At 40.3% G+C, this 57,671-nt stretch carries 48 protein-coding genes; 15 read left to right on the forward strand and 33 right to left on the reverse strand.

Annotated features, from left to right (window positions below):
• Positions 1-103 precede the first annotated feature (103 nt).
• From B2O97_RS00005 to B2O97_RS00015, 3 genes are all read right to left on the reverse strand, one after another.
• On the reverse strand, positions 104-814 hold the full coding sequence (locus B2O97_RS00005) for an HAD family hydrolase (RefSeq protein ID WP_070567988.1): 711 nt from the start codon (positions 812-814) through the stop codon (positions 104-106).
• Between the two features lie 99 nt (positions 815-913).
• Positions 914-1,363, reverse strand: coding sequence for a DoxX family protein (locus tag B2O97_RS00010; protein WP_070567990.1), 450 nt, complete (start codon positions 1,361-1,363; stop codon positions 914-916).
• Positions 1,364-1,415: 52 nt separating this feature from the next.
• A complete protein-coding gene (locus tag B2O97_RS00015) occupies positions 1,416-1,982 on the reverse strand; it encodes a Crp/Fnr family transcriptional regulator (protein ID WP_070567992.1) in 567 nt (188 codons plus the stop codon).
• A 144-nt stretch (positions 1,983-2,126) separates the two neighbouring features.
• On the opposite strand from B2O97_RS00015, the gene B2O97_RS00020 reads away from it, so the two are divergent.
• Both B2O97_RS00020 and B2O97_RS00025 read left to right on the forward strand, forming a co-directional pair.
• Positions 2,127-3,383, forward strand: coding sequence for a hypothetical protein (locus tag B2O97_RS00020; protein WP_070567995.1), 1,257 nt, complete (start codon positions 2,127-2,129; stop codon positions 3,381-3,383).
• Between the two features lie 128 nt (positions 3,384-3,511).
• Positions 3,512-4,297 carry a helix-turn-helix domain-containing protein gene (locus tag B2O97_RS00025; protein ID WP_286766631.1) on the forward strand — a complete coding sequence of 262 codons (786 nt, stop codon included), beginning with the start codon at positions 3,512-3,514 and terminating at the stop codon, positions 4,295-4,297.
• A 58-nt stretch (positions 4,298-4,355) separates the two neighbouring features.
• On the opposite strand, the gene B2O97_RS00030 is transcribed toward B2O97_RS00025, so the two are convergent.
• Complete coding sequence (locus B2O97_RS00030) at positions 4,356-5,942, reverse strand: glycoside hydrolase family 16 protein (RefSeq protein ID WP_070567999.1); 1,587 nt, start codon at positions 5,940-5,942, stop codon at positions 4,356-4,358.
• A 263-nt stretch (positions 5,943-6,205) separates the two neighbouring features.
• Here B2O97_RS00030 and B2O97_RS00035 point away from each other — a divergent pair, with 263 nt between their 5' ends.
• Positions 6,206-6,577 (forward strand): nuclear transport factor 2 family protein, encoded by a 372-nt coding sequence (locus B2O97_RS00035; RefSeq protein WP_070568001.1) that lies wholly within the window; start codon positions 6,206-6,208, stop codon positions 6,575-6,577.
• Between the two features lie 181 nt (positions 6,578-6,758).
• Here the strand turns inward: B2O97_RS00035 and B2O97_RS00040 are convergent, their stop codons facing one another.
• Positions 6,759-7,592, reverse strand: a complete 834-nt coding sequence (locus tag B2O97_RS00040) for a universal stress protein (RefSeq protein ID WP_046675350.1) — start codon at positions 7,590-7,592, stop codon at positions 6,759-6,761.
• Between the two features lie 80 nt (positions 7,593-7,672).
• A complete protein-coding gene (locus tag B2O97_RS00045) occupies positions 7,673-9,073 on the reverse strand; it encodes an inorganic phosphate transporter (RefSeq protein ID WP_070568003.1) in 1,401 nt (466 codons plus the stop codon).
• Positions 9,074-9,750: 677 nt separating this feature from the next.
• On the opposite strand from B2O97_RS00045, the gene B2O97_RS00050 reads away from it, so the two are divergent.
• Entirely contained in the window at positions 9,751-10,698 is a 948-nt protein-coding gene (locus B2O97_RS00050) for an alpha/beta hydrolase family protein (RefSeq protein WP_083296047.1), read from the forward strand.
• Between the two features lie 94 nt (positions 10,699-10,792).
• On the opposite strand, the gene B2O97_RS00055 is transcribed toward B2O97_RS00050, so the two are convergent.
• The 6 genes from B2O97_RS00055 to B2O97_RS25165 form a co-directional block, all read right to left on the reverse strand.
• A complete protein-coding gene (locus tag B2O97_RS00055; protein WP_070568010.1) occupies positions 10,793-11,458 on the reverse strand; it encodes a hypothetical protein in 666 nt (221 codons plus the stop codon).
• A gap of 170 nt (positions 11,459-11,628) precedes the next feature.
• Entirely contained in the window at positions 11,629-12,621 is a 993-nt protein-coding gene (locus B2O97_RS00060) for a hypothetical protein (protein WP_070568012.1), read from the reverse strand.
• Positions 12,622-12,639: 18 nt separating this feature from the next.
• Positions 12,640-13,314 (reverse strand): hypothetical protein, encoded by a 675-nt coding sequence (locus B2O97_RS00065; RefSeq protein WP_070568014.1) that lies wholly within the window; start codon positions 13,312-13,314, stop codon positions 12,640-12,642.
• Positions 13,311-13,649 (reverse strand): PadR family transcriptional regulator, encoded by a 339-nt coding sequence (locus B2O97_RS00070; protein ID WP_046675346.1) that lies wholly within the window; start codon positions 13,647-13,649, stop codon positions 13,311-13,313. The genes B2O97_RS00065 and B2O97_RS00070 overlap by 4 nt, the downstream gene beginning before the upstream one ends.
• A gap of 377 nt (positions 13,650-14,026) precedes the next feature.
• The gene (locus tag B2O97_RS00075; RefSeq protein WP_070568016.1) at positions 14,027-14,524 is read right to left on the reverse strand and encodes a hypothetical protein; all 498 of its coding nucleotides are present in this window, start codon (positions 14,522-14,524) and stop codon (positions 14,027-14,029) included.
• Positions 14,496-14,789, reverse strand: a complete 294-nt coding sequence (locus B2O97_RS25165) for a pentapeptide repeat-containing protein (protein WP_070568018.1) — start codon at positions 14,787-14,789, stop codon at positions 14,496-14,498. Before B2O97_RS25165 ends, B2O97_RS00075 begins: the two co-directional genes overlap by 29 nt.
• Positions 14,790-15,495: 706 nt before the next feature.
• Between B2O97_RS25165 and B2O97_RS00080 the strand changes: the two genes are divergently transcribed.
• Entirely contained in the window at positions 15,496-16,044 is a 549-nt protein-coding gene (locus B2O97_RS00080) for a hypothetical protein (protein ID WP_159333120.1), read from the forward strand.
• A 221-nt stretch (positions 16,045-16,265) separates the two neighbouring features.
• Here the strand turns inward: B2O97_RS00080 and B2O97_RS00085 are convergent, their stop codons facing one another.
• The 3 genes from B2O97_RS00085 to B2O97_RS00095 all read right to left on the reverse strand — a co-directional run bounded on the left by B2O97_RS00085 (position 16,266) and on the right by B2O97_RS00095 (position 20,718).
• On the reverse strand, positions 16,266-18,704 hold the full coding sequence (locus B2O97_RS00085; protein WP_139145041.1) for a hypothetical protein: 2,439 nt from the start codon (positions 18,702-18,704) through the stop codon (positions 16,266-16,268).
• Positions 18,705-18,758: 54 nt separating this feature from the next.
• A complete protein-coding gene (locus B2O97_RS00090; protein WP_139145042.1) occupies positions 18,759-19,109 on the reverse strand; it encodes a hypothetical protein in 351 nt (116 codons plus the stop codon).
• 256 nt (positions 19,110-19,365) lie between these two features.
• Positions 19,366-20,718 (reverse strand): MutS-related protein, encoded by a 1,353-nt coding sequence (locus tag B2O97_RS00095; protein WP_159333122.1) that lies wholly within the window; start codon positions 20,716-20,718, stop codon positions 19,366-19,368.
• A gap of 644 nt (positions 20,719-21,362) precedes the next feature.
• Here B2O97_RS00095 and B2O97_RS00100 point away from each other — a divergent pair.
• Positions 21,363-21,938, forward strand: a complete 576-nt coding sequence (locus tag B2O97_RS00100) for a Crp/Fnr family transcriptional regulator (RefSeq protein WP_075993518.1) — start codon at positions 21,363-21,365, stop codon at positions 21,936-21,938.
• Positions 21,939-22,070: 132 nt separating this feature from the next.
• Positions 22,071-22,769 (forward strand): type 1 glutamine amidotransferase domain-containing protein, encoded by a 699-nt coding sequence (locus B2O97_RS00105; RefSeq protein WP_286734725.1) that lies wholly within the window; start codon positions 22,071-22,073, stop codon positions 22,767-22,769.
• A gap of 241 nt (positions 22,770-23,010) precedes the next feature.
• On the opposite strand, the gene B2O97_RS00110 is transcribed toward B2O97_RS00105, so the two are convergent.
• The 6 genes from B2O97_RS00110 to B2O97_RS00135 form a co-directional block, all read right to left on the reverse strand.
• Entirely contained in the window at positions 23,011-25,509 is a 2,499-nt protein-coding gene (locus B2O97_RS00110; protein WP_286766632.1) for a sugar-binding domain-containing protein, read from the reverse strand.
• 28 nt (positions 25,510-25,537) lie between these two features.
• A complete protein-coding gene (locus tag B2O97_RS00115) occupies positions 25,538-27,451 on the reverse strand; it encodes a family 43 glycosylhydrolase (RefSeq protein ID WP_286766633.1) in 1,914 nt (637 codons plus the stop codon).
• 123 nt (positions 27,452-27,574) lie between these two features.
• Complete coding sequence (locus tag B2O97_RS00120) at positions 27,575-28,252, reverse strand: DUF3823 domain-containing protein (RefSeq protein ID WP_046675306.1); 678 nt, start codon at positions 28,250-28,252, stop codon at positions 27,575-27,577.
• Between the two features lie 12 nt (positions 28,253-28,264).
• Positions 28,265-30,115: a RagB/SusD family nutrient uptake outer membrane protein gene (locus B2O97_RS00125; RefSeq protein WP_286766634.1), complete on the reverse strand. Its 1,851-nt coding sequence runs from the start codon at positions 30,113-30,115 to the stop codon at positions 28,265-28,267.
• Between the two features lies 1 nt (position 30,116).
• The gene (locus tag B2O97_RS00130; RefSeq protein ID WP_286766635.1) at positions 30,117-33,239 is read right to left on the reverse strand and encodes a SusC/RagA family TonB-linked outer membrane protein; all 3,123 of its coding nucleotides are present in this window, start codon (positions 33,237-33,239) and stop codon (positions 30,117-30,119) included.
• A 361-nt stretch (positions 33,240-33,600) separates the two neighbouring features.
• Positions 33,601-37,596: a hybrid sensor histidine kinase/response regulator transcription factor gene (locus B2O97_RS00135; protein ID WP_286766636.1), complete on the reverse strand. Its 3,996-nt coding sequence runs from the start codon at positions 37,594-37,596 to the stop codon at positions 33,601-33,603.
• A 369-nt stretch (positions 37,597-37,965) separates the two neighbouring features.
• Here B2O97_RS00135 and B2O97_RS00140 point away from each other — a divergent pair, with 369 nt between their 5' ends.
• Positions 37,966-40,257: a family 20 glycosylhydrolase gene (locus tag B2O97_RS00140; protein WP_286766637.1), complete on the forward strand. Its 2,292-nt coding sequence runs from the start codon at positions 37,966-37,968 to the stop codon at positions 40,255-40,257.
• A 136-nt stretch (positions 40,258-40,393) separates the two neighbouring features.
• Positions 40,394-41,161 carry a DUF4382 domain-containing protein gene (locus B2O97_RS00145; protein WP_286766638.1) on the forward strand — a complete coding sequence of 256 codons (768 nt, stop codon included), beginning with the start codon at positions 40,394-40,396 and terminating at the stop codon, positions 41,159-41,161.
• Positions 41,162-41,325: 164 nt separating this feature from the next.
• On the opposite strand, the gene B2O97_RS00150 is transcribed toward B2O97_RS00145, so the two are convergent.
• Together B2O97_RS00150 and B2O97_RS00155 are read right to left on the reverse strand one after the other, a co-directional pair.
• Complete coding sequence (locus B2O97_RS00150; RefSeq protein WP_286766639.1) at positions 41,326-43,782, reverse strand: PIG-L family deacetylase; 2,457 nt, start codon at positions 43,780-43,782, stop codon at positions 41,326-41,328.
• Between the two features lie 136 nt (positions 43,783-43,918).
• On the reverse strand, positions 43,919-44,947 hold the full coding sequence (locus B2O97_RS00155) for a sulfite exporter TauE/SafE family protein (RefSeq protein WP_159333130.1): 1,029 nt from the start codon (positions 44,945-44,947) through the stop codon (positions 43,919-43,921).
• A gap of 260 nt (positions 44,948-45,207) precedes the next feature.
• On the opposite strand from B2O97_RS00155, the gene B2O97_RS00160 reads away from it, so the two are divergent.
• Complete coding sequence (locus B2O97_RS00160; protein ID WP_286753615.1) at positions 45,208-45,447, forward strand: hypothetical protein; 240 nt, start codon at positions 45,208-45,210, stop codon at positions 45,445-45,447.
• 12 nt (positions 45,448-45,459) lie between these two features.
• Here B2O97_RS00160 and B2O97_RS00165 read toward each other — a convergent pair whose 3' ends face one another.
• Positions 45,460-46,173 (reverse strand): LytR/AlgR family response regulator transcription factor, encoded by a 714-nt coding sequence (locus tag B2O97_RS00165; RefSeq protein ID WP_112376016.1) that lies wholly within the window; start codon positions 46,171-46,173, stop codon positions 45,460-45,462.
• Complete coding sequence (locus B2O97_RS00170) at positions 46,170-46,751, reverse strand: sensor histidine kinase (RefSeq protein ID WP_201638916.1); 582 nt, start codon at positions 46,749-46,751, stop codon at positions 46,170-46,172. Before B2O97_RS00170 ends, B2O97_RS00165 begins: the two co-directional genes overlap by 4 nt.
• 2 nt (positions 46,752-46,753) lie before the next feature.
• On the opposite strand from B2O97_RS00170, the gene B2O97_RS00175 reads away from it, so the two are divergent.
• Positions 46,754-47,707 carry a hypothetical protein gene (locus tag B2O97_RS00175; RefSeq protein WP_112376013.1) on the forward strand — a complete coding sequence of 318 codons (954 nt, stop codon included), beginning with the start codon at positions 46,754-46,756 and terminating at the stop codon, positions 47,705-47,707.
• Here the strand turns inward: B2O97_RS00175 and B2O97_RS00180 are convergent.
• The 5 genes from B2O97_RS00180 to B2O97_RS00200 all read right to left on the reverse strand — a co-directional run bounded on the left by B2O97_RS00180 (position 47,691) and on the right by B2O97_RS00200 (position 52,184).
• Positions 47,691-48,377 (reverse strand): class I SAM-dependent methyltransferase, encoded by a 687-nt coding sequence (locus B2O97_RS00180; RefSeq protein WP_112376012.1) that lies wholly within the window; start codon positions 48,375-48,377, stop codon positions 47,691-47,693. The genes B2O97_RS00175 and B2O97_RS00180 overlap by 17 nt on opposite strands.
• Before the next feature lie 777 nt (positions 48,378-49,154).
• A complete protein-coding gene (locus tag B2O97_RS00185; RefSeq protein WP_159333132.1) occupies positions 49,155-50,282 on the reverse strand; it encodes a GTP-binding protein in 1,128 nt (375 codons plus the stop codon).
• Between the two features lie 443 nt (positions 50,283-50,725).
• Positions 50,726-51,322 (reverse strand): outer membrane beta-barrel protein, encoded by a 597-nt coding sequence (locus tag B2O97_RS00190; protein WP_236560245.1) that lies wholly within the window; start codon positions 51,320-51,322, stop codon positions 50,726-50,728.
• Between the two features lie 25 nt (positions 51,323-51,347).
• Positions 51,348-51,539 (reverse strand): hypothetical protein, encoded by a 192-nt coding sequence (locus B2O97_RS00195; RefSeq protein WP_201638914.1) that lies wholly within the window; start codon positions 51,537-51,539, stop codon positions 51,348-51,350.
• A gap of 195 nt (positions 51,540-51,734) precedes the next feature.
• Positions 51,735-52,184 (reverse strand): protein-disulfide reductase DsbD N-terminal domain-containing protein, encoded by a 450-nt coding sequence (locus B2O97_RS00200; RefSeq protein WP_112376009.1) that lies wholly within the window; start codon positions 52,182-52,184, stop codon positions 51,735-51,737.
• Between the two features lie 367 nt (positions 52,185-52,551).
• On the opposite strand from B2O97_RS00200, the gene B2O97_RS00205 reads away from it, so the two are divergent.
• Both B2O97_RS00205 and B2O97_RS00210 read left to right on the forward strand, forming a co-directional pair.
• Entirely contained in the window at positions 52,552-53,061 is a 510-nt protein-coding gene (locus B2O97_RS00205) for a ClbS/DfsB family four-helix bundle protein (RefSeq protein ID WP_159333134.1), read from the forward strand.
• Positions 53,062-53,113: 52 nt separating this feature from the next.
• The gene (locus B2O97_RS00210) at positions 53,114-53,266 is read left to right on the forward strand and encodes a lmo0937 family membrane protein (protein ID WP_112376008.1); all 153 of its coding nucleotides are present in this window, start codon (positions 53,114-53,116) and stop codon (positions 53,264-53,266) included.
• Between the two features lie 106 nt (positions 53,267-53,372).
• On the opposite strand, the gene B2O97_RS00215 is transcribed toward B2O97_RS00210, so the two are convergent.
• Positions 53,373-53,879 carry a pyridoxamine 5'-phosphate oxidase family protein gene (locus B2O97_RS00215; RefSeq protein ID WP_070568092.1) on the reverse strand — a complete coding sequence of 169 codons (507 nt, stop codon included), beginning with the start codon at positions 53,877-53,879 and terminating at the stop codon, positions 53,373-53,375.
• A gap of 183 nt (positions 53,880-54,062) precedes the next feature.
• On the opposite strand from B2O97_RS00215, the gene B2O97_RS00220 reads away from it, so the two are divergent.
• Both B2O97_RS00220 and B2O97_RS00225 read left to right on the forward strand, forming a co-directional pair.
• Positions 54,063-55,316 (forward strand): putative DNA modification/repair radical SAM protein, encoded by a 1,254-nt coding sequence (locus B2O97_RS00220; RefSeq protein WP_286766640.1) that lies wholly within the window; start codon positions 54,063-54,065, stop codon positions 55,314-55,316.
• Positions 55,316-56,074, forward strand: coding sequence for a TIGR03915 family putative DNA repair protein (locus B2O97_RS00225; protein ID WP_159333136.1), 759 nt, complete (start codon positions 55,316-55,318; stop codon positions 56,072-56,074). Before B2O97_RS00220 ends, B2O97_RS00225 begins: the two co-directional genes overlap by 1 nt.
• Positions 56,075-56,123: 49 nt before the next feature.
• On the opposite strand, the gene B2O97_RS00230 is transcribed toward B2O97_RS00225, so the two are convergent.
• Positions 56,124-56,297 (reverse strand): hypothetical protein, encoded by a 174-nt coding sequence (locus tag B2O97_RS00230; protein ID WP_167450493.1) that lies wholly within the window; start codon positions 56,295-56,297, stop codon positions 56,124-56,126.
• Positions 56,298-56,784: 487 nt separating this feature from the next.
• Entirely contained in the window at positions 56,785-57,651 is an 867-nt protein-coding gene (locus B2O97_RS00235; protein WP_070568102.1) for an AraC family transcriptional regulator, read from the reverse strand.
• Positions 57,652-57,671: the final 20 nt, after the last annotated feature.

Here is a 57,671-nt window from a genome sequence, read left to right on the forward strand (position 1 = left end):
AATCAACAAACAACTCACAAATCTATCGCATAGCCATATTTAATAAAAAAGCTGCCTCAATAAATTTGAGACAGCTTCTTTTTTATTCAACAGTGTCAAAGAACTAGACAACTGTATTGGAGATATTCTTCTTTTCAAGTATTGGAACAATTTCCAGTAGATCATCAATCACATAATCGGGATTTGCGGATTTGAGTTGAGCCACATTATGTGCACCGGTTGTGATACCGATACTTAAACCACAGCCTGCTTGCTGCCCCTCTTGTATATCGATAATAGAATCTCCAATCTTTAAGACAACACCTGGATCAGCAATTTCAAATTTTTGCATCGCTAATTCAATCATATCTGGATAAGGTCTGTTTCGAGGCACATCAGACGCTGTAATTAATGCATCTACATCCTTTCCTACTTTCCAGTTAAGCTTTTCTAAAAGCGACTCCGCAGTTTTTCGGTCATATCCCGTATTCAACACACGTAAGATATCACGGTCTTTCAATATGGCAAAAAGCTCCTCAGCATTCGTATTTGGATAAATTTCTTCCACTTCATAAGCATGCTCCAGCTCCCCTAAAAACAACGTAAACATGCGTTGTGCCAATTCATCATCAACAAGATTCAGGCTATTTTTAAGTACTGTTTTGATCGCTTGTAACTTTTCCTTACCTGCGCCATGCGCCAATACTTCCGTTAATGTAAGTTCATAGCCTCCTACCGTATTTATTGCATTTCTAAGCGTCTTATACACAATATTATTTTCGTTCACTGTCGTACCTGCCATGTCAAATACGATCATCTTAATTGCTTCTTTCATTTGATTAAACCTAAAAGTTTAGCAAAAATAAAAAATTGTTAAATAAAACTAAACAAACCCATATTAATTTAATGCTATATTTTAGTTAAGAAACTTGATTTAACGAATCGCAAAATAATAAGTCCAAGCGATAAGCAAGATTTGAAACGGAATACGAAACCACAAATAGTTTGGACCAGGTCCATCGAAAGTAGCCGTCTCATAATTAATATGCTTCAAGTTTGCCCGGATATTTGTGGGTAATACCAGTAGAAAGAAGACAATTAAAAGGATTCCCGTTATGCGGCTCATCTGCGGGACAAATAGCCCAATAGCAGCAAGGGCTTCCAACAGTCCGGTTGCATAGATCATTTCCTTTTTAAATGGAATAAATTCGGGTAGCATCAAGGTCATTCCCTCCGTATATAATAAATGCCCCAATGATGTAAACAGCAACATAACGGCTAGTGCTATTTTGCCCGAAAAAAAATAATCCACCGTGCCTTTCAACAACAGGGTACTTAAATTGGAGACAACAAAGACAACGATCAATACAAAAAATGGTTTCATCTTTTTTATAACAAAAATAGGTACCCTTCTTTTTGTTATCAATGAACATTTGTTAATAAATTCCTTTTCTGATCCGGCTCAATGATTGCGGCCTAATACCAATATAAGAAGCCAGATATTTTAAGGGAATATTGCGAATCAACTCGGGTTGCTCACGCAACAAATTGATATACCTGGTTTTTGCCGAATCTTCGAGTAGCGTCAGTTCCCGTTTCATTTTTTTTAGAAAAATGTCCTCAACCGCTTTCCGACCAATTAGGTTCCCAACCGTTGTTGTTTGATATACCGCATGGAGATCCTCAAACGATATCCGCCATAAAATACAATCTGTTATTGCCTCGAGATGATACGATGAAGGCTGCTGTGTCAAGAAGGAATCGTACCCACTTACAAAAGAGTTTTCAAAAGCGAATCCAAAAGTAAAATCATAGTCCAGTTTTGGGATATTGAAACGTACAATTCCTTTTTCAATAAAAGATAAATACTGTTCAGTTTTTCCGATTTCCAAAATCAGTGATTTTTTTGGAAACTCCATCTTAACAAGCTTAGCGGAAAATACTTCCCAGTCCGTATCATTCATGACAACGAGCGATTCGAAATATTCTCTGATCTTGTCCATGATTCTTATTTTTTAGGAGCAAGATAAAAACTTCTGTCCAAATATAGCGTAATGATTATTTACTATTTAATCGATTATTTATTTCAACAAACATACGGTCTATTTTACCAAAAAATATTAACTTAAATACTATAAACTTTAATCATGCTTATTCTTAACGAAAACGGTCCAGAACGTTGGCCTGCCTTTAGAAAATTAGGTTTTCGATTTTCTTTTATTTTCATTTTGTCGTTTATTCTTGTTTTCAACAACGGCACTTATCCATTATATGGCTATATCAGCTCTCCCCTCAACCATTTTATGCAAAAGTTGACTCCCTGGTTTGCAGAAAATATATTGGGCTATTCTTACGACCACAGCATCTTCATCAACGGAAGTGGGGATACCTCCTATGCCTGGATATCCTTATTGATCTTATTCCTACTAGCATTAGTCGGGGCAGCTTTATGGTCCATATTAGATCGAAAAAGAGCGAACTATAGGATCCTTTTTTACTGGTTAACCACAGCAATACGTTATTATGTTGCTTTTATGCTCATCAACTATGGTCTCATCAAAGTCTTCTATATGCAAATGCAGCCGCCGAGGTTAACACAACTCCTGCAGCCATTGGGCGAGTATTCCCCCATGGGCCTCGCATGGACTTATATCGGTTATTCTCAAGGCTACAATATACTCATCGGTTCAATTGAAATATTATCGGGCCTATTGCTTTTCAGAAAAATGATGGTTTTGGGTGCACTTATTACGGTTGCGACAAGTATCAATATTATGGCTGTTAATTATTTTTATGATGTTCCTGTCAAAATGGTCTCCACAGCACTCCTGCTATTTTCCATATTTCTACTGCTTCCCTACTTAAAAGCATTGTGCGAAATTTTTATTTCAGGAAAACCTGTACAGTTACTTCCTATTCAACAACTCCTATTCAATAAAAGCTGGAAAAGAAAAAGTTTGTTTATCATCAAATTGGCCGTGTTACTTCTCTTTATAGTGCAACAGGGCATGGGCATATTAAGTACAAAAAAAATGATCGCTGAGTACCTAACGACGTCACCACTATATGGAATCTACCGTATTGATCAAGCGGGAACACCACGCAAAACAATCTCCGAAAATTGGCGACTTATTGTTTTCGAAATTGATAACAATAAGGTCTTAATACGCAACACAGACTATAGCCCGCAAAGAGAGAGCGTTGTAATTGATGCTGCGGGGAAGAAAATCACCTTAAACAATTATCAATTTGATTATCAAATCAACCAAGATGGAAATATTCTTCTGACAAAAGCCTTCGATGACCATACAGCGCAAATTAAACTGATTAAACAAGACGTGCAAACTTTCGAATTAAAGCAGCGCAAGTTCCATTGGGTACAGGAATATCCCTATAATCGTTAGATAAGAATCGCAAAATTGAATAAACAAATCGTGCATTTAACGCCTCTCAGACCAAAATAACTATGTTTAATACTGCAAACATAACAACATGCGACGAACAGGTAGAGCATTTCGGTTTTTTATATCGAATGCGGAATATCAGAGTACACACCTGCCATATGCTCAAAAGCAAAGAGGTGCTGACCCTTATCTTAATACACTCGGGAGGAGGTATCCGTCAGATTGATCAGGGGCAACATAATATAATGGGTTATCAAATTCATTTAATGTTCCCTGGTCAGTCAAGTTCTTTCTATTTTTTCAAAGAAACCGCTGTTTATCATTTTAGAATTCCCTGGCAAAATTTTGAAAAATTATGTCATACGCTTTCAATCAACATAAAACTTCTTAAAGATTATCCGATACTTCAGATCGCAGCATATGAATTTGAGAGGCTTCGCTATGAATTCGATAAGATCCGTGAGGAACTCTCTCGTTATCAGCCACTATTATCACTCATTTTATCACGTTTGGGAACTAGCTTACTAGAGATTAACCGCTCCTTAACCAAACACATCGATAATTTAGCACCATATACTTATCCAGCCATCCTGAATCGCTTTCTTGAATTAATAGAACTTCATTATAAAAAAGAACACCATGTCGCTTATTACGCAAATTTATTGAATATAACTGCAACAACTCTTTGGATACAAACACAGCAATACATGGAGACTACCCCCCTCAAACTGATTCATAATCGTTTGTTAAAGGAAGCTATACACCTGCTGAGTTTGGGGGCCAATCCAATCAAGACTACGCTAATTGAATTGGGTTTTGAGGACTCCGCTACGTTCTCTCATTTCTTCAAAAAACAGACAAATATGTCACCTTCAGCATATCAAAAGAAACATTTACCACATAAAAAAACATAAAAATGGCTCCTACGTGATATACATAGAGCCGTTATTTACTAAGAAAACAACACTATAACTATCTTTTTTTCAACGTGATATTATCCAATAATGCCTTTTCCGTTCCTATATTGATAAATCCGATCCGAACTATTTTTTTATTCGGATTGATCTCCTTGCCAGTAACAAAATCAACGGCCTGTTTTCCACCTCTCTTTCCTGAATCAGCTATTAAAGTCTTTAAAGTCGATAACTTTCCTGTTACGACAGCAACATCATCCACTTCCGCCTGAACTTTACCTCCTTTACTCCAATAGCCAAGCTTGAAGTCTTGTTGAGGATTCAAATAAACATATTGCTCTATTTTTTGACCCGGCGCAAGTACGACCGCTTTACTGCCTTTTTCTCCACGCCCTTCTTCGATGACCGCTGCTCCTTCCCAAGGTGCAAGGCCAGCCTTGCCCTCAAAATCCGGATTCGGCAGTTCATTACCATCCTTTAAAGGCCAATTATAAGCCCGAATATAATCGACCTCCATATTGACTCCGCCTTCAGAACCATAGGCTCCAAGAAATACATTCAAAAAGTGGTTGGGTGAATAAATCTGATTTTTATTCTTATACTCCTTGATCAGGTCTCCATTGATATAATGTTTAATACTGGTAGGTGTCCATAATACCCCATGTGTTACCCATTGTCCCACATGTTCATACCCCTCCGCAATATGTGTAGCAAGATTACGTTGAAATACCCCTTTTTGATCGACATGTCCATGTATCACAAATTGAGCTGTAATATACTCTAAAACGTCTATTTCAAAAAGCTGTCCCTTGGGACGAATGCCTTTAATTCCGTCCACTTCAGATCCTTCTTGAAGATAATAACGAATATCTGGTCCTGGTGAATCAAACCAAAAAGCTGTATTTGTTCCCTTTGGATTACCCTGGCGGTTGCGTCTCACCTTAACTTCAAAGTACCCACCTTTGCTGTTGTCCAATAGATTTTCATTGGACTTCCAATCGTAGGTTTGGATGGATGAAATCTTTTGGTTGCCACCCTCCGTAAAAATCCGCTTGGGAATGGTATCATTGACATACAGATTGATCGCTGATCCATTTAAAGTATAAGCGGGTTGTGGCAAACGATCATGCAACATTTCATCCTTGGATTTTTCATTCAGATAGTTCAGGGACGAGAAATAGTTGGTCGTCCATTTATTCCGATTAAGTAACTGATCGTTAAATTCATCCTGCCAATAGACTTCCATACCAATAGGAACAGCTCTTGAGCTTGGATTCTTTTGCTCCTCATCGAGTTCAGTATCATCCAGCTGCCACTTCTTGCTCGTATACACTTTTCCATTCGCCAAGGATTTTCCTGTAGCAGATTCTATCCAGATATAATAGGTCGTTTCAGGCTCCACCTGCTGAATATAATAACGTTTGGCACCTTCTGCTAATATCGCATTGGCTGTTTGCGGTTTCTTATTCGTTTTTGCCCAAAAGACTTTCGCTCCGGACATGCTCGGTTGATTATCCTTCGTGTCTACACGGATCCAACTCCGGGTACCCAATAGCTGTAATGGCACAGTTGACCTTGTCGTTTGGGCTGATAACCCTAGCACTGACATTACCTGAATACCCGCAAGAAATAGATATTTTTTCACAATTTTCTTATTTTATAAACGAACAAACTATAGTCAATCTGCTTACGAACAGACTATAACCTTACGATAATAACGAGAATTATCAGCATTGACAACTCTGATCAAAACGCAACCGTTTGTTCAATTTAGCGATTCCAACAAATTGTGGGTCAATAACGGTTTATCCATCCTTACGGCAGATAAAACAGTTAAATTATGTATATTGCTTTAAGCGGTTTGGTTTGACAATTCCGTCAGATACATCGATTAATTTTTAATACAACATGAATACACTAGATAATTTTAATCAGCCTGCAGATCTTGCGCAACATTGGGTTGATGCCTGGAACCAACACGATCTAGATACAATTATGCGACACTATAGTGAAGACATTGACTTTCGCTCCCCCATTATTCAGAAAATGGGTGTGAATACGGCGGGAAATATAAAGAACAAAGAAGAATTAAAAGCTTATTTTAAAAGCGCACTGGAAAAATATCCAGAACTTCATTTTGAGCTTTACCACATACTTACGGGCGTAAACTCCATGGTACTTTTCTATAAAAGCGTCAACGATTCGCTTTCCGCGGAATATATGGAATTAGACGTACATGGAAAAATATGCAAAGTTTCAGCGCACTATAAGGGACTATAGTGAAAAATCTCCACAGGACGATGACTTGTGGAGATTTTTAGGTTAATTTAAGGTGATACTGATTGCCTGCTGGCTCAAAATTGGTTTCTGAATTATCAATCCATCATTTTGTCATTGAAAAAAAGCCGCTTGGAAAATCCAAAACGGCTTGATATATAGCGTAAAAAAGTTTCAACATAGACTATTCATGCAACACCAAAATCGCTTTAACCGATCGGTTCAGAACTTCATTCACCGTACTACTTGCAAATAAACGATAAATCATATTATGGTTGCGTTTGACCAAACATAGAATATCGGTCTGATTGTTTTCCACAAAATCAACGATCGCATACGATGGGCGTGTATCATCCTCATCCACATAGTTAAAGTTGATAGTTACGTTAGGAAGCAACTGACGCATTTTTTTCTCCCCATTACGCACCAGCTTTTCGTCCAAATCCCTTTCTGAAACATGTAGAATTTCCAACTTCTTGGGGTCCGAAAGTTTTAAAATACGATTGAGCGCTTTGACATCACGCACAGACAATTTTGTGGTTTTGTAATCCGTTGCCAATGTAATGACCGGAATAGCGGACAGATTACTTTCAGGAGGTACAATCAAGGTCGGAATACGCAATTTTGTCACAGCCATACTTGCATTACTACCGACAATTTCCTTAATGCCCGTCGCCCCAGTGATTCCCATTACCAAAAAAGAAACATCGGTATATTCAACATACTTTGTGACTACATTACGCAGATAACCTACTTCGACAACAGATCTCACTTTAAGGCCATTGTATTTATTTTCCTGAACCACCTGATCAGTCCATTCTTGCAAAGCAGCTCGTTTTCTAGCGTAATAATCTTCTATAAAGATCGCGTTATAAGTACTGTTGTTGATCCCTTCTGTCGGGTGTATGGCGTGTACAACAGCAATTTCCATATGCAAACGAGAAGCCAAAGACAAGGCATAACGCAAAGCATGACTTGCATTGATTGAAAAATCAGAGGCAACGAGAATTTGTTTCATTTTTTAAGTTTTAATATTAAACTGCCAATAGCCATGTGTACAAAGTCAATGGATGACAAAAACATTCAGATAACAATCAACTAAATAAAAAGATGGAAGAATACAAATAGTAATAAAGCCAAGCCAATCGACACAGGTAAAGTAAGTACCCAAGCAAGACCGATACTTTTGAGTGTTCCTTTATTTAAATTGCTCTTTCCTCCAGAAGCTACCATTGAACCAGCAATACCACTTGAGAGCACATGCGTTGTGCTAACGGGCAAACCCAATACGGTACTGATACCAATTGTCGAAGCTGCGACAATCTCGCTTGAGGCCCCCTGAGCATAACTCAAATGTTCATTTCCTATTTTTTCACCAATTGTTATTACAATACGTTTCCAACCGATCATTGTTCCCAAACCTAGTGCTACCGAAATCGTTAAGATCACCCAAATCGGTGCAAAGTCCGTAAGATGTTTCAATTCACCCAACTTACGATTGAGCTCCAGTCGATTTTCAGCATTGATATTGATCCGTTTATTGCTCTCCAATGTAGCAATCGATTTGACCAAACCTTCAACCTCTTTTCTGAATTTGAACGTCCCAGCTTTATCCGTTACACTTTTATCCATCAAATGCAACTTGACTTGCTCAATCTCTTCATGGACATGTGCAAACATCGTTCCCTGAACAACATTACTTGAAGCAATTGTCTGCAACACGATTTCCGTTTGATCGAGCGTTTTAATGACAGCCGCATCTGGTACGGAATGGTTTATTGCAAAACGGGCAGGAAGAAATGCAATTAAGATCAGCATAAACAGCCCTACTCCTTTTTGTCCATCATTACTTCCGTGAAAAAAACTGACCAATGTACAGGTCAGTATAAGAATACCCCGTACTAAAAATGGGGGTCTGTCATCTTCCCCTTGTGGAATGTGAAAAAGTGCTTTATAACGGACGACATGCTTCAAAAAGAGCATCAATATCACCGCTAGACCAAAGCCAATCAAAGGTGACAGAATCAAAGAAAGACCAATTTCCTCAGCCTTATGCCAATTGACACCGCTGCCACCGTAATACCAGGTGAAGCCTATACCAGCCCCGATAAGGGCACCGATCAAGGTATGTGAACTCGAACAAGGAATACCAAAATACCAAGTCCCCAAATTCCAGATAATAGCAGCCAATAATACAGAAAGGACCAGACAAGCGCCTACGGAAACCGGGAGTGCCATTAAGGTATCCAGAGGCACCAATTTAAGGATTCCCATAGCCACGGCTATTCCGCCTGCAAAAACACCTAGAAAATTCCAAAAACCAGACCAAGGAATGGCTACAATTGGTTTAAGTGCTTTGGTATAAATGACCGTTGCAACAGCATTCGCGGTATCATGAAAGCCATTGACAAATTCAAAGGCCACAACGGCAAATAAACAAAGGGCAAAAACAATAAGGAGTCCAGTACTAAGATCGGTTTCCCCTAAGAGAGGAATCATGTTGCAGAAAATGTGCATAGTATTCTTTCATAAGATTTATGGTTGTCCTTGCTTAGTTATTCTTACTTGCTGAGTTTTCCTTAAGGAAAACTACCGCAGGAACAATCGCTTCATTCAAATCAAAAGTAATTTTCAGATGTTAACTTTTGATAAAGGATATATTACCTTATAAAACAAGAAAGAAAAACTTAAAACACTGTTAACGAATCTTATTCCGTCGCTATTTTATTTCTTACAAATTTCTTAATTTTCAGGGAGCTAATACGGACTTTATAGGGACCTCATTCGGACTTCATTCGGATGAAAGCGAATAAAGACCAAATAAGTTCCGTAGAAATAACGATTATAAAACGGAATAAAATCAAATTTGACCACTAGTTTTTACCCAAATAAATATAGACAAATCAAAACCCCGTAAAAGACCAGCTGTGAAGTAAGAGTCGTATTAGACCAACCGTAAAGTAAAAGCCGTGTTAAACCTTTTGTAAACCTTTTTCAAGAATGGACATTGCTATCTGCAAAGAACCAAGCAGACGATTCAAGGGAATTTTGATCCGCCATTTACAGCAAAAACAGGACGATTTACCGATTCAAACCTACAGTCCACCGAAAAGCACAAACTTTTTAAATTTAAACTCGTTACTTTAGACAAAAATAAATTTAACACCGAATTAATTATGCCTAAATCCTCCTCATTAAACTGTTCCCTGACGAACTATGCTCCCTTACAGCGGATTACACTTCGTACGCTACCTTTTCTCGTCGCCATGTATTGCCTGCTCTTCGCGCAACATGCAAAAGCCCAATCTTTAGACTGGTCTACAAAAGATATTGTATTTAAAAGTAAGAGTATTAAGTTAACAGGAACCATACTTCAGCCTCGCCGTGCCCATGCGGCCATTGTCCTTATCCATGGTTCTGGACAAGAGAAAAGGATGATGGAGTTTGCCTCATATTTGGCTCAAAACGGTATTGCTGTATTTACTTATGACAAGCGCGGAGTTGGTAAATCTGAGGGAACCTACGCTGGCCCTGAGGTCGGTACAAATAATATCGACTCTGCCAACCTCCACCTGCTGGCCAAAGATGCACAAGCAGCGGTAAAAGCATTCCATCAGCAACTCGGGAAGACGAACATTCCAATGGGACTACTTGGATTCAGCCAAGCAGGATGGATCATTCCCTTAGCTACCAACCAAAATCCTTTGGTCGACTTTTTTGTCTTGTACAGTGGAGCAGTCATCCCTGCCCGTGAGCAGCTTCGCTTCCAGTTCTTTACGAATGGGAAAAAAGATTTTTGGGATAAACATACGGAAGCCGATGCTAGACAACATGTGGCAAATGATCCGGATCGCTATCAATTTACAAATACCGATCCCATGACACCACTTAAAACAATAACAACTCCAGGACTCTGGCTTTTTGGATCCAAAGATATCCAAATACCTGTAGGTTTATCCATTGAACATCTCAATGCACTTAAAGCACAAGGAAAGCCTTTCGAATATTGCCTATTTCCTTTATTAGATCACAATACAAGCCTTTCGGCATCTAGCGAACCTAGCACTATTGCATTGAACTGGATCAAAAGTAGGAGTAAAAAAAAGGCACAAAGAACCTCTTGACAAGGTTTCATGAGCATAAGATCAAGCATTAAAAAAGGCCTAAATAAAAAACTTAGGCCTTTCTTCAATCAATTCAAATGTTTAACTCGCTGGATTAATGCAAATCCGCACGAAGCACTTTATTTTTATTCAATGCTCTATTGGAATAGATGATATACAAGGTGCCGATGATGGTTGGCGTAATCCAAACCAGCGTTGAACCAAGCTGAATCCCGGCAACTAAAAAGGCAGTCACCGACGCAATCAATGCGCCTACCATACGACCCAAATGACTGACCAGCCAGCCATTTTTCTTTTCTTTGAAACTTTTAAACAGCTGAAAATCTCGAATACTCATAAATGCACCAAAACCACCAAAAAAGACATATAAAACAGAATTTGCCACCTGCTGTATTAATCCAATTAAACCAAGACATAACATACCAACCGATGCAAGCAGCATCGTAGCCGAAATAAGTTTGTCTTTCCAATCGGCCTGTTGTTTAATCTTACTGCGTAAAGTCAACGCGCGATTACCCGCCAGAATGAGATAGATGGTAAAGATACCGATCAAAAATAAAAATGTGTTTTCGTGGCCCGGCATTCTCGCAATAACAAGTGAAATTAAAGAACTAATCACCATCGCATAGGAAAATATGATCCCCATTTTCTTATGCGCTACTCCTCCCTTTTTTACAGCCACACTGATCAGGCCGGTAATCAATCCTACCCCACCAAAAAACGCGTGAATGTAGATCAATGTCTTAATTGTTTCTTCCATAGTTCTTCTTTAATTGTTTTTAGCTAATAATGGTATTGAAGCAAAAAGGCTAATTAATGGTTATGCCATGTTTAAAATAGATAGACAGGAAACTGCGCTATGATGCCGTTTGCGACAATAGCCCAAATGTAAAAAATATCCTTTTAATTATCCAAATGTTTAAATAAAAATCATTCTTTTTCCTCACGGACGAGAAAATCATAAGAGTACCAGAATTTAAGGTCCCCATAGGAATTAAGGTTTCCTAGACTATAGCTAATGGGGTAGTCAAAGCTATTCTGTTGCAGTTCAAGTTCATTTTTATAATCAATGACAAGTTTTTTAATAGCGTCCAAACCTGTAGCGCGTCTAATAAAACTAGTTTGACGTCCACCACGCAAATAAACCAGCACATCGGAACGATTTAACACCGTTTCGTCGGTTTTTGTCAGAAATTGATTGTACAGCAATTTTTCCAATACGTTTTTAAGATCACCACGTGGAAAATCACTTTCTCCCATCATAATCGAGTGGGTACCATAGTTGACTGACGAAACATAGTAGGGATTATATCCTGATTTTTTTAACTTCCCTAGTGCATCCTTACTAAAAGCCTGTTCATAGTCTTTCAGATCTGCATGGAGACTAAATGTAATATGTTCTCGACGCAATAACAGGCTATTAGCTCTTTTTATCGTGGTAGAATCATGGTGACGGACCAATTTGAGTACACTATCTACGTCAGGGCTATTATTAAGATGGTAGCGTATCGCTCTATAATCGAAAAATGCCCCTACAGACGACTGCCTCAAAACAGCCGGTTCCCCCTTGCTTTTCTTAGCGAAAGCTCGCACAGCATCAAATCCAGGAATGATACGGATTGGAGCTAAAGTTGGCTGTGTAGAAGAAATTGTGCTCTTGAAAGGTTTATAATTGCGAAGGGAAGTTAGTTTTAGTTGCGGCGTAGTATCTTTTAATCCCCAAACTGTCCCCAAATAGAAGTTTTTATCTGTAGTGCCATCCACGTAGATCTGGCTAACCGAAAACCCGACGGAACGCCCTACAAATTGATACCTTTTAGCCATTGTTCCATCACCGATCTCCCTAGCGTCAAAATCACTATCTTCTTTGTCACAACTGGACAAAAAACAAATGCTTAATAACAACAGGAAAAGATATTTCATAATTTAAAAAATTAATCGTCAGCTCTGGTGCAGCACTTCGATCTCATCTACCCGTCGGACAATGGCCTTTAGATTCTTCTCAAAGATAGACAAAATTCCTAATCCAATATACATAAAAATAAGAATAACAACACGATACAAAGCTAAAGGAACATAATTAACGATCCATTCCGAAGAAACCAACCCGATGATCAAAACCATAATCGGTATTGTTAAACCAAGATAATTGCGATAAACGCAGTATTTGTTCCCTCGAGGCCGATGCCGCAATAGGTATACTGGAATATAAAAAACTAGTGTACCAATCATCCCTAATTTTAATCCCGTCCAAAAAGCATCTGCATCGAGCGGCACAAAATAATAGAACAATGTGAAGTACACGATATAAATTGCACTATGCCAATGCTTGACGAACTGTAAAAAATCAGCAGGAAATTTATTGATCTGTTTTCTTTGCAGATTCAATTCATAACTAGCTGCAATGCTTCCAAACCCTGCCTCTCCAAAACTGGCATAAGCGAGATCAATGGCTCGATTGAAATACATGCCGGCATCTGAAGACATCAGTTCCTCTACCTTACAGGCGAAGTGATCCAAAATTTCAAGTTGAACATCAACATAATGATATCCTTTAGAACGGATAAAATCCATCAGAATACCTAACTCCGCTTTGGTCAATTTCTTTTCTGTCATGATACAATTGGTTTCGTGTTCAAAATAACCTGCAACTTCTCCACAAAGGTCAACGCATCTTTCATTTTACTTATCTGCGCTTTTTTTCCCTTCACTGTCAGGGAGTAATACTTTCTTGCTCTTCCATCGACAACTTCTATTGCTGTATCCAGAAGCCCTTCCGCTTCTAGCTTATGTAATGCAGGATAGAGCGCTCCCTCAGTGAGGATAAACTCCCCATCTGTTAAGAGTTTTACCTGCTGGGTCATTTCATAGCCATACATTCTTTCCGTTCCAGACAATAGCTTCAGAATAATCGTTTGTAAAGTGCCTTTTAATAACTTCGTATCTTTCATTCGTTCATCTTAAAAAAGTAATTAAATATACCTAATTTTCTTATATATACAAAAACATAAAAAAACTATGATACAGCAGGTTGCATTTTAACTTCAATCATCAGATTTGGTCTTTGCACGGCCTTTTGACTGCACTGCTTCTACCCTGCTTTTGCCTTGCTTTTGGAATTCACCTAGCAAATCCCTATGAATCGCCCAGTCTTAACCTAGTTCACTAGGTAAACACAAGGTTTCAGCTAAGTGTTTACTAGGGACAAGAGCGAACAAAGGTAATGACAGGAGCGAATAAAGGCATAAGCAGGTCGGGAGCGAAAAAGCCGCTAGAGCTGGGAACTCCAAACGGCTTTGCATTAACAATTATATATAGAATGATATGATTATCCTGCTTTTAATAGATCAACAATAAGACGATCTCTATTTTCATTCAATGAGGGGTAAAACTGATTTAGATCGACCAATATAATTGGCATCCCCCTATTTTCGGGCTTATACAAGACATTATCCACCAAGTCCCGACAGAAAACCAACGATTCATTATCCGTAAACACTTCTCTTGACCTTTTGAGGAAACTATCAAAAAAACGTCTGGGATTATTGATGATTTTAAGATGCTCTTGGTTTGGAAAAACTGTACTGGAGAGATCTAGCCCTCGAGAAAATATAACGTCCTTTAATTCTGCATGACCAAAATTTACCAAGGGAGTCTTTAATGGTTTGGCTTTTTTGAGAATAAAAAGATTGGTGGAATATAAATCTTCTGTAAAAGGAATTCCATAAAACCATGAAGAACTGATCTTTCCCTTAAATACCACATGAATCAAATTCGTCCCGTCGAAAGTTGTTTTGTCAAATGTAAAGGAAGGACGATTTTTCAATTTTTAGATTTCCAATGATGGCTTTCGAAAAATCATTCGCTTCGAATGTACTTTCCATCCAAAGCCCAGATTCCTGAAAAACAACAGACTGAAAGTTACAGTCTACAAAGGTACAGCGAATGAACTTACAATCACGAAACATGGAGTTCATGAAGCTTTTCCCTTTTATCTTGCAATCGATAAAAGAACAGTTTTTTAAGACTTTGTGATTGAATTCAAAACTTTCAATCTCACTTTGCTGGAATATTTTATTAGTCAGTGCCATGCTAAAAATGATTAATAGGCTAAAATTTCATAGTAGTTGCATTTCAAATGGATATTTAACGGCCAAAATCTCCATTTATACAATGATGACAACGGGAAAGACAAAACGTCCTAAAGGAATTTTGACTTTTTTTATTTTTTTTATCCCAGCCTAAAACAGCCAAGACATATAACATGTCGTTGCAAACTAATTATAGGAATATGTCAGCCATTCTTCAACTGACCAATAGGCACAAAAAAGCCGCAAGGACGGGAGTCCTTTACGGCTTACTACCTATGAAAAACATTTACCTTACGTGTAAGGCACTATCTACTATGACAATTAAAATTAAAATGTCGCACATAAATCTGCAGCACAATAAATTAACAAATTAAGATTGGCTCATTTTTTACTCTACAAAAGCGTCAGAATTTGTTTCGGCATTTCTTGTATCCAAATATAAAGTGCTCGGTCAGCGATTCAAGCCACCGTTTACAATTCGCCAAAAATGATTTACGATTCGTTTATTGTATTATTTTAATCGGCTGGTTAATTAGCCCTTTACTGCTATAAGAAAAAAAAGTATATCGGTGGACGCAATTAAAACTGTTTATGAAATTGATAAAAAATATCTTGGTAGTGCTTGTACCGCTTACCTTATTCAGCGGCATAACCTTTTCCCAAAGCAAAGAGGAGCTTAAAAAAAAATATGAAAACAGCAGTATAGATGAAGAGCTCAAGAAGAAGATGGCTACGGAATATGTCTTTCCCGATAGCCTCATCTTATCCCCTTTACACTATACCAATTCCTATTAAGCCTAAAGAAACCTATTTCAGCTGGGGCGATTATGAACATTCCTGGGTCACTATGTATGTCGAAGATTTAAGCACAAAAAAAGTGGTCAATGTAGGCTCACTGGCCTTCCCGGGTAAAAAGATTCAGATGAAAGGGCATATCACATCGTTCTTAGAGCAATACAAGTATTTCATCGATTTTGCACAAAGGCCGAGGGATCTTGAAGGATTAAATGTCATCCGATACGACAAATTACCTAAAGTAACCATTGTTCAAAAAAATCTACGCATTAATGGTAAATTGGTCAAGTTTGAAAAAGTGCCGACTTACCATAACCGTACACACAACCCCGAACAAAGTAAAGTTGCCGGTGAAATTCCTATTCTATCCAAGGATATTTATAACCCTACGACCGGTGAACTGACACTCGAAACGGGCGTGTCTGTAAAATGCCCCCCCAAGAAAGAGGACGGCAAATAGCCGGCAATGAATTATGATAAAATGCGATCATCGTCTACGACGACAACTTTGATGCCCGCAGTTTCAACAGCGATTAGGATTACTATTTTTAGGTGGAGGATTTTAATGAAAATGGTCGTTCGAAACAGAGCAAAAAATTGCTCCATATTGAATAACGTATAGAATGCCCTATCCCATCGGGTAAAAAAAGAGTCTTCTCATCACAATGATGAGAAGACTCTTTACTTAATCACAAACCAAGTTTGACTTTTTGCTGGTATATTGACCTCAAAGATCCCTTCCGAGGCTGCATTTAATGGCATTGTCCTACTGTTCTGATCTTGCTCAACCACTTGCACATTTCCTTTCAGTCCGGTATAGTATAAGTTGACCTTAATTTTTCGTGTTATCGCTTCGTCCAATGGATTATAGATCATTAGTAATCCCTTTTCTTTTCCCGCTGGATTTACGTGAAAAATAGCATCATAATCCATCCCGTCAGGACGTCTCACATGGATGATATCACTGTCCAAAACTTCACGGTGTTTCTTGTAAAAATTCACCCATTTGGTTACTACATTTTTCGTCTCTGGGGAGTCATAAAGCTGTGGTCCACGATAACAAGCCTGTACACCTGCGCCAAATAGATTGGCCAAGCGTTGTTCATAATGAGGCAGGTGATCCTTCAAAGGCTCTATCGTTGCCTCTTTGCCGCCACCTTGATATTCTACCAATGGAACAAACATCCACCCCATCGATGGTGCCTTCGCCCAGGTACCATCGAAGATATTCTGTCTTTCCACAATTTCCTGTTGTGCCCTCGGTAATGACCAATTCGCTTCGCGGTAGCCCATTCCTACTTTGTTGCCGCCGTTCAAGAAATACATATCCGGAATATTCAGGTAGATTCCCTTTTCACGGCACCATTTGTAAAAATCAGTAATCCGTTTAAACTGATTCCATTGCGAGTCTTTTTCATTATGATGCCCGGGGTGATCGGTGGAATAGCACCAATCTCCAGGATAAGAGCCATCGTGCTCAAATACACCCAGTCCCGAACTTTCGTACAGGTTATACAGCTTTTTGAAGTAAGCCTGGCCCCATTCACTCTCAATACAGGGTGAACTTCCAAAGCGAGGATGCATGCCTTCAGGTAGCACAACGTCATTTTTAGCATCAATATGCCGACTGGCCAGGAGCGAATAGCCTCCAAGTTCAATTCCTTTGCTATGCGCATAGTCAGCAAGCTCTTTCATACGCTTGAGATTTTCGGGAGAATCATCTTCGGCATTGAATCCAGACCAAAAGGTCATAATCACCATTTCAAAACCAACCTCCGCTGCTTGATCAATTGCCTTTTTTACCGACTCGTTGTCCGAACTCCGTACATGCATCAATATTGGATTTTCAGTTGCCCATGGCGCCATGGAGCGCAGCATTTTTCGATATCCAAGGCTCTTACGTTCGCGTTCCCAGCTATCGTTCAACAGCTCCCAAACCCGATAGCTTGCAAATTCTCCACCGGCAGCAACCTGTTGTTCGGGTCCCATTTTAGGTGCAACTTCCAACAGACAGGGTGTCTCCCGGTCGTAGTGGACCTGTGTGGTATATAGCGGGTCTTTTTTCCACTCCAGACTCGAGGAATAAACGACTTCCTCGCTCATACCGCCAAATGTATAATCTGTTTCCACGGTGATATTAGGGTATAACCAACGGCTTCTATGATCTACCGAACTTTCGGGCTCAAATACAGCCAATTGCTCACTCTTAAAGCTATTAACCACAATTTCCCGGTCCGACTGATTCTTCACAGTAATCCACTTACTAAAGATCGGCATGTCATCATAAAGATCATAATGAACCTGTACCGTAACGTTTTTCATATAAGCAAGTTTACTGGACAGATCGCCTGCAAATTGGGATGAAAAATCACCGTATGCCCAAAAACCTTCTATTTTGGAGCGACCTTCCTTTGTAGAAGCCTTTCCATCTTTGTTCTCGCCGTTTGGATCCATTTTTCCGACACGAACCAACTGTATCTTGTCACCTGACTTTAGCGAAAGATGACCGACAGTATGCCATTGTTGTCCATCCAAAGAGGCTTGTGCCAATAATTCTTTATCCGCTATTTCATATCTAAACCATAGCTGATCTGCTTTACCAACTTCGAAGGTTCCGTTATCGCGTTTGCCATCAAAAAAGACTACTTTGCCTTCGCTTGCTCGCCAATAAAGTCTGGGGCTACTATTCGTTAGTGTTAGCCCAAAACCCAATCCCCAATCGTTGGATTGATCAGTACCTTTATTCATCTTGGCGACGAGTACCTTTGCGTCTTGAGGAACCGCTCTTTCAGCAAATACTGCCGCATTCTCCAGTGCCATAATCTCGCCCACTTTTTCTTCATTGACAAAGGAATTACGTGCATGTGATTTTGACACTATCAACTTCCAGTCGGACGCTAAACGCTGAAATTTATCTTCCAACAGCAATGATCTGTTTTGGTCACTTTTGCTCTTTGCGGCAAGAGCATCGATCGCCTGTTGATCCAATGTATAGTTAAATGTCAGCTCTTTGCCCGGCACTGGCCAAGGCATCTCTTTAGGCATCCAGTTTGGCCTCTTTTTCCAGCCAAAACGGGGTTTTGTATCTTCAATTTTATAATCATGGAACTTAAAAGCCATGGGATTAGCCTTTAAACTCGGTATCCATTCTTTTAGTAAGTAATTATGTACTTTTTATCCTTCCAATCCACCGACATCAAAGGTAAACCCATCGATTGTTACACTGGCTTCAGATCGGATCGACCTTAGAAATGCTGTATTTCCAGTCAATTCGTCCAAACCAATACTGGCTACATTTGGAAAAGTCGTAAATGTACGGCTGACCAAGCCATTGGAAAATACCAAATGACCTTCTTTCGTCTTGAAGAGCCCTGCTTTCGCATGGGGAGTTCCTATTAGCCAGTCTCCAGACAGGCTGTTGCTTTCTTTGTTAAATAGCGGCAGCTGCTGACTATAGCTCTGCTTTGCCTGGCCCAACACGCCTAGTAGACACAGGATATAGAGTTGTTTTTTAAAGTAATTCATCTTTTTAGTTTGCCAATACATTTACTGACGCGACTTTCAGATACTTGCTTAAAACTTTGATTTTATTTGCTTTCAACAGTATTACCGAGCCCCATTGTTTATTTGGTTCGTTCCCCATTACTTCGTCAAGTCTACTGGATCCAAAGATATCTGCAATTTTACCACCTAAAAAAATGCTTAAACAATTGATTCGATTTGACCAAAAGTTTACCATAGACTATAAAACTGAAACAAGATAATCAATATAACAATAATCTCATTCTTTTTGTATTCCCAAATCAAATTCCCTTAAAATCTCAAATACCCGTTCTTTGCGCAATAACCACATGCCTAACTTTTCTTCGGCAACACCATCCAAAAGTCGGTATGTAAAGATAATACCCTTCTGTTCATCCAACTGAACCCCCAAATATTTCAGTGCAATACCATCTTTATACAGTATGGGGCAAATTTCCGTAATATGTGAGGACAATAAGAATACACTGTTCTTGTATCCTTTCAAACAGTTGACTAACTCCAGGGTTGCTTCACTGGCATCACTATGGTTTGTCCCCTTGAATAGCTCATCCATGAGAATAAACATTTGTTTACCGGATGCCAATAATTCCGCCAAATGTTTAACCCGTAATACTTCGTTAAAAAAGTGACTTGCACCTGCATTTATATTATCACCTAAATTTATGGTCGCCGATATTCCGTCAAAAAGTACTGTTTTCATCGCATCTGCTGAAACCGGAAAACCAAGATGTGCCAGATAAACGCAGCTTCCAATTGTCTTCAACAAGGTAGATTTGCCCGTCATATTTGCTCCGGTCAGATACCAAAGGTTGTTTTCTTTTTTTATTTCTACATCATTTTTAATGGCATCTTCAATAAATAAATTATAAGCTCCACGTATGGTGATCATATCCTCTCCCCCTGTCTTTTCCTCAATTTGAGGAAAAACAAGATTCTTTCCTTTGATACTTTTTGCTACACTGAACAAAGCATCCAAATGATACAAAACATCGAAAATCTCACGTATTGCATTTCGTTTTATATTTCTAAAAAGATAATCGTATTTGATCATCAGCTCCTTAGAAAATTTGTTATTCAGCAACTGCTTAAACTCATCCCGATCGATATCTTCCAAAACACAATCTACGTGCTTACGATATTCTTTGAGAATAGCTAAACTATGACCTTCTGATTTTGCAGATGCTAAAAAAATAGCAAGACCATCTGTAATCTTAGCGATCTCGTGAATAGATCGCTTAATAAGTATCTCGCGTTTTTTAAAATCCAAAGACAAAAAATTCGTTGACACCATTTCGAGATAATAAGTAGCCCTGGAAGATGAATAGGGTTCTTGCGGCAGAGACAAATATTGCTCCAGATCCTGCATCATATACTTATCCAATAGATCCGAAATCTCAACTTTTTGCATAAAAAGAATTAGATGCTGTCTGCTTTCTATTTCCAATTTAGAGGAAAGAGGTTTAAGAAAATAACTATACAACATATCCCGCCCACCTAGCGTAACTGTACAATCGAAAAAATCGACCATATCCTTATACCTACTGTTGGTAACATTTAAATCCGCTAAGGTTTGCTTGTCAACGATCGACATAATTTATTTATTGTGGCTCTTTCCTTAAACTTACTCAAAGTCATTATAATTAGCAACACTGTAGCAGAATCGTTATACAGCGAAATAAGTTTTCATAATCATGAGATTACTAGCGATTATTCTAGAATATTAAAACGGAAATATTTAACTAATGAGCCAATCAGGCAAGACATAGGTTCTTAAGCATTTAAATTTATAGGACATATCCAAGGAATAACGCAAGGGTAAAAAACAAAAAAACACCCGAAAGCATGGGGTACTCCGGGTGTTTTAGCCATATTATTAACCTATTTTATGAAAAGTGCCCTTGAATGGGCAACACTAAAATAGAAAATAACTTTGTATAAACAAAATAAAATTTAAAAAAATCATTTTTTATAAATCACTAAACCGGTTAAACATGGAAATTTAGCAGCGCGGCTAAAGGATTTCAAGTTGCGTTTTTGTCTAGGAACAAGTTAAAATCAAATTAATATTATCTTAATATATTACAGGGGGTAACAAGGGGTTNNAACCCCTTGTTACCCCCTGTAAAAGTAGTGTTATTCCCTTCTTAATTTTGAATCTGAGGAGAACTTGATGCAGCCCTTCGCTATCATTGTGAGATTTTGTTTAATTTTAAATCGATCAAGTAACTGTTAGCTATGACCGAGCGTGAAATTCTGAGACAACATATCGACAAAACCGTCCAGTTAAACGACGAACAATTCGACTACTTCTTTTCTTTTTTTAAACCGATCTCCTTTAAAAAGAAACAAATGATTATCCGTCAAGGAGACCTTGTGGAACAAGAGTATTTTGTGCTAAATGGCTGTTTAAAGACCTATTTCACCAACGATGAACAAAAGATGCATATCTTACAGTTCGCCACAAAAACCTGGTGGGCTTCCGATTATAATGCATTGCATAACCAAGGCCCAGCTACGGTCAATTTAGATTGTGTCAGCGATGCAGACACTCTTTGCTTATCGAACGAAGACCGTGAAAAAGTATGTAAGGAAATTCACGAAGTTGAAACCTTTTTTAGATGGCGTTCCAATAAAGGATATATTGGGCTGCAAAAAAGAATAATGTCACTGCTGAACAACGATGCTCGAAGCCGCTACGAGGAACTCATGCAGCAATATCCTGAACTCTATAATCTCATTCCCAAACATTTGATTGCAGCATATCTGGGTGTTTCCCGCGAAACACTGAGCAGGCTATACCAAGCCAAATAATGTGATCTATATCACAAAAGCAAAACCATTCGCTAAATTGTGATGTATATCACATAGGGCTCTGGCAACTTATCCCCTACTTTGTACTATCGTTTTAAACATATAATTTTTTAACAGACTTGGTTATTTAATATGAAAAAAGACAAATTAAAAGTATTGGTTGTATTGACATCACATGACCAATTGGGAGATACGGGAGAAAAAACAGGTTTTTGGATTGAGGAATTTGCAGCACCTTACTATGTTTTACAAGATGCAGGAGTGGACGTCACAATCGCATCGCCTAAAGGTGGTCAGCCACCGATAGACCCTAAAAGTGCACTCCCGGATTTTCAAACCGAAGCAACCAAACGTTTTGATGCCGATAAGGAGCTTCAAACAAAATTGGCAAATAGCATTCCTTTGGATCATATCAATGAGCAGGATTATGATGCTGTTTTCTATCCTGGGGGCCATGGCCCTTTGTGGGATTTAACCAATGATAAGACATCCATTGCATTGATCGAATCATTTTGGGCCCACAACAAACCTGTCGCTGCCGTATGCCATGCCCCAGCTGTATTTCGCTATGTCAAGGATAGTAATGGTCAGCCACTGATCAAAGGCAAAAAAGTTACCGGATTTTCAAATAGCGAGGAAGAAGCGGTTCAACTAACGGATGTTGTTCCCTTTTTAGTGGAAGATGAACTCGTAAAATTGGGTGGTCAGTACAGCAAAGGGGAAGATTGGCATAGTTATGTAGTCAAAGATGGTCATCTCATTACCGGGCAAAACCCTGGGTCTTCGGAAGAAACTGCTAAAGCTTTGTTTGCTCTATTGAGCAAGATATAATAAACAATTAGCTAAAATCAACAAGGTTATTTCCTNNAGGAAATAACCTTGTTGATTTTTATATAGGTAGCAGCAAAGTACAAACTGGCTTTGGCCGATTTATATTTTTTGTGAGCAATATATAAAACCGTAATTTTTCCAATAGTGGAATGGACATCCTATAAGATTTTGGCATAAAAAAAGCACCGGAGTTTTCCGGTGCTTTTTTAGTTCAGAAGTTCAATAAAGACAAGTGAGTTAATTATTTTATGCTATAGGTTACGTTTGCCATTGTCAACCAAGACGAGGTAAATCGTATATTAATTGTATCGCCCGATTTGCCCAAAGCCTGAACATACACGATCATTTTTCCATGATAAACGCGCTGTTTATTATCGGTATAGTCGCCCATATCTGCATTGTTCCCCGCTTCCATACCCAGTAATCGCGCATGTCCAGCAATATCACAGGTGATTTCATCTTCCGAAAGGACCACAGGAAGTCCCTTGTTATCCACCACTTGCAAGGCAACCTGCAAAATGCCACCGCTCTCAATCGCTTTCCCTCCTATCACCGTCGCCTGAATCGCCGCCGGACGTTCACTGGATTCGATAGTGTGCCGAACTACTTCTTTTTTATTCGTGTCCAGACCAACAACCTCTAGTTTACCAGCTGCATAGGGAATATCCCAAAAGATGATACCTGTCTTCTCATCGTAATTTTTCTCTTCGCCAACAACCTTACCATTAAGCTCCAATCGCGCCTGAGGGCTATTGGTGTAACAGACCACCCTGATTTGCTGCCCCTCCTGATAGTTCCAAATTGGCCAGGCATCCATGGAGGGCGCTTCATTTTTCCGTTGCCCCTGTTCGGATTCCAATGCAGACCAGACATCGGTAGTCGTTGCTCCGCCCTTCAATGGATAGGTTCCCAAATAAGCCATTGGTTTATCGGACCACAGCGATTGGCGGTAATAACCCCTCGGTTTAATAAAACCTGCGAAATCCAGCAGTCCCGAATAAAATCCACGTGAAGGCCAACGCCCCGACTCTCCGAGATAGTCAATACCCGTCCACAAGAACTGGCCAAATATATGCTTGTTGTCGCGTACGGCAAGCCATGCCGGAAGATCGTGCCGATTCTCACTTCCGAAAATCACGCGTGCTGGATAGCGCTGATGATCCAGTTGATAACGACTTTCGGTATAATTGTACCCTGCAATGTCGAGTGCCCCCGGATAGGCCGTTTCGTTGGACATAGCCACACCTGCAAGCCCTGCTGTAACAGCTCTGCTTTTATCATATTTTTTCACAACCGCAACCAAGCGTTTCGCTATATCACCCAATCGCATCGCATCTGGTGCATCCTTTTTGTATCCGCCATACGAAGCCTGTGTAAAACCACCCTCCTTCTTCTCGCCGTTAAGGACAGGATGTGAATAAGGGTCATTTGGATAATCCACTTCATTCCCTATACTCCAGGCGAAAATCGAGAGGTGATTGCGATCCCGTTTGACCATATCTGCAAGATCTTGCTCGCCCCAGCTTTCAAAAAAGTCATACGATCCCTCAAAACCGGGGGTCCCGACATTCCAGCCCTGCAGCCATTTCCGTTTTGGAAATTCCCATTCATCAAATGCCTCATCCATAACCAACAGCCCCAACTCGTCACATAAGGTGTAAAGCGAGGATGCTTGCGGATTATGACTGGTTCGAATGGCATTGACACCCAAAGATTTTAATGTCTGCAGCCGTCGACGCCATACCTCGGTATACATTTCAGCACCTAGCACACCGGCATCGTGATGTAGGCACACGCCTTTGACTTTCATCCATTCGCCGTTTAAAGCAAAGCCCTTGTTTGGATCAAATGTAAAAGTTCGGAAGCCCGTTTTGATTGCCGACTGATCAATTTGCTTTCCATTTTGCAATACGCTTGTCCGCAAGGTGTATTGATTGGGTTGATCCAAGCTCCACAATTTAGGGTTTGCAACCGTCAATTGCTGCTGTATCGTCGCTTTAGCGGCAGCATTAACCTTCACTTTCTCCGATTTATTAGCGACAACCTTCCCTGCGGCATCAATCAACTCCTGCACAACGGTAACCGCACTGCCGTTGGACGTACTATTGACAACGGTCACTTCGGTATTTAACATTCCTTTCCCTTGCTTTAGCTCGGGATAGGCATATACTCCCCATTGATCAATATGCAAGGGATTGGCCTTTACAAGCCAAACGTCACGATAAATGCCCGATCCCGTGTACCATCTTGAATCGGCACTTTTACTGTGGTCGACCTTAACAGCGATGGTATTTTCTTTTCCAAACTCAATATATGACGTGATATCATAAGAAAAGGATATATAGCCGTTGGGGCGTTTTCCAACAGATTTGCCATTGACAAACACCTCGCTTCGGTTGTATACCCCCTCAAAATAGATAAATATTTTTTTGCCCTGATCTGCCATAGGTATCAGGAGCTGTTTTTGATACCAGCCAATACCGCCGGGTAAATAGCCTGTCGCGCTGGCTAAACTTGGACTGAGGGGGTATTTTACGCCCCAATCATGGGGCAAACGGACCTGCTGCCAGGCTCCACGCTTCGTTTCTGCGCTGGCCTGCCACTGGATATCACCCAAATGGAAACGCCAGTCTGAATTGATCGCTTCGGCCTCACCAAATCCAGCCTGTGCGTATAGGCCACTGATGCCCATACCAATAGAAACAGCTAAGACGGATAGTTTTTTTATGAGATTATTCATTTTACTTTTTTGCATTAGGTTCAAGTGATTAAAGCGTTGGAACAACAGGCAAGACATGGCCCTGATCATCAAAATACAAACGATCCATACATACCTCCCGGTTAAATCCTGCTGCGTCGCCCATATCAATACCTTTGGGATAATTGAATCGATGGTAAACAATATACCATTCGTCTTTACCGGGAATCTGCAAAATCGAATTATGCCCAGTGCCATAGATCCCTTCCGCAGAATCTTTTTGTAAGACTAAATTATTAGCCGGAACAGTGATCGGTCCATCAGGGGAAGTTGCAGTTCCATAGCGTACCCGATAATTTTCACTCCGGGTATCATCTTCTGACCAAAAGAAATAATAGCGTCCTTTGCGGTAGACAACATAGGCACCTTCGCGGAATGTCTTATCGGGAGTGAGTACCTTTACTGTATTTTTTTTGATGGAAACCATATCTTTGTTGAGTTCAGCAACAGCCAGATAGCCATTTCCCCAATACAGATAGCTTTTTCCAGATTTGGGATCGTTAAACACCGCCGGATCAATCTCCTGCCCGCCATTGACACCCTCAGGCTTAAAATCGATCAGCGGTTTTCCCGCGTCCTTAAAGGGTCCGGTAGGCAAATCGGCCACCGCAACACCGATCTTTTGCGCTGCTGTAAAATAATAATAGTACTTATAATCGTTCTTGACTTTCTTTTCCGTGATTGTAGGTGCCCATGCATGTCGAGGCCCCCAAGCAACATCTTTTTTCAGATCCAAAATCACACCCTCATCTTTCCAATGACTTAGATCTGTGGAAGAAAAAGTTTTAAAATAATAACCACCCCAACCGTCAAAGCCATCACTCGTTGGATAGATATAGTATTTCTTTGTTTTGTTGGAATAGAGGACATCCGGATCGGCATAAAAGCCATCCAATACTGGATTCTTTCTGAATGTGAATTCCATATCTTTGGGTTTCCCCCATTTGGTGGTCAAATCCAGAATTTCTTGTCTTGAAATAGGAATGATGGTCCCATGCCGTGGATGAAAATCCATGTCAATTTGATGGTCGATTACTTTAAAACGATCAAGGTCTTCAGAGGTGCAGAATTGATACTTCCCCTTACCATAGACATCATACATCAGGATATATTTGTCCGACTGATTGAGTTTAAAGACACTGGATCCTTCCACAGCATCATTGGTCTGCTGTTTATAGCCCGGTTGTTCAATCCACTTACCCGAAGTCAGGGAATCAGTTATCGCCAGCTTAATACCATTTCCATGTCCTTCGGTCTTGTAAAAAAGGTAGAACAAACCATTCTTTGCAATAATATCGCCATCGATACAGGATTTACCATTTTTTGGAAGAAACAGCACGTTAGGTTCGGTTTCAAAATCTGTAAAGTCCTTGTTTGCATAAGCATAGTAGATGATATCTGGACCATTTCCGTGCTGCATGGACCAGTACACCATGTATTTACCGACCGAAGGGTCAAATATAGTCTGGGGCGCCCATACTCTTTTCAACGCTTCCTGACCTTTGAAACGCTGCTGTATATCGATTGCCTGATGGGACCAATGCACAAGGTCTTCGGATTTTAGCAGGATCAAACCCCGATTAGAATCCCAGCCTTTGGAGGAAGTCATGTCGGTGAGCACCATATAAAATGTTTTTCCATCTTCGCCACGGAGAATATGCGGATCCCGAACACCGCCGGTTTTACTGATTATCTTCGAATCCAGGATAGGTTGATTATCATTCAACGCGCGATAGGTATAGCCATCTGTGCTGATCGCAAAACAAACAGCTTCGTCTACAACAGCATTCCCTTTGAAATAGGCAAATAAGTAACCTGCAAAATCTTTGTCGGTAGGTCCGCTGCGATAAGCCTGTGCAAAAACACCGCACGTAGCATGTATTAAAAATAAGGTAATTAAGATTGAAATTCTGTTTTTTTTCATGAAGATTTAGTTGAAGAAATAAGCATTGGCATATTTTTGCGTCTATACATTTTTGCATCTCTAAAAGCCACGGGATTTGATCCCGTGGCTTCGTAATCTGACCATTTAAATTGTCGTCAGTACCTATTTTAAAGCTATTTTTTGAACGGCAGTATAGTAGTACTCTCCCGATACCGTAGCTTTCACCCCTATTCGGGCAAACACATAATCGAGGTTTTTCAAATTGTCCGGCAACTCTCCGACAATCCTCGTCGGTTGACCAAAAGCAACGTTAGCCAAATTGGCGTCCACACGTAGCTCGCGTTGTACCTGATCTGTCAAGACAGATTTACCGAGGTAAAGACGCACAAACTCCAAATTTGCCGTACCTACTATTCTGTTCACCGTAAAGTTAGCCGAAATACTGTTATTATTTTTTTGAAAAGACTCGTTTGTCACCGTAAAATAGGGTGTTACAGGTACATCAATGGTCGTATTGCCCTTCACTTGTACCAAAACCGTATCAGTTGCCTGTTGCAGCCATGGTGAATCTCCTTTCCGCACCAATTTGTATTCGCCATCAAAAAGACTAACAGAAAAAGAGCCATCCTGATCAAAATATACGGGTATTGCTGAGCGAAGCGGGTACCCATCCTGCCATAATTCCAATTGAGGGCCGTTATTCCGAACGCCAATCGCCTTCCCCTCATAAACAACGCGTCCTGAAAGGGTTGATTTTGGAGCTTCAAAATTATCATATTCGCAACCTACAACGAGTAGACTTGCAAAAGCTATCAATAAGCTTAAAAATTTTATTTTCATGGTTCAATTAGATTAATGGAATGGATTTCTAACTATTTTAGGATTTTTATTGATGACATCCTGACTAATGGACGCATAATAATTGGCCATACGGAAAAAGCGTGCCTTTCTGAAACGCGCAGGTCTTACCCGTTCATAGATATACTTACCGTCATCGGCATGCCCTGGACGCACGACACGATAAGCATATAGTCCATATACAACCGCGTTGGGATCATTTTCAGATCCGTCCCACACCAAATGTGCAATACGCCACCTTTTAAGATCATAGTAACGATGATCTTCGAAGGCAAGTTCGACACGGCGTTCATTACGGATGATATCCATCGTTAGGTTACTGATGCTATTGGCCGGAAATCCTGCTCTTTCCCGCAACTTATTGACATAAGTTCTTGCATCTACAGTCTGCCCCAGCTCAAATGCAGCTTCTGACGCGTTGAGATAAATTTCACCCAGACGAAACCACGGCCACCAGTTAGCAGCTGATGTACCACGTGTGCTGGCCGCCGGCGCATCACTGACAAATTTCCGGATATAGAAACCGGTGTTGCTGACGTCCTGTGCATCATAAAGCGGTCCATCAAAGCCGGTCCACAAACCACCACTCGCATAATTCTGTCCCAATTGTGGGGCTGCTGTAAACTGGTAAGCGCCATTCGCCCCCCAAGTTGCCACTCCAGCCTGAATACTTACAGCACGTCCGCGGAATGAAGTTCCCGGATAAATCACCGTTCCAAACAAACGGGCATCTTTATTTGCAAAAATATCGTTGATATTTTGGTAGGCTACGTAATTTCCTGCGCCGTTTTTATCATGTAATGTACCTTTGCTACCGTCTAGATAATCAAAACTTTCTACAAGGCTCAATGAAGGCGAAATCGTCGATGACGACTCATTGTCTTCCGTCAGACTTCTGACGATATTGTCATAAGCAAAGCGGTGAACTTTTAAACTCGTTACAAAATCCTTTGCAAAGATGACCTCAGCACCAGTTTTCTTATTGAGCATATCATAAAAATTGGCACCTTTATCGGCATTCTCATTGTAAAGCGCATAGGGACCGTTCATAATTTCCTTGGAGGCAGCCAGCGACTTGGTATAATACCCAGTAGCCATATTGGCAGGAATTCCCACTTCTCCCCCTGCAATCGTTATCGGTGAGGCCATCAGATTATTATATTTCGCGATGGATGCCGCATAAAGCATTGCCCGACTTTCCAAAGCTAATGCCGTATACTTGTTGGCTCTGGTCTTACTGGCATTATAGACGGCGAGATCTTCCTTAATCTCTTCCAGTTCTTTGTAAATAAAATCGTAGACTTCATACTCTTTGGCACGTGCCACCTGCAATGGTGTTGGATCGCCGCTAAAGTCATAGATAAGTTGCGTAGTGACAATCGGAACCCCTCCCATGCGTTTGACGAGTTCGAAGTAAACAAAAGCGCGGATGAAGCGTAATTCGGCTTTATACTGCTTGCGTTGTGCATCAGACAATTGTGTACTGAACTGATCGATATTTTCTAGGGAAAGATTCAGATCCCGAATAAGTCCATAGTCCCAATAGCGACCGTAATCGTCACCAAATTGGTAATCGTTACGCCAGTTTTGATCGCGATGTCCCGACCACATCGCATCATCCAATTCGGTCATTCCTCCTGTATTGAAAACACCATGTAACGTTGGCATTCTATCGTAATAATTGGCGACGAGTGAAGTCAACAGTTTCGGATCATTCCAAAGCTGTGCATCGGTAATCAATGATTTTGAATCCCGGTCAAACCAATCGTCGTGATTGCAGCTGCTCAACGAGGACAAGGTCAATAAAGCAACGCCTATGTAGGTAAGTTTAAATCGTAGTTTCATGTTAAAAAGTCATATTAAATCCAACCATAAATACCCTTTGCTGTGGATATACTACTGCTGCTCTCGCTTCGATCTCGGGATCAATCTGGTAGTCTTTGACATTGTCAAACGAAATCAAGTTTGAAGCATTGATATAGAACCGTATTTTTTCGGCCTTAATCTTTTGAATCCATGCTTTTGGCAGATTGTATCCAACCTCCAGGTTGCGGACTCGGAGGTAACGCACATTGGTCAACCAAAAATCACTGTTTCGACTATTGGGACCTGAGTTGCCGTTACGAATCGCAGGGTAGCGTCCCGGAATCCATTCGCTGTTTGGATCATAAGGGTCTTTGCGATGCCATCTATCTTCCAGCAGGTAGGCTGGAGAATTACCACCACCATGGAAGGCATTACGTAACTCATAATCCTGAAACCAGGATTGCACCGCACCACCGGCCAAATCAATATTTAAGTTGATACCCTTCCAGTCAAGTCCTATCCGGCCACCGAAGCTCATCATCGGTGCCCAACCTGTCGGATAACCAATCGGACGCTGATCCATATCATTGATAACACCATCGCCGTTTACATCTTTATAAATCAGATCACCAGGAAGTTGTGTCCTATTGTTCTGACCATCATTATTGATCGGATGGTTGCGGATCTCTTCTTCCGACTGAAATCTTCCGACAACTTGGTATCCCCACCATACGCCACCCCAGCGGTCTTCAATCGAGTTACGGTATTCATTCCACGAATTACTGAAACGAGGCTTGTAGGTTTCTAGGTCACGATAACGTGAAAAAGTCATATTCCCACTGACAACATAGTTAAGTTCACCGACCTTATCGGTATAGGTAATGATACCTTCCGCACCATAATAGCCGTTTTTGCCGAGGTTTTCATTGGGAAGGTCATAACCGATTTCAGCTGGTAATAGGACATCGTATCGTTTTCCAGGATATCCAGTACGGATAATTTTAAAGATATCGGCCGTCAATGTCAGCTTATTATTCAACAAGGTTGCATCGACCCCCATATTATAATTGGTATTTTTAACCCAGGAGAGGTTGCGCACTGGTAAACCTCTTGGCTGTACCCCGGGTACATAGGCTCCGTCTAAGACAGCACTTCCAGCCGCCCAATTATATCCGGCAAGGTAATCATGCATTCCCACACCCTCTTCAAGTCCGGTTTGCCCGATCGAAGCACGGATTTTAAGGTCACTCACGACGGATTTCAAAGGCTTGAAGAACCCCTCATCCGAAATACGCCAACCTACTGATGCTCCTGGAAACAATCCCCAGCGTTTACCCTCATAATATTTAAAGGAGCCGTCATAACGGCCCAGAACTTCCAGAAGATACTTGCCCTTGTAGTTGTAATTGATACGGCCAATATATCCAGCCCGAGCCTCGTAAGCCCATTCATCGGCCAAACTATTGAGCTCCGACAGTCTCAACAACGGGATATAATTGTTCGAAGGATTTGCGCCCAACGCTTTATACGTCCGGTCCCAGTCTGAACGCTCATAGCCTAACATTCCTGCAAAAGTGTGATCGCCGATCTGCTTGTTATAATCGATCTGGAACTGCGCAAACCGAGAAACAATCTCCCTCGTGGTATCGTAACGCCAGCCAGCATCACTTCCGCCAGTTCGCTTATAGGCATTATTTTCGTATCGATATACATCATAGGTATATTGGAAGCCTTCAAATTTATTATTGGTATAATTGTAAGAAACAGTTCCTTTTGCAGACAAACCAAATTTTGTCTTATAGGCCGCAAAGAGATTCACGTTTCCAGCAAGGTATTTATTGTCTTTATAGCCGGCAATATCGCGACTAAAGAGCGCGGGGTTATAGGGAAAATCATTGGTATGATTGATATACTCTGGATTGTCATTTGCATAAGGGCCTACCGTCGGTCTATTTTTCATAATAGCCAAAATCGAGGAGAAGTAGCCATCTCCACCTGGTAAGCCAACATCCTGGGTTCCCTCATGTCTTCCTGAAATCTGCGTCCCGACAGTAAGTCCTTTGAGTACCTCAGCTTCCATATTGGCCTGGAAATTGGTTCGCTTATAATTGAAATCCTTGATCATTGCATCCTGATTGAGGTGGCCCAATGACAGGAAATAATTTGATTTTTCACTTCCACCGGTGACATTGGCATTGATGTATCGCTGTGGGATATTCTTACGGATCACCATATCATAATAATCATAGCCTTGGTAGCCAGGCTCTGTTCCAGCCTGCCATTTAGCCAACTCCTCGGGCGTATAAACCGTCTTCGGATCGCGGTTTTCATTCTGCGCAGCCTCAACCAATCCACGCGTGTATTGTTTCGCGTTTGCCATGGTCGGAAAACGTGTCAAATTCTGCCAGCCTTGGTAGCCATTAATATTGATTTTTGCACTTTCTCCTTTTGCTCCTTTTTTGGTGGTAATAAGTACAACACCTCTAGAAGCACGGAATCCATATACTGCCGCTGCGGCATCTTTCAAAATAGAGATACTCTCAATATCTTCGAGATTTAGCGAGTTGAAGATATCTGCTCCGGAGCCATTCTGTGTACCGACCCAGTCCGTACCTTCCTGACCTCCGTAGGCAACCCCATCAATTACATATAATGGCGAGCCCATATTCCGGATTTCAATCGCTGCACCACGACCGGGACGCGCGTCTTTGGCACGCACGGAGATCCCCTGCACCTTTCCTGCCAAAGCCCCAGCAGTTGTCGTCGATGATGACCGTACAATATCCTCTGATTTAATATTGCTTACTGCCCCCGTAATATTACGTTTGGACTGTTTACCATAACCAACAACGACGACATCCTCCAAAACATTTTCATCTGCCTCGAGCTGGATTTTTAAATTTGTTGTTCCATCCAATGGAACTCGGCGAGTCTTATATCCAACAAATGACACAACGAGCGTTCCTTTGTTGGCATTCAGCTCAAATTTCCCCGATTTGTCTGTTGAGGTTCCCTTTCCCCCTTCTAGGAGGAGTACACTCGCACCAACGATAGGCTCGTTTGCTTTGTTGAAAACTTGTCCCGTAACCTTCTCCTGCGCATACAGCAATGTTGGCATCACACTCAACATGGTGTAAAAAGAAGCAATCTTTAAGTTTTTCATAAATTTAAATACGAATTAAGCAGTAAATAATACAATCTAGCCGGACAAGACAATATGATGGTAAACTATGGTCTACTTTGGTTATTTCTTTTGCATCGTTGCCACCCCTACCTAGATTTTATAATTGGATAATACCTCAAACTTAGCCCATTTTGCAGCATTACATCATATACAAATCCGTCAAAAATCATATAATTTTCAGTCAAAAACAGCTTTTATAATATATTTAAGGCATATTTCCTGTTTGATGAAACCTGAGCCTGCTTTTATCGGTCTGCCATGGGGAGGCTGTTTTATGCGAAAAAAAATGCCCCTCGCCACGGAGGAGTAGCAGGGGCATTATGAGCTTTTGTGTATTCTTTTAATACGTTACCCGGATCTTATTGTCGGCTCGTTGGTATTCGGAAGGTAGCTGGCCAAACTCTTCCTTAAAGCACTGCCGAAAATAAATCGCACTATTGATTCCGACCATAAACGACACTTCAGTCACATTATATTTCCCCGTCCGAAGTAGATCCGCAGCCTTATGGATACGTATCTTGCGAACCAGCTGATTGATATTTTTACCTGTGATCCCCTTCAACTTGCGGTATAAGGTAGACTGACTCATATTCATTCGGTCAGCAAGGGCAGCAGCGTCCAATACTTCATCCTGCATATGCTGCTCGACAATCTGCATAAAATCCTGAACAAATTCATTTTCCCGCCACAGCTCCTCAGGAGGTTTTTGCTCGGTATAATCATCTGAATAGGGTGATTTGCTGTTTAAACTTTCCAAAATCAGTTCATTGATCTGTTTCTGTCGGCTCAATAGGTTGTCGATACGTTTGAAGAGTAAAGCTGCCGTAACAGGTTTGATCAGATAGGAGTCTATCCCCAGATCATAGCCCCGTTGCCGGTCTGCATCGGTGTTTTTCGCCGTCAATAGTAGCAGTGGAATATGACTTGTACTGCGTTCCTGTTTGAGCTGCTGTACCAGCTCAAAGCCATCCATATCGGGCATCATAATATCACTGATCACCAGATCAGGTATTCGTGCCATCGCCGTTTTATAGCCCGCAGCTCCATTTTCAGCAAGTACCACATCATAATGCCTTTGCAGGGTAGTTCCCAGATACTCCCTGAGCTCCGAATCGTCCTCGACCAGTAGAATCAGGGGGCGCTGCGAAGCCGTGGGCGGTTCGCTTTCTTGTGCGACAACTTGATCTACTTTTAGCTTGACCGTAAATGTAGTGCCTAGCCCAAACGTACTACTTACCTCTACCTTTCCATGATGTATTGCAACTAGTTCCTTGACCAAAGCAAGGCCAATTCCTGTACCTTGCGTACCTGTGCCTGGAATCTGATAATACTTTTTGAAAATCCGCTCAATATCTTCTTCGGCAATACCAACCCCCGTGTCTTCTACAGACAATATGGCCCAATGATTTAGATCTGCACCTTCGTAGCGCAGGCTTAGTTTAATATAGCCCGACGCTGTGTATTTATACGCATTCGACAATAGATTGTCGACAATCAATTGCACAATTTCTGCATCAAACGACGTACGTATATCCTCGGCAGGGAGCTCGGACGATACGCGAAGACCAGGTTTGTGATTCAATGTTTTATATTTATGTGTCAGATCGGCGAGCATTTCGCTCAAGGATCCTGCTTCGGGAACAAAGGGTTTAAATTGCGATTCTACCTTCCGAAACTCCAAAAGCTGGTTGACCAATGTGAAAAGTCTATTGGCACTTTTCTGAACCGTCTGAACCAACGCACGGTGTTTCTCAGCAAGCTGCTTTTCTTGCGACAGATCCTCAAGGGGACCCAGGATCAACGTCAGGGGTGTACGTAATTCATGGGTAATATGCGTATAGAAGTTCATCCGCTCGGCATGCAGCTGTTCGTCTTGTAGATGTTGCCGTTCTTTAAGTTTGAGTTCCGATTCGGCTTTCATCCTTTTGAAATAAAAGGATATAATCACATATCCAATCAGAAGCACGAGTAGCATATAAAATGCCTTAGCAGGTAAGCTCAAATAAAAAGGTGGCGCGATGTTAATCAGCAGCCGTTGATACTCTTGCGACCACTGACCGTTTTTCATTCGCGTACGAATGAGCAGCTCGTGCTCACCATAGGGAATATTACGAAAATCGAGGCTTGTCTCATTGCCCAAAAAAATCCAGTCATTATTGAGTCCTTCCAATTGATACCCAAATTCGACCAATCCATCCAAAGCAAAATCCATGACAGCAAGTTCGATGCGAAAACTATTTTCCTCATAATTGAGCGTGATAGTCTTTGTGCCCGACGGATATTTATCAACCTGCGCATTGGATTCGCCCGATTGAAAAACAATAAATCGGCTCACACTTACAGGTGAACTAGGTAAATCGGATGGAATAGCTGTGGGATTGAAATAACACATCCCTTCTTGCATCCCAAAATACAGGCGTCCTTCTGCATCCTTTCCAACGCTTCCGTTGATAAAGCCACCCAAGGGTAAACCAAAGGATTGGTCGTAGTGGAGAAAACGCCTCTCTTGCGGGACATAGCGCAACATCCCCGATTTGGTTGCGCACCAAATATTTCCGGTATGATCCTCAGCAACTCCATTGACAAACAGCCAAGCATTACCTTCCGGGGGTAACAATACTGCGAGATCACCGATTTTCTTACCTGCATCCTGCATGGCCAATCCGTGGTTTGTAGCGATCCAAATATTATTATCTCTATCGCGTAGCAAATGATTGATTGTATTATTGCGCAATCCACTCTTATTGTCCATCTTACGAAGCAGTTTACGGTCGGAATTATATACATAGAGTCCTTGCCCATAAGTTCCTACCCACATATTGTGCTGACCATCTTCCACTAGCGTTCGCGGTGCATAATCACCAAGCATAGGCTTATTGATCAGAAGCTTTTGAACATGGTGTGCCACTCCATCGTATATAAAAAGACCTTGATGGGCAGCAATCCAAATGTGCCCCAAATGATCCTCATATATCGCACGAACTTCGGTCACCGACTCCCCTAAATCGATCATATGCCAATCGGAAGATCCAGCATATTGGACAGCAATCCCGCCCTTCCGCAATCCCATCCATACATGCTGATGCCGATCCTTAAATGCCGTAAGTATAAAATCGTCGGGCAATCCGTTTTTTTGGGTAATTTGTCCCAACAAACGGCCTCCAGCATTCATTTCTACTATACCCGAGCCCTCAGTTACCAGTCGAGTCCGATTTTCACCAGTTAATACATTACTCACTGTTGCCAATCGGTCAGGTAACATATTGTCTGAAGGAAAAACACTAAAAAAAGGAGCCATATGCGAAACAACCCCTACACCTCCACCATATAACGCCAGCCAAATATTTCCGAACCGATCCGGAGTGATATGCTGGACCATGGTATTATTACCTTTGCCAAGATCAACAAGCTGTATGTGCTGCACGCCTTCAAAACGTTTATCAAACGTATATTTCGGCTGCAACAAAAATAGTTGCGACGACTCGCCTCCTATCCATAAGGTATTGCCAATTTCCTTGATTGCGTAGACAAAAGGTTCATTCCCATTTTTTGCTAATCCTGCCAAAGGGACTTGCTGTAATTGACCTGAAGCCGGATGATATACAGCCAACCCTTTACGGGTTCCAATCCACACATTCCCCCCCTGATCGCAAAACAACACTTTAATTTCATTATCAGGAAGTTTACCCAATGTATTCTGATTAGTCAATCGTTTCAGTGACCAACGGGCGGGATCCAAAATTGTCAGGCCTTCATTTACATGCCCAATGTAAAGCATGTTACTGCGATCTTCAGCTAAGGACCAAACACTATTCTCGGGAAGTCCGGGACAATTTTTCTTATTGAAATGATTAAACTCTTTGGTTATTGGATCGAAATGCTGTACACCTTGATGATAGGTGGCCAGCCACAGTTTTCCATCTTTCCTTTCAATCATATCGGTTATATCATTTGTCGCGATGGATTTCGGATTAGTACCGTCATGTGTGTAATAGCTAAATTTATTTGTACGTAAGTCAAGTACATTCAGGCCATTGGACCGCGTTCCGATATACAATTTCTTGTCGGTATAAAGCAAGGTATTGATTTCATTACTATTGACCGATAGCCCATCCGGCTTGTCTGTTGCATAAAATGATTTAAAAGACTTCCCTGCATACCGGTTCAATCCCAGCTCGCTGGCTATCCACATAAATCCGTCATCATCGTGCACAATATCCAGCACCTGCTGATTGGTCAGACCATCTTGAAGGGAGAAAAAATGGACGCGATTAGGCTGTCCATAAACGTGGGCCAACTGCCAAAAGAAAACAATGCTAATAAGAAAATTTTTCATAGCTCTACCACCACCAATAAATTAACAACACCAACCTACTTTATTGAAAGGCTTCTCTGCAAAATATCAAAGCAGTCAACCCACAGGCAACTTTTTACGATCTTGTTTAAAACAGCAGTAAAATAATTATGCAATGAAAATATTCAAGATATAAACATACTATAGGCCTATTCAAATACAGGTTATTTTCAAGTTAAAGATAAGAATAAATATATAAATGTCGAACAAACATTTATAACAATATTAGGAGAAATGCTTTGCTTATAATGCTAAGAAGTACAGATCAACCAAAATTGCCGGCCGATACCCGAAATATTGGTATATTGCAGCAAAATCTAAAACTACTTGTGAATCACAAAAAACACATTTATGAATAAAATCTTCTCAACCTTACTTGTATCCTGTGCCCTGTACCTGCCGACATTAAGTTTTGCGCAACAAAAAAACATACTTCCTCAACTTATTCCGTTTCCTCAACAGCTGGAAGCCGGGCCGGGCCTTTTTCAGCTAAATGGTCAAGAATTGGGTTACGCTATTGATCCAGCATTTTCTTCTACGTCACTGCCGGCATGGATCAACCAATCGCTATTCGGTCAACTGAACAAAAAAAGCGTGAAGAAGACAAACGCCACGCTGCAATTGATCAAAGTCCAGGGCCTCTCAAATGAAGCGTATGAATTGAAGATAGATCAAAAAGGCATACAAATCATCGCTTCTTCAGAAAAGGGCGCATTTTATGGTTTACAGACAGTCCAGCAATTGTATCTACTTTCGGGAACAACAGGTAAGTTTGCTCTTCCCTATGTAACCGTAAAAGATCAGCCCGCTTTCAAATGGCGCGGTGTTGAGCTCGATGTAGCCCGCCACTTCTTTCCAAAAGATTATATCTATAAATTCATTGATCTGCTTGCAACCTATAAGTTCAACAAATTTCACTTGCACTTAACGGACGATCAAGGCTGGCGCATAGAAATCAAGAAATACCCTAAACTAACAGAACAGGGGGCTTGGCGTACTTATAACAATCAAGATTCGGCCTGCTTTGTGAAAGCCAAAGAGAACCCCGATTTTAATCTGCCGAAGGAATTGATCCGCACAACAAACGGAAAGGAAGAATATGGTGGTTTCTATACACAACAAGATATCAAGGACATTGTTGCCTATGCGGCCAGTCGCCAGATAGAAATTATTCCTGAAATAGACATGCCCGGACATATGATGGTGGCTACCAAGGCCTATCCTGAACTCCTATTGGACAGCCAATCCGCGGGCTGGGGAAAGCAATTTTCTGTCCCCATCAGCCCCTGGAAAGAGAGCAGCTATACCTTTGTTGAGAACGTACTAGGCGAAATTATTGACTTATTCCCTTCGCATTATATTCACATCGGAGCCGATGAGGTCGAAAAAGACTCCTGGTCAAAATCAGCAGCGGCTCAAGCTTTTATGAAAGAAAAGCAAATAGCGAACTTACATGATCTTCAAAGTTATTTCGTCAAACGAGTAAACAGTTTTATTCGTTCAAAAAATAAACAGAGCATTGGTTGGGATGAAATATTAGACGGTAGTTCGGACACGAGCATGATGGTGATGTACTGGCGTGGTTGGGTAAAAAATGCACCGATAGAAGCTGTAAACCGTGGTCACCGGGTCATTATGACACCTACAAACCCGCTTTATTTTGATTATTTACCCAATAGCAGCAGTTTGGATGCCGTGTACAATATGAATGTCGTACCTACGTATATTTCCAGCCAAAAAGCACCGCTGATCCAAGGTGCACAGGCCAATATCTGGACAGAAATGATTCCTTCCACCGCCCGGTTGGAGTTTATGATTCTCCCGCGGTTAAGCGCTTTATCAGAACGTGTATGGACCAACAAACCGCTGTATGATAGCTATAGAAATCGCGTAATTGCGCACTTTGGACTTTGGAACAAAATGGGTTTACGCTATCGTATGCCAGACCTCACAGGATTCGCCGAAACACAGGTTATTGTTGACGGACAATCTGTTCTAAAGGTTGTAAATGAACTTCCACAGAATCAAATACACTATACAACGGATGGTAGCCTTCCAACACAGCAGAGCCCAGTATTGAACGGTTCGCTCGTGGTTAAAAAAGAAGGGCCAATTCGTTTTGCAACAATCTCCTCTTCCGGTGCAAAAAGTGAACTTTATCAGGTTGATTTTAAAAATGATACCTGGAAAAAGAGCGTAAAACCCAATGAAAATAGCATAGCCCCAGGGCTTATGGCAACACTTTTCAATGGAACTTTTCCCAACACTTCGGCCATTACAGGGCCCGAAGTACGCCAGGAAGTGATCAGCAATGTCGCTTTAAGCGATACCATCAAAATGCCTTCATTTGGTGCAAAAATACGGGGATATATCTATGTCAAGGAAAAAGGAATCTATAATTTCTACTTCACCTGCGATGATGGCGGTGTCTTGCGGATACATGATCAGCTCGTCGTCAATAATGACGGGCAGCATGCACCGATTATGAAAAGTGGACAGATTGCTTTAGAACCAGGCTACCATCCAATTGCTGTAGATTTCCTTGAAGCTGGAGGCGGATTTACGCTAAAACTTCAATACAGTCTCAATGATTCAAAGGTAATTGATATTCCCAAAGAGTCCTTTTTCCATAAAAAGGATTAATAATCATTATGAAGTATAGAAACAACCTCAGTATGGTCAATTCCATCTGGGGTTATTTTTTTTCGGGCCTAAGGACTTTGTTTTATTTATAGAATGGCATAAGTTTTGCGTAGCTGTAACCATAATGTTACTAACTATGAAAAAGAACTTTATTCTCCTTGCTCTAGCGACCCTGGTGTTGTTCGGCAGCTGCAGCAAAAATGATGGTCCCTCCTCACAAAAAACACCTGTCACAGTAAAAATTACGGATGCTCCAGGTTACTATGACGCGATCAATCTTCACATCGATGCGATCGAGATCCGAACTACTTCGGGTAGCACAACGATAGATGTCGCCGCCGATCCATTTAATATTTTGAATTATACAATGGGAAAAGATACCGTCATCGCCGGGCAGGATGTTCCATCTGGTATGATCCAAGAAATTCGGCTCAAACTTAATGACTTAGGAAATGAAATCTGGGTCAATGGCGTTGTACATCCGCTAAAAACACCTAGCGGACAGTCCTCTGGCGTTAAACTTAAAGTACAAGATGAGTTAATTCCGGATGTAGCGTACACACTTCTTTTGGATTTTGATGCGTCAAAATCGATTGTAAAGACGGGCAACGATCAATATCTTCTTAAACCCGTTATTCGCGCCATCCCAGTGGCCACATCTGGAGCAATCACTGGCACAGTTAGTCCTGCGGAATCACAAGCCAATGTATTTGCTATTACCGGTGTAGATACTGTAGGTACGTTGGCAAACTCAGCCGGAAAGTTTTACTTTCCTGGAATGCCTGAAGGCACTTACAAGATTGTTGTCGAACCTTCGGTAGCTGGTTACATGAACAAAAGCATTGAAGGCGTACAAGTGGCCAAAGGAAGTGTGAAAGATTTAGGAATTATTTCTGTACAATAACATACAATCGGATTAAAGTATCTGATAAGAAACCTATCGTAAAATTGGACATGCCCCAAATAGTGGTAACTATTTGGGGCATTTTAATTGTAGCGGTCTTCTAATCCATCCACGAAAATGTGTTGATTCAATTTTTAGATCATCTCGCCTACAACACTTATTGATCAATAAGTATCTGAGACTGATGAAAGTGAAAGCATATTGGCAAAAAGACGATATGCTCCCGCTACTCCTGCAGGCAGTTGTCTAAATAGAGACAAACTATTGTAAATATAATAACCTTTTCCTGTTTTGCGAAGCAGCAACAAACCATCTTCATGCTGATTATTTGCGTTTTGCCCCCGTAGTATTGGTTCAAAGTCTGCACTCCATTTTTGCGGTAAAAAAAGTGCCCTGTCCTGCACCCAATTTTGAAAATCATGCTGCCCAATTAAATTGGGGTAGTTCAATATACGATGGGATGGGTCCAAAAATGAAATGCGGGTTTCTGTATTTGTAATTCTTTCCTGAGAAACAGCTAGAGGATAAGTCCCAACCTCAGTCAAATGCAAATCATATGGCGTATTATACTGCCCTATCAATACACCGCCCTGCTCCACATAGTCACGGAAAAGCTGATGAAATTCCGCAATTAAGGGATGAGTATTGTAAATCCGTACTCCCAGGACCACTGCATCAAAATCGAAGAGATTTATTTCACCAATGGACTCAAATGGAATAATATCCAATTGCTCAACAAGTTGGCACAAGCTCCCTCCAAGTTCATCATTCATCCCCGAAATATAAGCAACTTTCCGGGCCGTAATATTCACTGGCAAGTTCAGCACCCGTAGTATTCCCTTGGGAAAGTAAGTTACTTTGTTAATATGCGGATAAACAATACTTTTAGCTGTGAACGGATATATACCTGAACTGGTCTCAATCTCAAATCCAATCTCTTGAATCTCTTCCTGTGATGCTGCTGAACTCAACTCAAAATAAAGTTTTTCCGCTGCATTACCTGCGATGTTGAGATCAATTTCTTTCGGAAATGCGCTCAATCCGTCCGGAAGCGTTAACCTCACTTTAAAAGGTAAGGATTCGGCTATATTGGATTGCAGCTCCAAAGCAACTAAACGTTGGGTCGCTTTAGACAGCACAACGATATCCGAATCAAATGCTGCTGTTACCGGGGGAGCTACGACAACGAGACTACCTGCATGTCTTACAGGAAGCTTAATCGCGATCGGTAAGCCGGCAAATTCCAGTTCCAGATGAACCAACAATTCGGTCCCATATTGTGTCAATACAACATCAGCAGACGATTCTGGTGTATAATTATGTGCGTCACCATTAGCATTAAGCCAAGTTGGAAAAGAAGGTAAAATTGTATCAAGAAGCTGACCATTCAAATGGATCATTTTCGATGGAGACGAGGGAAGATCTATTTGCCTTGCCCCCCTTATAAAAGGAACATTTACCGCTGTCAACTGCAAATTAGACTCCACTGGAATATGCGCATGCAAGATCATATTAACCTCGGTTCCCGGCACCCATAGGGCGTTAGAAGCCTGTACTTCTAAGGAGACACCAGCAAAATCAAGTAGCAGACGTTCTACCTCAGCTCGTTTTTTATGAATAATATTATCTTCGGGAACGATCTTCATCCAAAATAAAATCGAAGCAAGCTCCAATGTAAGCTCTGCCGTATCAGACTCACATTTTGCGATAAGGTCATCCACCAACCGATTGAATACATTTGCATAAGAATCTTGCACTGAACAATGCGTAAAAATAGTATTCACAGCCTCTGAATTGATCGATGCACTTTTTAATACTTCAAAATACTCGATACTAGAGTGATGCTGCGCCAAACTTCCCATGGCCTGAGAACGATGTCGATTACGACTTTCTGCTGCAATTTCACCATAATGTAAGTCAAAAGAGCCATGTCTTATAGGAATATCCAAAGAAATATATGCTGGCAAAGGTGTTACTTCTCCGCCAATATCTTTAACACCACTCTCCTGATATACATTCCACAGCAATTGCTGAGCTTGCCAAGGTGCTAGTTCTGCTAACTGTTCGCTGTAAGCTGTTGGATCAGCGGCCAGATCAAAAGCTTTCGCCATTAGGATTGCTGAGGCCTGATGGTGCCCATGCGAGTCAGGGACATTCGGCGAAAATCGCGTTGCAATTACAGTGGGACGAAAATAACGGATAGTCCATACCATATCTGCCAGTACACCATTTTCATCCCATCGCGCCAACGTCTCATCGACTGATTTTGCAAAGCCGAAATCCTTTGCCCGTGTAAAGAACTGTTTTGTTCCCTCAATTTCACGTGCCGCAAGTGACTCCTGCACCCGAAGTACCCCCAGATCCAATCCCTTTTCTCTACCTATAAAATTCTGTCCTCCCTCACCTCGCGTAACAGAAAGGTAGGCAGTATCGACCACCTGATCCTGCGCTAGAAATGTCAATAATTTATTGTTTTCATCGTCTGGATGGGCACCGGTATATAAAACACGATCCGAAATTTTAAGCATAGATAGCCCGCGCATCATCATTTGTTTTTTACCTGAAAAAGCTTGATTTAAATGCTGCGTTTGTGCCTGTTGTGCTAAAAATTCCATTGCCATATCCTTCCTGCTAAATAATTCTTCGGTTCAAATATAGGAATATTTTTCAATAATCTACTAAATAGATAGATTATATATCAATACACTTTAAAACTAGTAGAAATAAGCATTTAAAAATAAAAAGGCAAGAGACAATTTAATCCAATCGTGTTAACACACCTTCTTTATGACAGTAAAATTCATAACTAGCCTTCCTTCTAAAACGTATAACCTTTTCGATATAGATACTATTATGTTTTTTGCTAAGGGCAAAATACTTTTGCTGAAGTTTGAGTGGTAAACCAGTCCAGTGAATAGATCGTTCGAGTTCTAAGCCATGCGTCTGACTAAATTCCAAGACAAAATTTGTGTCTCGCCAGCTCAATGCAATTTCAGTTTTATTCTTCGAGCGATCTAAGGCTATCAGCACGTCATTCTGATCGACAATCTTACGCGAACTACCTGTCAGCAATATCGCCCCTGAAACCACCATAGCACCATAACCTATTTTTTTAAATACCTGGTCGCTGAGGTAGGGTAATATAAACTGAACAGTAAATGATGAGACTATTGTTGCAACGGCAATTGCCAGGCCCAGTCCCAGCGCTGCCTTAGAATACAGACCTAAAATAATATAAATAATAAGTTTTACGAGATGTAAAAACACTTCATTTGCAGCACGGGTGGCAATAATCTCCTCTTTGGAAAGCCCCATTTTCAAATAAAACCGATTGAACAACAAGCCGATTGCACCTGTAATTCCTGAAATAAAGCCCGAAAGAAAACCTATAATTGCCAAAAAAGATTTCGAGCACTTACTTTCCGAAGATAACGCTGCATTTTTTGATTTAAACAATTGAGGGATATTTCCCATGAGGAAAAAAGCAACAATCAACTGCAAATAGGAAGGTTCTATATATTTAATCAGATATCCACCTAATAGTACAGCCGGAATTGAAAACGGTACAAACCACAGAAAGATCTTCCAGTTGATATGCCGCTTAAAAACAATTATTCTCGATACTGAGCTGGTAAACGTACCAATCGTCAACGAAAATGGAATTAACGATGAAGGCAACATAAAATTCAATAAAGGAATAAGAATAAGGCTTGCTCCCCCTCCACATATGGCGCTGATCCAAAAAGCGACTATGGTACTTAAAAACAGGACAACTAAATTTATCATAGGATTTCAACAAAAAAACTACTTCACTGTAGCCTCTGACAAAAATGCACCGACTTTCTGTAGAAATTTAGAATTGATATCCCTAGCCCTCAATATAATCTACACCATTCATCTGCTCAATGCTCAACCTTGTTTTTGTATAAAAACTAAATGCTTTCGTATAATATAGGTTGCGTGAAGCAATGAAGAATATAGATTTGTAACGATATCCCATACGTTAAGGGTATTAAATAATTTTGAACACATATAAATTAGTCGGGATGAAAGTTAGGCAAGTGTTGATTTTTAAAAGTTCTGTAAAGACCAAAAGCAAGAAAGAGTTTTTGATGCAATTGGTCAAAACTCATCTTCCACAAGTACAAGATGCTACTGTCGATCTAGATGATGAGGATGCCATATTCAGGTTCGAAACAGAAGAGTGCTCCATCGACTACCTGACGAAGTTCCTACATGGTTATGGTATCCAAGTTGATTTCCTGGATCGCTTTGTAGTTGCCTAAGCCGCCAGTAGATTACAGCAGTCCTCCCGTGTATTGTTTAAAGAAAGCTTCTCGATAGATTTCACCGATCGGAATTTCAAATTTGTCGATGTAAACAGTATGGTTGTCAAATGAATCAATAAAGGACAAATTAATCAGATAGGATTTACTGGTGCGTGCAAAGAGGCTCACCGGAAGTTTCTGGTGAATTGTCTTCAAATTCATTGCAGTAATCAGTTTATTGTTCCGGGTATAAATAACCACATAATCTTTGAGTGCTTCTATAAAGCGAATATCAGTAAATGCAATTTTATAGTATTTCCTATCCGATTTAATAAAAAGTGCATCCTCACTGGCCTTCTCAACCGTACTTTGATTTTCTTTTAACGCTAGTAATTTTTTATAGGCTATTGCTTTATCGATCGCTTTGGCTAAGCGGTCTTTATTGATCGGCTTCAACAGATAATCTATTGCATCCAATTCGTAACTTTTCAGTGCATATTGCGCATAGGCAGTCGTCAGGATAACCAGCTTGTCATTGGGAAGAGACTGTGCAAAATCGAGTCCATTAACCGTTGGCATCTCAATATCCAGAAAAAGCAAATCCACCGAATTTGTTTTAATACATTCTAATGCCGATATCGCGTTGGAAAATGTACCGACTATCTGAATGGACGAAATTTCTTCGATTAAATTTTTCATTTCTTCCCTAGCCAGGGGTTCATCGTCTACAATAATGCAATTCATAATGGAATAGTAAGTTTAACACTATACAATGTTTCAGTCGTTGACACCGACAGTTCATAATCATTTCTATATAGGAGATCCAGTCGTCTTTTGGCATTAGCCAATCCCAGTCCGCTGTATTTGCTTCGGACAAATAAGCTGTCGGGATCTTTCGAATTTTCACATTCAAAACAAAGCTGCTGATTAGCTTCAGAAAAATGAATTGTAATAAAGGTATCACCAGCGCCTGCGCTTAGACTATGTTTAATTGCGTTTTCAACAAAGGCTGTAAAAAGATGTGGTGGTAGGAATATACCTTTCTTTTCCAATTCTGCTGGGCAGGATATACGCGTTGTGAGGTTATCACGGCGTATTTCCTCCAATTTTAGAAAATTGGAGATAAAGTTGATTTCAGACCTCAAAAGCGTCCTATCATCATTATTTTCATAGAGCTGATATCTTAGAAAGTCTGATAGTTTCATGATGACCTCCGTAGCCATATTCGGATCTTTTCGAATTAAAGCCTTAACATTGTTCAGCATATTGAATAAAAAATGTGGCTGAATCTGGTTCTTCAAGGATATAAGCTCTGTGGTCATTTGTGCTGTTACTTAGCCTATCCACGTCCATCGCACAGACTAAAGATAGCGTGCAGCAAAAAGTGAGGGCTGTGGTTACCGACAAATTTCCCATAACACGGGTCCTCAATTTGACCTATGAATCCAATACAGGATACCGTTATTCATCAAAGCTCCAAGGTCAGGATTTACCTAAAACAAAAGTAGAATCGATGTACCAAGCCGGAGGTAGTATCAACATTAATTTTTTAAAGAGCAGAACCTGGAACTTGGGTACCAATATTGGCTATCAGTTCACTTCTGTAAACTCCAATCGTTTAGACCCCATCGCACAATCCACCATACAGTCAACCCATCAATATCATTATCATTACGAATCACTTAATCTTACCCGTTATTCACGTTTGTGGGGCAAGGTAGCATTTTATACCGCAACGGTTGCTGCCAATGGGAGTGAAAAAGCAATAGAACGCATTAATGGGATATTATCTGCTACTGTGGTCCTAAAAGCTACGCGGGAGATTCAAATGGCGGTGGGCCTCATCGGCTTTATAGATCCGGCAGCAATTATTCCGGTTTTACCAACCTTTGCCTACAAGCAACAATTTGCCAATGGGATGATACTTGATGTCATCTTACCTAAAGGAGCCTACCTTCGAAAAGAGGTCTTGCGGAATGGCCGCGTTTCAATAGGTTCCGATTTAAATAGTACGATCTTTTACCTCTATAACTTTCAGGGCGCTGAAAAAGTATATACCTTCAGTCAGATGGAGATCAATTCGGGTCTGACTTATGAACATAACCTGGGCCGATCTTTTATTGCCACCCTTAAATCAGGACTAAAAACCATACCCCGTGCACGCGTATTTGAAAAAAACAAAACCCAGCGCGATTATGTATGGGAAGCAAATCCCGGTCCTTCGTTTTATATTAATGCGGGGCTTTCCTTCAATCCCTTTGCTAAGAAAAGGAAATAATATCTTTTTTTCGGGTTATCCACCCCATATAAATCGATGATTGAAAGAATCGAACAGGAGGTTCAAATCCGGCTTCTTCACAGAGCTCGACTAATCGTTCTTCCGAGACATGCAACAATTCGTGCTCGATTCTTCGCAATCTTTGAGCGACCTGTGTTTCATCTATCCCCTTGGGTAGAAGAAGCCGCAACAACTGCAAGTTTTGTTGAATCTGCTCCTTATTGCCCGTAATATCTAATAATAACAAGGGTGCTTGCGACATCATTCTCTTGGAAATATCTTGGAGCATAACCAATTTTTCGCCATTGTCTTCTAAAAAGTGTAATACAAGCAAAAGCGTCGCAGCACCAAATTGTTTCTCTTCGTCCAAATCACCTACCACACCTTCGACAAGATGAACATTCTCATCCGCTTCAAATTTTTCCAGGGCCTGGCTAATCATCTCAGGCGACGGATCTACCCCGGTTATTGTCCAAGATTCTGCTGTGTCGACAAAACGTTCTATTTCATTTCCAGTACCACATCCTACCACCAGTAAATCCTTGTTTTCAGTTTCTCGGAGGAGCTTTGGCAACTGATCTAAAAAATAATGGTAATTGGGAATCCAGCTCTCAACAAATTGATCATAGCCACTTGCACGCTCATTTTCAAACAGTTCTACTTTATTCATTTATATAACAATAATCATTCAATATAAAATTAGCATTCAATTGAAAGGGTGCCCTTCTGTATTTCAAATATACATAGAAAACCAGTAATTTAAAACAATTCTAAATAACATACTAATATTCTGACAATCCCGTTACTAATTTCACCTCTTTGATGCGTGAGCGAGTTTTATCTTTAGACTATCAGTGCTGTTTTTTTGAAAGTCTATCAATTACTTTTTCAGATCAATTCCTTTCACCACCCCAGGTTTAAAGATATTACCCAGCGTATGCATGCGTTCAATTGCATTCAAGTTAAGCCTACTCTTTTTTGATGCTTTTTCAGTATTGATTTCGGTATAAAATTAAACCTTTTAGGTATTATTAAAATCAAGCAGTCTGCTCATTGTTTATTATATCATGCATAGTGACTATGATTGTTCCTCAACTATACTGTTCTTTTACCATGACATCTTTGCTATGACTCTTTGAAATTTTCGGAATCATAAAGATGATTTTCGACCATCATGATTAAGCGTTTTAGGGATAGATTTCTATATTTTTAATAGCGCGATTGATGAAGGCTGATAACCGTATCTTGATAACATCTGGCAAATCAGTATAAAAAAGGCCAGAAAATTAATTCTGGCCTTCGAAAAATACAATATCTAACCTACATTACTTACTTTTTTAACCGATGCCGATCACAAATGGTTTTAAATATTTTTAGGAAATTCGTCTTTCCACCAAGTAAAACGCCAGTCATCGCCTTCTTCTTCGGTCAATAGGCATTCTTCAAGCTACGACAGATATTTTTCTTTATCTAGATGCTGACCTATAAATACCAATTCATTTTTTCGATCTTCCCACTCCGGGTGCCAACGTTTAAGAAGTTCAGCGCTAATTTCGGCATAACTGGGATACTGATAACGCTGCTCTTCGGGCATGCTACTCCACCATGAGCCTGCACTTTCCAATCTTACGCTGCCACCTGCCTGACTAAAACTAATCGCAAGATTCGGCCGGGATGCCAACCAGAGGAGACCTTTAGCGCGTATGATATTATGTGGGTACCGCTCATTGAGATAACTGTGCAGTCGCTGGGGATGGAAAGGCCGTTGCGATCGAAAGACAAAAGATGAAATACCATACTCCTCTGTTTCGGGGCTATGTTCATTTTCAAGTTCTCTGATCCATCCAGCCGAAGAGGAAGCTTCATCAAAGTCAAACGAGCTCGTACCCATAATTTCCTTTGGATCAACACGTCCAAATTGTGTACGGATTAATTTGGCTCCAGGATTGAGCCGCCCAATAGCAGACTCGAGAGTGCCCAAAGTTTCCTCAGATACCAGATCGGCCTTATTCAAAAGGATAACATTGGCAAATTCGATCTGATCAGTCAACAGACTTACAATTGCCCTATTGTCATAGTCGTCATCCGTCAGTTTCCGATCTAATAAGGTATCGGCGCTTCCAAAATCTTTAGCAAAATTGAAACAGTCCACCACAGTTACCATAGTATCAATGTAACTGAACGTAGACAGATCAATCCCATTGTCAGCACTACTATAACTGAATGTCTGCGCTACTGGAATAGGCTCCGAAATACCAGTACTCTCGATAAGAAGATAATCAAAGCGATTTTCTTTCGCTAGTCGCTCCACCTCCACCATCAAATCCTCCCTTAAGGTACAACAAATACATCCGTTGCTCATCTCCACTAACTTTTCTTCTGTTCGCGAAAGCACATTTTCACGTTCAACAGCTTGTGCATCAATGTTCACTTCACTCATATCATTAACAATAACAGCAACTTTCTTGCCTTCCTTATTGTGTAGAATATGATTCAATAGTGTGGTTTTTGCCGCACCTAAAAATCCACTTAAAACAGTGACAGGTAATTTAACTTTTTTGGAAATGCTGCTCATAGTAATTTCGTTTAAACAAATGTAAAAACAAAACAACACAAATGCAACATTGTTGCTATATAAAGATATACGCTAAAACAATAACAGGTGAACTTCCTTAAAAACTTTCGCATGATGAAGTACAAACCTCGTTTAACATATCAGCATCCCCTTGTCGTAACGTACGTTCACGATCAGCATCCCGGTATTTGCAGTCTAGTTTGATAAACGGGGAAAATCCTTCAGCCCTATAGGAGCTCCATCCTCCATCAGCCCGTTACAAGTACATCGATTGGTGTATCGAGCTAGTCCTGCAAATATCCATGATATCCAGCAATAACCATCTCCACAACAAATCGTAAATCATTAATAAAATTAAAGCCGCCTGATGTAGCAAAATCAGAGCGGCTCAGCTTACAGCACAGGAAAGTCTGTAAAGGTTACCTACCAGTGGAACTATTAGCTTAAAACAAACGCACTTTAAATCCCAGTTGATACTGGTCAATATGTGCATCCCAATTGTCTACAATTTTATTATTCTTTTTGAATTGTCGGTATCTAAAATACAGCGCGCCAAGATCTATCCCTAATGCGTAACCTATCCGTGTACGACTGTTGAACGCTGGTTTTCCATCATTAAGTTTATACCTGTCGTCGTTGAGCAACATATTCAAGTCTAGGCCACCCAAGATTGAAAATTTTCTCGTAAAATTAATTTTTAGGTATACGGGTGTATTGAGATATTTCAGCGAACGGGTCCCCTTGGATAAGCCTCCAGCAAGAGAAGCCGTGTTACCATTGACACGAATTCTGGTTAAGTTGTAACTAGGCTCAACTTGAATATCCATCTTGCTATTAAGTCCAAAAATCAAATCCCCTCCCAATTGATATCCCATTCTATTGGCGCCAAATGTATTGCCACTTGCACGCGAAATATTACCACCCACCCGAAGTCCAAACCCCATTTGTCCGTAACATGCGGTCTCGAAACATAACAATCCCATGACCAAAAAACTAACTAGTGTACAATGCTTCAACTTTAATCGATCTATTTTTATCATTTTTATCATAAAACACACCTTTACATTAGACCGATGACTGTTTTCCTGCAATTCTATCCTCGGCCGTCAAGGCATATTTTTCACTTAGGGTCATTACTGCGTTTACAATATCTCGAACCCTTTCAATGGTGTGAAAATATAGCTGTGGGTTGTGGTTCTTGCGGTAACTATGCACTAAAAAAAGATCTGCCTGCTCAAGTAAGTTTGTGTAATCCATTTAAACAAAGCTAAAATTTCGTAAAAAATAGATTTAACATATTATACCAAAGGGCTTATTTTTTATACCAAAAGCCCCCTTTAAACAAAAAAGGCTAGGTGTGATTACCTAGCCTTTATCCTTAATTTTCCTTTTTCTATCAATTATCCTAAGCGACAAATCGCTTTAGATCGTTAATTGCTTTTATTTATTAAACTATTTGATCGTTACAGCAAAAGCATATTCATCTGGAGGAAGACATTGTGAAGCGTCACAAGCTTGCCATTCCACGGTACCTTTTACTGTTGCTGTTCCTTTCGTCAGCGAAACCTTTTGCTGAAAGATCACTTCATTGGTGAAGTATCCCACATCCATTTTGAAAACCTCTTCGTGTTTGATCTTCGGTTTTGGTTCAGCCGTCTTACCGACCAAAACGTAGTCAGCAGCTTTACCGAAATTGAAAGATGTTGGAATTGGGCCACCGTCTTTTACATTTTGGGAGTAAATGTGCCAACCATCTTGAATAGTGGCCTTCACATAGACCATAGCTTCCTTGTTGTTCAATTTTTTGCTGGCCACAGTCCATTTAACAGGCTTATGAATCTGAGCGAATGCGCCCGAAACGACGAACATAACCACGGTTAGTAACAATAAAATCTTTTTCATCTTTGTATCAATTTTTCAGTTTATTATTTCATTGGCAGTACATCTTAGACAGTATTTCCCCTATGAAAGATCCTGTCTAAATACTCACAACAATATTCGTTATAAACAGAATAAAATACAACACCACTTTAATAAAACAATAAATTTTACCAAAAAAAACACATAAAACCATATTTTTTACAATTTAAAGTTTATTGTTTTTTCAATTACAATAATATATTCAAAAACCCTATCAGACTAAAACAAAAGGCATTGTCAAACATTGTCTGCTGTGGGCTTGTGAACACGTTCTGCTCTACAACTTCCATCCCAAGCTAATCAATTATACATAATTATCTGTATCTTATGTATAATTCACATTTATGCCATGGCTATACCAACCACAAAAGACGAACTCCTTCAAGCTATCCGTATAAATTACAGCAAGCTTGTCTGTGAACTTTCCGATATTCCGAACGATCAAACTAATCTTCTTATACTCCAGGGTCATGCTAAAGGAACAGTAATGAGTATAAATAACCTAATTTCCTATTTAATTGGCTGGGGTAAGCTGGTTCTCAAATGGAATAAGAAAAGTGAAGATGGCAAAGAGGTTGATTTTCCGGAGACTGGTTTTAAATGGAATGAGCTAGGCAAACTGGCTCAAAAATTTTATCAGGATTATAACAATCTAGATTTTAATACTTTGTGCGCAAAACTAGACCAAACTGTTTTAAAAATTGTGGAACTCATTGAGCAAAAGACAGACATGCAGCTTTATGGTGTATCGTGGTATGAAAAATGGACCTTAGGCAGAATGATTCAATTTAACACCGCTTCACCTTATCAAAATGCAGTCGGGAGGATCCGTAAGTGGAAAAAAGAGAAAAAATACTAAACCATCGCTGGATAAGTATTGTTATTCAATAAACACATATATATTCATTACTATGGGAAATCTATTATATACTATCGCTGTTATTTTGGTCCTGATATGGGCAATCAGTTTTTTTGGAGGCTTTGTTGGCGGAGGGCTAATTCATATTCTTTTGGTAATTGCAATCATCGCAGTACTTTTACGTGTGATCAAAGGAAACGCGTAACAGATTTTTTCGATAAAAGTTTGGTTAGAAAAAAGGTCCTCATTTTGGAAAAGAGGACCTTTTTAGGGTGCTAATTACTGTGTTGATATTATAGATTCCGTTTATATTAAATATTAAGATCTCCTTCTTTACCTATATCTTGTGTATTGCCTGTAACAGCCGCTTTCAACATTTTAAACAAGTTGATGACCATATTTGAGTTTGAATCCCAATAATGCGCTTCTTCAGGTGTGATCTGTAGCAATTGGATATTGGGATCTTCTTTTCCTTTCTTAAACCAGCCTTCCATCATTTTGTTCCAATAACGGTCTATCCTTTCCTGATCCCGCGAAAGACTTGCTTTACCGTTTATACTCAAAAAGGTGTAGGTTTTGGGATCGGCATAAAATAGGGAAACTTTGGGATCCTGTGAAATATTTTTAAACGTCTCACTTTCTGCCGAACAGATGTACCAAATGTCACCATTTGCATCCACTTCCTGTCTGCTCATCGGAACACCATGGGGATAGTCAGAATCTGATGGAAATGAACAGACTGTTCCCACATCAATTTGATCGACGATCCCTTTTAGCTTTTCTAGCGCTTCTTTATTATTCAAATTATTCTCTGCCATAATATGTAGTTTATTCATGAACAAAATCCCGTCACAAATCGTTTATTTTTTTAGCAAATTTGGGCATCCTCCCGCAGTTGAAGATGAATAGTACGAATCTAAAAAAGGCAAATCAAGTAATTTTACGGGTATTTATTACTAATAATATTAGTAATTTTACAGCAAATTATTGGAGAATAAATCATGTTTGGTTTTGATGATAAATTGCAAATATTAGCTGATGCCGCTAAATACGACGTAAGTTGCAGTTCAAGTGGAGGTAAACGAAAAAATAGTGGTGGAATAGGCGATTCATCGGCTAGTGGCATTTGTCATACCTACACCGAAGATGGCCGTTGCGTCTCTCTACTAAAAATTTTAATGACCAATTACTGCATCTACGACTGTTCCTTTTGTGTTAGCCGACGTAGCAACGACGTGCAACGCGCAGCATTTTCGGTGAAGGAAGTTGTCGAATTGACCATGAATTTCTACCGTCGAAATTACATCGAAGGTCTTTTTTTAAGTTCGGGTATTTTCAAATCTGCAGACTACACCATGGAACGCTTAATGTTAGTTGTCAAGAAACTTCGGACGGAAGAACGTTTTAATGGTTATATCCACCTCAAAGCCATCCCCGGAGCAAGTGAATCATTATTAAAAGAAGCAGGTTTATATGTTGACCGAATGAGTGTAAACCTCGAAATTCCTACTGAGGAGGGACTCAAACTTGTTGCTCCGGAAAAGGATCATCAGTCCGTTCGCGAGCCTCTGGGGATTATTAAAAATGAAATTCTCAATCTTCGTCAGGATCGAAAAAAAGACAAGAAAGCACCCTTATTTGTACCAGCAGGCCAAAGTACGCAGCTGGTTATTGGAGCAACTCCAGAGAGCGACCTACAGATTATGCAGGCGGCCAATACATTCTATAAAGATTACAATCTCAAACGGGTGTATTATTCGGGTTATATTCCCATCAACGCGACCGATTCCAACCTTCCCCAAATTGGAACAACACCGCCTCTTGTACGTGAAAACAGACTTTATCAGACAGATTGGCTACTTCGATTTTATGGTTTTTCGCTTCATGAAATACTCAACAGCACGCATCAACATCTCGATCTAGAAATAGACCCTAAGCTTGCTTGGGCGCTACGCAACCCGCAATTCTTTCCTATTGACATCAACAGCGCTACTTATGAGTGGATTATCCGAATCCCGGGTATTGGCAGGCAATCTGCCAACAAAATTGTACAGTCGCGCAAATATGGAAAATTAAAGGAATATCAACTTCGAAAAATGGGAATTGCCTATAATCGCGCCAAATATTTTATGGTTTGCCAGGATACACTCATCGCTGGAGGCTTCCACTATCCCGAAAACATCAGAAAGTCTATTCTTGAAAGTAATCCTCGTACACAAGCCAAGGCTTCCAATACACAGCTAACACTTTTCTAATGGACTATATTTTTGACGGAAGTTATTCCGGTTACCTCTGTTGTGTATTTGAAGCTTTTGAACGGAAAGAATTTGATAGCATTCCCACAACAGAAAAGTCTATGGCAATTAGTATTTTTTCGGAAAAGCGACAGGTTCATACTGAGGTTAAAAAAGCCATGCGCATTTTAGTGGGAATGGAAAAAATACTTGGAGCACAAGAAACAAAAATCTTTTATCATAATTTTTTGTCCGATAATCAATCTGAATGGCTCAATGGATTTCAATTGATTGTTGAACTTTTTCGAAGGGGAAAATTAGATATACGCAATTATGGATACCCACCCATACTCCGTATCCATCAGACAGTCAAAAAGATCAGCCGCGAACGACACCGCGTGAAAGCTTTTATCCGATTTGTCAAGTCTAACGATAATCTCTACACAGCCATCGTTGAACCCGATTTCAATGTGATTCCCCTGGTTGTAGACTTCTTTAAAAACCGATTCGCCGACCAGTGCTGGTTAATTTATGATATACGGCGAAACTATGGCTTCCATTATGATGGCAAAAATATCTTGGAGGTATACAACAACAATAAAGACGAGGTTCAAGATCCATATCAGCTAGAAGTGGATCTCGATCCTCAAGAAAAAGATTATCAGCATCTCTGGAAGACTTATTTTAAAAGTACCTCTATTGAATCACGCAAAAACCTGAAGCTTCATTTAAGACATGTTCCCAGACGTTACTGGAAATATCTCATCGAAAAACAATAAGTGCCTAAATACAATAAGTCCCAAAATAGCGAAAATCCCGTTCATAAAATCATTTTGATCCACCAAACAACTTGCTGATCAACCAAATGACAATTGCGACTACCACAACAACCAATAGGATGCCCGACCATACGCCTGCTTTAAATATACCTTCAATTGCTGCACAACTCGACACGAGCATCAATAAACTCGACATGAGCGCAAATGGAATTATCTTTTTCATAAATACCTGTTTTTATTATTAATCGTAAGTATGACAATGCTGGCATAGAAAATGTTTTACAGCAAAGACGTTCATGTACTTTTTACTTCTAATTGCCGATTCATCTGATGTTTTCACTGTATTAAATACCTGAGCAGTCCGTATTTTTTTGTCAAATAATGAACGCTCTACGTTATTTATGCCCTAAAAATACGGTTAGCGAGCCTAGGGAAAGTTTTGGGTACAGCATTTGATTCTGTTTACACAAATAGCAAAATAAAATTTAAACAACAATTGACTAAAGATATGGATACGATACACCAAAAAGCACAAAAAATGGGATTGGAAAAAGGTTATTATCTATTACTAATGGCTATATTGGATTTACCTGTTGATGGTAAGGAAAAATCGGAAAAGAAAAAATAAGGTTGCGTAGGCTACAGGACATTTTTTTTGAAAAGTAAAGCCTTTTTCAACTACATGAAAAAGGCTTTTAATCATATTTACATCAACAATTTTTCCTAAACTCCTCAGGACTCATTCCTTTATTTGCTTTAAAAAAAGTACTGAAATATGGTACATTTTCAAAACCGAGTTCAAAGGCAATTTCTTTTACCGTTTTAAAGGTATGATAAAGCAATCGCTCGGCCTCCAATAGTATCCGTCCGCGGATAATAGTACCGCAGCTCGTCGATCTGTTTTTTCGACAAATCCGATTAAGATAGTTGATCGATATATTCAATTGCTCTGCGTAAAATGACGGATAACGCTGCTGCGCATAATGACTATCAACCAAAGATTCGAAACTCCGGATTTTATCGTCATCTTCCTCCTGCTTTGCAGCCACATGATCGACCACGATTTGCCGTCCCAAAATCTGGAGCAGCATGGTTAAGTAGCGGCTCAATACACCGTGAGCACTTAATTTAACTGAATTATAAGCTGTTTCCATCAAACTTACTATATGTAGACAACTGATGATATCTTCTTTCGATAGCACAAAAGCGTGTTTACATCTACTCCTTAAAAAATGAAAGAAGTTTCTTACAGCAGTGTTCTGACTTTCCATGAGAAAGGATGCTGTAAATAAGACACTGTATCCTTCTACAGACGAACCTGCATGAAAACTACACACACAATTTGAATTTATGCTGATTATATCATGGGCAGCTATAATCTGTACGCTCTGATCCGCTACCATAGACAGTTCACCACTATTGATAAACAAAAGGGTATAAAAAGACCTTAGGTGGAGCGTATTTTGATTTGCTTTAGCTTGTAAAAAAGCTGCTATAGGCATAATAACGATTCCCTGCGAAGTGGAATCAATATCTTCTAATTTTAGAAAATCTAGTTTCTCTTTTCGTATTACCATTTCTTTATGATTATTCTGTG

Source organism: Sphingobacterium sp. UBA865 (assembly GCF_002295765.1).
Taxonomy (GTDB): Bacteria; Bacteroidota; Bacteroidia; order Sphingobacteriales; family Sphingobacteriaceae; genus Sphingobacterium; species Sphingobacterium multivorum.

What these genes read in the sequence shown, in the direction of transcription:
- B2O97_RS00005 (WP_070567988.1), bottom strand. Translation starts at nt 814, where the DNA reads ATGAAAGAAGCAATTAAGATGATCGTATTTGACATGGCAGGTACGACA.
- B2O97_RS00010 (WP_070567990.1), bottom strand. Translation starts at nt 1,363, where the DNA reads ATGAAACCATTTTTTGTATTGATCGTTGTCTTTGTTGTCTCCAATTTA.
- B2O97_RS00015 (WP_070567992.1), bottom strand. Translation starts at nt 1,982, where the DNA reads ATGGACAAGATCAGAGAATATTTCGAATCGCTCGTTGTCATGAATGAT.
- B2O97_RS00020 (WP_070567995.1), top strand. Translation starts at nt 2,127, where the DNA reads ATGCTTATTCTTAACGAAAACGGTCCAGAACGTTGGCCTGCCTTTAGA.
- B2O97_RS00025 (WP_286766631.1), top strand. Translation starts at nt 3,512, where the DNA reads ATGCGGAATATCAGAGTACACACCTGCCATATGCTCAAAAGCAAAGAG.
- B2O97_RS00035 (WP_070568001.1), top strand. Translation starts at nt 6,206, where the DNA reads ATGAATACACTAGATAATTTTAATCAGCCTGCAGATCTTGCGCAACAT.
- B2O97_RS00040 (WP_046675350.1), bottom strand. Translation starts at nt 7,592, where the DNA reads ATGAAACAAATTCTCGTTGCCTCTGATTTTTCAATCAATGCAAGTCAT.
- B2O97_RS00045 (WP_070568003.1), bottom strand. Translation starts at nt 9,073, where the DNA reads ATGATTCCTCTCTTAGGGGAAACCGATCTTAGTACTGGACTCCTTATT.
- B2O97_RS00050 (WP_083296047.1), top strand. Translation starts at nt 9,751, where the DNA reads ATGCCTAAATCCTCCTCATTAAACTGTTCCCTGACGAACTATGCTCCC.
- B2O97_RS00055 (WP_070568010.1), bottom strand. Translation starts at nt 11,458, where the DNA reads ATGGAAGAAACAATTAAGACATTGATCTACATTCACGCGTTTTTTGGT.
- B2O97_RS00060 (WP_070568012.1), bottom strand. Translation starts at nt 12,621, where the DNA reads ATGAAATATCTTTTCCTGTTGTTATTAAGCATTTGTTTTTTGTCCAGT.
- B2O97_RS00065 (WP_070568014.1), bottom strand. Translation starts at nt 13,314, where the DNA reads ATGACAGAAAAGAAATTGACCAAAGCGGAGTTAGGTATTCTGATGGAT.
- B2O97_RS00070 (WP_046675346.1), bottom strand. Translation starts at nt 13,649, where the DNA reads ATGAAAGATACGAAGTTATTAAAAGGCACTTTACAAACGATTATTCTG.
- B2O97_RS25165 (WP_070568018.1), bottom strand. Translation starts at nt 14,789, where the DNA reads ATGGCACTGACTAATAAAATATTCCAGCAAAGTGAGATTGAAAGTTTT.
- B2O97_RS00080 (WP_159333120.1), top strand. Translation starts at nt 15,496, where the DNA reads ATGAAGAGCTCAAGAAGAAGATGGCTACGGAATATGTCTTTCCCGATA.
- B2O97_RS00085 (WP_139145041.1), bottom strand. Translation starts at nt 18,704, where the DNA reads ATGGCTTTTAAGTTCCATGATTATAAAATTGAAGATACAAAACCCCGT.
- B2O97_RS00090 (WP_139145042.1), bottom strand. Translation starts at nt 19,109, where the DNA reads ATGAATTACTTTAAAAAACAACTCTATATCCTGTGTCTACTAGGCGTG.
- B2O97_RS00095 (WP_159333122.1), bottom strand. Translation starts at nt 20,718, where the DNA reads ATGTCGATCGTTGACAAGCAAACCTTAGCGGATTTAAATGTTACCAAC.
- B2O97_RS00100 (WP_075993518.1), top strand. Translation starts at nt 21,363, where the DNA reads ATGACCGAGCGTGAAATTCTGAGACAACATATCGACAAAACCGTCCAG.
- B2O97_RS00105 (WP_286734725.1), top strand. Translation starts at nt 22,071, where the DNA reads ATGAAAAAAGACAAATTAAAAGTATTGGTTGTATTGACATCACATGAC.
- B2O97_RS00110 (WP_286766632.1), bottom strand. Translation starts at nt 25,509, where the DNA reads ATGAATAATCTCATAAAAAAACTATCCGTCTTAGCTGTTTCTATTGGT.
- B2O97_RS00115 (WP_286766633.1), bottom strand. Translation starts at nt 27,451, where the DNA reads ATGAAAAAAAACAGAATTTCAATCTTAATTACCTTATTTTTAATACAT.
- B2O97_RS00120 (WP_046675306.1), bottom strand. Translation starts at nt 28,252, where the DNA reads ATGAAAATAAAATTTTTAAGCTTATTGATAGCTTTTGCAAGTCTACTC.
- B2O97_RS00125 (WP_286766634.1), bottom strand. Translation starts at nt 30,115, where the DNA reads ATGAAACTACGATTTAAACTTACCTACATAGGCGTTGCTTTATTGACC.
- B2O97_RS00130 (WP_286766635.1), bottom strand. Translation starts at nt 33,239, where the DNA reads ATGAAAAACTTAAAGATTGCTTCTTTTTACACCATGTTGAGTGTGATG.
- B2O97_RS00135 (WP_286766636.1), bottom strand. Translation starts at nt 37,596, where the DNA reads ATGAAAAATTTTCTTATTAGCATTGTTTTCTTTTGGCAGTTGGCCCAC.
- B2O97_RS00140 (WP_286766637.1), top strand. Translation starts at nt 37,966, where the DNA reads ATGAATAAAATCTTCTCAACCTTACTTGTATCCTGTGCCCTGTACCTG.
- B2O97_RS00145 (WP_286766638.1), top strand. Translation starts at nt 40,394, where the DNA reads ATGAAAAAGAACTTTATTCTCCTTGCTCTAGCGACCCTGGTGTTGTTC.
- B2O97_RS00150 (WP_286766639.1), bottom strand. Translation starts at nt 43,782, where the DNA reads ATGGCAATGGAATTTTTAGCACAACAGGCACAAACGCAGCATTTAAAT.
- B2O97_RS00155 (WP_159333130.1), bottom strand. Translation starts at nt 44,947, where the DNA reads ATGATAAATTTAGTTGTCCTGTTTTTAAGTACCATAGTCGCTTTTTGG.
- B2O97_RS00160 (WP_286753615.1), top strand. Translation starts at nt 45,208, where the DNA reads ATGAAAGTTAGGCAAGTGTTGATTTTTAAAAGTTCTGTAAAGACCAAA.
- B2O97_RS00165 (WP_112376016.1), bottom strand. Translation starts at nt 46,173, where the DNA reads ATGAATTGCATTATTGTAGACGATGAACCCCTGGCTAGGGAAGAAATG.
- B2O97_RS00170 (WP_201638916.1), bottom strand. Translation starts at nt 46,751, where the DNA reads ATGACCACAGAGCTTATATCCTTGAAGAACCAGATTCAGCCACATTTT.
- B2O97_RS00180 (WP_112376012.1), bottom strand. Translation starts at nt 48,377, where the DNA reads ATGAATAAAGTAGAACTGTTTGAAAATGAGCGTGCAAGTGGCTATGAT.
- B2O97_RS00185 (WP_159333132.1), bottom strand. Translation starts at nt 50,282, where the DNA reads ATGAGCAGCATTTCCAAAAAAGTTAAATTACCTGTCACTGTTTTAAGT.
- B2O97_RS00190 (WP_236560245.1), bottom strand. Translation starts at nt 51,322, where the DNA reads ATGATAAAAATAGATCGATTAAAGTTGAAGCATTGTACACTAGTTAGT.
- B2O97_RS00195 (WP_201638914.1), bottom strand. Translation starts at nt 51,539, where the DNA reads ATGGATTACACAAACTTACTTGAGCAGGCAGATCTTTTTTTAGTGCAT.
- B2O97_RS00200 (WP_112376009.1), bottom strand. Translation starts at nt 52,184, where the DNA reads ATGAAAAAGATTTTATTGTTACTAACCGTGGTTATGTTCGTCGTTTCG.
- B2O97_RS00205 (WP_159333134.1), top strand. Translation starts at nt 52,552, where the DNA reads ATGGCTATACCAACCACAAAAGACGAACTCCTTCAAGCTATCCGTATA.
- B2O97_RS00210 (WP_112376008.1), top strand. Translation starts at nt 53,114, where the DNA reads ATGGGAAATCTATTATATACTATCGCTGTTATTTTGGTCCTGATATGG.
- B2O97_RS00215 (WP_070568092.1), bottom strand. Translation starts at nt 53,879, where the DNA reads ATGGCAGAGAATAATTTGAATAATAAAGAAGCGCTAGAAAAGCTAAAA.
- B2O97_RS00220 (WP_286766640.1), top strand. Translation starts at nt 54,063, where the DNA reads ATGTTTGGTTTTGATGATAAATTGCAAATATTAGCTGATGCCGCTAAA.
- B2O97_RS00225 (WP_159333136.1), top strand. Translation starts at nt 55,316, where the DNA reads ATGGACTATATTTTTGACGGAAGTTATTCCGGTTACCTCTGTTGTGTA.
- B2O97_RS00230 (WP_167450493.1), bottom strand. Translation starts at nt 56,297, where the DNA reads ATGAAAAAGATAATTCCATTTGCGCTCATGTCGAGTTTATTGATGCTC.
- B2O97_RS00235 (WP_070568102.1), bottom strand. Translation starts at nt 57,651, where the DNA reads ATGGTAATACGAAAAGAGAAACTAGATTTTCTAAAATTAGAAGATATT.